Source organism: Flavobacterium sp. AK-345, assembly GCF_058310175.1.
On the sequence record NZ_JBZEER010000008.1, the window covers coordinates 115,343 to 173,013 of the forward strand.

The 57,671-nt window shown below is 33.7% G+C and carries 46 protein-coding genes and 1 tRNA gene (2 of these 47 running past the window's edge); 16 read left to right on the top strand and 31 right to left on the bottom strand.

Annotated features, from left to right (window positions below; all coding sequences use genetic code 11):
- From AC4FQ3_RS15470 to AC4FQ3_RS15515, 10 genes are all read right to left on the bottom strand, one after another.
- A protein-coding gene (locus AC4FQ3_RS15470) for a M20/M25/M40 family metallo-hydrolase (protein ID WP_073395665.1) crosses the window boundary here: on the bottom strand, positions 1-393 show its 5' portion. 579 nt of this gene lie to the left of the window's left edge; 393 of the gene's 972 nt are visible here — the first part of the coding sequence; its start codon is at positions 391-393; its stop codon lies off the left edge, out of view.
- Positions 394-418: 25 nt separating this feature from the next.
- On the bottom strand, positions 419-1,075 hold the full coding sequence (locus AC4FQ3_RS15475; protein ID WP_491182410.1) for a hypothetical protein: 657 nt from the start codon (positions 1,073-1,075) through the stop codon (positions 419-421).
- 2 nt (positions 1,076-1,077) lie between these two features.
- Positions 1,078-2,112, bottom strand: a complete 1,035-nt coding sequence (locus tag AC4FQ3_RS15480) for a D-alanine--D-alanine ligase (protein WP_491182411.1) — start codon at positions 2,110-2,112, stop codon at positions 1,078-1,080.
- A 9-nt stretch (positions 2,113-2,121) separates the two neighbouring features.
- A complete protein-coding gene (locus AC4FQ3_RS15485; RefSeq protein WP_491182412.1) occupies positions 2,122-2,832 on the bottom strand; it encodes an NRDE family protein in 711 nt (236 codons plus the stop codon).
- On the bottom strand, positions 2,820-3,308 hold the full coding sequence (locus tag AC4FQ3_RS15490) for a DinB family protein (protein WP_491182413.1): 489 nt from the start codon (positions 3,306-3,308) through the stop codon (positions 2,820-2,822). Before AC4FQ3_RS15490 ends, AC4FQ3_RS15485 begins: the two co-directional genes overlap by 13 nt.
- Positions 3,309-3,310: 2 nt before the next feature.
- Positions 3,311-3,697: a DoxX family membrane protein gene (locus tag AC4FQ3_RS15495; protein WP_491182414.1), complete on the bottom strand. Its 387-nt coding sequence runs from the start codon at positions 3,695-3,697 to the stop codon at positions 3,311-3,313.
- A gap of 5 nt (positions 3,698-3,702) precedes the next feature.
- Complete coding sequence (locus AC4FQ3_RS15500) at positions 3,703-4,164, bottom strand: YHS domain-containing (seleno)protein (RefSeq protein WP_491182415.1); 462 nt, start codon at positions 4,162-4,164, stop codon at positions 3,703-3,705.
- Positions 4,165-4,170: 6 nt separating this feature from the next.
- Positions 4,171-4,767 (bottom strand): peroxiredoxin-like family protein, encoded by a 597-nt coding sequence (locus tag AC4FQ3_RS15505; protein ID WP_491182416.1) that lies wholly within the window; start codon positions 4,765-4,767, stop codon positions 4,171-4,173.
- 89 nt (positions 4,768-4,856) lie between these two features.
- A complete protein-coding gene (locus tag AC4FQ3_RS15510) occupies positions 4,857-5,534 on the bottom strand; it encodes a Crp/Fnr family transcriptional regulator (RefSeq protein WP_491182417.1) in 678 nt (225 codons plus the stop codon).
- 98 nt (positions 5,535-5,632) lie between these two features.
- The gene (locus AC4FQ3_RS15515) at positions 5,633-6,775 is read right to left on the bottom strand and encodes an acyl-CoA dehydrogenase family protein (RefSeq protein ID WP_042565810.1); all 1,143 of its coding nucleotides are present in this window, start codon (positions 6,773-6,775) and stop codon (positions 5,633-5,635) included.
- A 465-nt stretch (positions 6,776-7,240) separates the two neighbouring features.
- Here AC4FQ3_RS15515 and AC4FQ3_RS15520 point away from each other — a divergent pair, with 465 nt between their 5' ends.
- The 3 genes from AC4FQ3_RS15520 (at position 7,241) to AC4FQ3_RS15530 (ending at position 10,437) form a co-directional block, all read left to right on the top strand.
- On the top strand, positions 7,241-7,816 hold the full coding sequence (locus AC4FQ3_RS15520; protein WP_491182418.1) for a chalcone isomerase family protein: 576 nt from the start codon (positions 7,241-7,243) through the stop codon (positions 7,814-7,816).
- Positions 7,817-7,962: 146 nt separating this feature from the next.
- Positions 7,963-9,189 (top strand): Glu/Leu/Phe/Val dehydrogenase dimerization domain-containing protein, encoded by a 1,227-nt coding sequence (locus tag AC4FQ3_RS15525; RefSeq protein ID WP_491182419.1) that lies wholly within the window; start codon positions 7,963-7,965, stop codon positions 9,187-9,189.
- Positions 9,190-9,534: 345 nt separating this feature from the next.
- Positions 9,535-10,437: an energy transducer TonB family protein gene (locus AC4FQ3_RS15530; protein WP_491182420.1), complete on the top strand. Its 903-nt coding sequence runs from the start codon at positions 9,535-9,537 to the stop codon at positions 10,435-10,437.
- A 102-nt stretch (positions 10,438-10,539) separates the two neighbouring features.
- On the opposite strand, the gene AC4FQ3_RS15535 is transcribed toward AC4FQ3_RS15530, so the two are convergent.
- Genes AC4FQ3_RS15535 through AC4FQ3_RS15545 form a run of 3 tightly spaced genes read right to left on the bottom strand, consistent with a single transcriptional unit; the run spans position 10,540 to position 12,408 of the window.
- Complete coding sequence (locus tag AC4FQ3_RS15535; protein WP_052483704.1) at positions 10,540-11,268, bottom strand: hypothetical protein; 729 nt, start codon at positions 11,266-11,268, stop codon at positions 10,540-10,542.
- 45 nt (positions 11,269-11,313) lie between these two features.
- Positions 11,314-11,709, bottom strand: coding sequence for an ExbD/TolR family protein (locus AC4FQ3_RS15540; RefSeq protein ID WP_073395636.1), 396 nt, complete (start codon positions 11,707-11,709; stop codon positions 11,314-11,316).
- Between the two features lie 3 nt (positions 11,710-11,712).
- Entirely contained in the window at positions 11,713-12,408 is a 696-nt protein-coding gene (locus tag AC4FQ3_RS15545) for a MotA/TolQ/ExbB proton channel family protein (protein WP_042565805.1), read from the bottom strand.
- A 130-nt stretch (positions 12,409-12,538) separates the two neighbouring features.
- On the opposite strand from AC4FQ3_RS15545, the gene AC4FQ3_RS15550 reads away from it, so the two are divergent.
- The 5 genes from AC4FQ3_RS15550 (at position 12,539) to AC4FQ3_RS15570 (ending at position 16,929) form a co-directional block, all read left to right on the top strand.
- Positions 12,539-13,765: a bifunctional folylpolyglutamate synthase/dihydrofolate synthase gene (locus AC4FQ3_RS15550; protein WP_463459748.1), complete on the top strand. Its 1,227-nt coding sequence runs from the start codon at positions 12,539-12,541 to the stop codon at positions 13,763-13,765.
- 178 nt (positions 13,766-13,943) lie between these two features.
- Positions 13,944-14,018, top strand: a tRNA-Val gene (locus AC4FQ3_RS15555).
- Positions 14,019-14,309: 291 nt separating this feature from the next.
- On the top strand, positions 14,310-14,717 hold the full coding sequence (locus AC4FQ3_RS15560) for a helix-turn-helix domain-containing protein (protein WP_073395631.1): 408 nt from the start codon (positions 14,310-14,312) through the stop codon (positions 14,715-14,717).
- 354 nt (positions 14,718-15,071) lie between these two features.
- On the top strand, positions 15,072-15,971 hold the full coding sequence (locus AC4FQ3_RS15565) for an SDR family oxidoreductase (protein ID WP_491182421.1): 900 nt from the start codon (positions 15,072-15,074) through the stop codon (positions 15,969-15,971).
- Between the two features lie 43 nt (positions 15,972-16,014).
- On the top strand, positions 16,015-16,929 hold the full coding sequence (locus tag AC4FQ3_RS15570; RefSeq protein ID WP_491182422.1) for a helix-turn-helix domain-containing protein: 915 nt from the start codon (positions 16,015-16,017) through the stop codon (positions 16,927-16,929).
- A 168-nt stretch (positions 16,930-17,097) separates the two neighbouring features.
- On the opposite strand, the gene AC4FQ3_RS15575 is transcribed toward AC4FQ3_RS15570, so the two are convergent.
- A complete protein-coding gene (locus AC4FQ3_RS15575) occupies positions 17,098-17,805 on the bottom strand; it encodes a DUF6090 family protein (RefSeq protein ID WP_491182423.1) in 708 nt (235 codons plus the stop codon).
- A gap of 41 nt (positions 17,806-17,846) precedes the next feature.
- Positions 17,847-18,665 (bottom strand): DUF5694 domain-containing protein, encoded by an 819-nt coding sequence (locus AC4FQ3_RS15580; protein ID WP_491182424.1) that lies wholly within the window; start codon positions 18,663-18,665, stop codon positions 17,847-17,849.
- Between the two features lie 772 nt (positions 18,666-19,437).
- Here AC4FQ3_RS15580 and AC4FQ3_RS15585 point away from each other — a divergent pair.
- Positions 19,438-20,022: an HD domain-containing protein gene (locus AC4FQ3_RS15585; protein WP_491182425.1), complete on the top strand. Its 585-nt coding sequence runs from the start codon at positions 19,438-19,440 to the stop codon at positions 20,020-20,022.
- Positions 20,023-20,041: 19 nt separating this feature from the next.
- On the opposite strand, the gene AC4FQ3_RS15590 is transcribed toward AC4FQ3_RS15585, so the two are convergent.
- From AC4FQ3_RS15590 to AC4FQ3_RS15600, 3 genes are all read right to left on the bottom strand, one after another.
- Positions 20,042-20,293, bottom strand: coding sequence for an FUSC family protein (locus AC4FQ3_RS15590; protein ID WP_073395613.1), 252 nt, complete (start codon positions 20,291-20,293; stop codon positions 20,042-20,044).
- 81 nt (positions 20,294-20,374) lie between these two features.
- Positions 20,375-21,706: a sensor histidine kinase gene (locus AC4FQ3_RS15595; RefSeq protein WP_491182426.1), complete on the bottom strand. Its 1,332-nt coding sequence runs from the start codon at positions 21,704-21,706 to the stop codon at positions 20,375-20,377.
- A gap of 230 nt (positions 21,707-21,936) precedes the next feature.
- Entirely contained in the window at positions 21,937-23,292 is a 1,356-nt protein-coding gene (locus tag AC4FQ3_RS15600) for a sigma-54-dependent transcriptional regulator (RefSeq protein WP_491182427.1), read from the bottom strand.
- Positions 23,293-23,568: 276 nt separating this feature from the next.
- Here AC4FQ3_RS15600 and AC4FQ3_RS15605 point away from each other — a divergent pair, with 276 nt between their 5' ends.
- From AC4FQ3_RS15605 to AC4FQ3_RS15630, 6 genes are all read left to right on the top strand, one after another.
- Positions 23,569-24,279, top strand: coding sequence for an ABC transporter ATP-binding protein (locus AC4FQ3_RS15605; RefSeq protein ID WP_491182428.1), 711 nt, complete (start codon positions 23,569-23,571; stop codon positions 24,277-24,279).
- A 4-nt stretch (positions 24,280-24,283) separates the two neighbouring features.
- Positions 24,284-26,707, top strand: a complete 2,424-nt coding sequence (locus AC4FQ3_RS15610) for an ABC transporter permease (protein ID WP_491182429.1) — start codon at positions 24,284-24,286, stop codon at positions 26,705-26,707.
- A gap of 1 nt (position 26,708) precedes the next feature.
- A complete protein-coding gene (locus AC4FQ3_RS15615; protein WP_491182430.1) occupies positions 26,709-29,120 on the top strand; it encodes an ABC transporter permease in 2,412 nt (803 codons plus the stop codon).
- A 47-nt stretch (positions 29,121-29,167) separates the two neighbouring features.
- Positions 29,168-31,576 carry an ABC transporter permease gene (locus tag AC4FQ3_RS15620; protein WP_491182431.1) on the top strand — a complete coding sequence of 803 codons (2,409 nt, stop codon included), beginning with the start codon at positions 29,168-29,170 and terminating at the stop codon, positions 31,574-31,576.
- Positions 31,577-33,994 (top strand): ABC transporter permease, encoded by a 2,418-nt coding sequence (locus AC4FQ3_RS15625; RefSeq protein ID WP_491182432.1) that lies wholly within the window; start codon positions 31,577-31,579, stop codon positions 33,992-33,994.
- A 63-nt stretch (positions 33,995-34,057) separates the two neighbouring features.
- Complete coding sequence (locus AC4FQ3_RS15630) at positions 34,058-35,512, top strand: serine hydrolase domain-containing protein (protein WP_491182433.1); 1,455 nt, start codon at positions 34,058-34,060, stop codon at positions 35,510-35,512.
- A gap of 228 nt (positions 35,513-35,740) precedes the next feature.
- Here AC4FQ3_RS15630 and AC4FQ3_RS15635 read toward each other — a convergent pair whose 3' ends face one another.
- The 4 genes from AC4FQ3_RS15635 to AC4FQ3_RS15650 are packed head-to-tail and all read right to left on the bottom strand — an operon-like array spanning position 35,741 to position 38,120.
- Positions 35,741-36,061 carry a MazG-like protein gene (locus AC4FQ3_RS15635; protein WP_042565784.1) on the bottom strand — a complete coding sequence of 107 codons (321 nt, stop codon included), beginning with the start codon at positions 36,059-36,061 and terminating at the stop codon, positions 35,741-35,743.
- A gap of 3 nt (positions 36,062-36,064) precedes the next feature.
- A complete protein-coding gene (locus AC4FQ3_RS15640; RefSeq protein WP_491182434.1) occupies positions 36,065-36,979 on the bottom strand; it encodes a helix-turn-helix domain-containing protein in 915 nt (304 codons plus the stop codon).
- Complete coding sequence (locus AC4FQ3_RS15645; RefSeq protein ID WP_491182435.1) at positions 36,963-37,301, bottom strand: hypothetical protein; 339 nt, start codon at positions 37,299-37,301, stop codon at positions 36,963-36,965. The genes AC4FQ3_RS15640 and AC4FQ3_RS15645 overlap by 17 nt, the downstream gene beginning before the upstream one ends.
- A gap of 12 nt (positions 37,302-37,313) precedes the next feature.
- Positions 37,314-38,120 (bottom strand): SDR family oxidoreductase, encoded by an 807-nt coding sequence (locus tag AC4FQ3_RS15650; protein WP_073395585.1) that lies wholly within the window; start codon positions 38,118-38,120, stop codon positions 37,314-37,316.
- Between the two features lie 270 nt (positions 38,121-38,390).
- Between AC4FQ3_RS15650 and AC4FQ3_RS15655 the strand changes: the two genes are divergently transcribed.
- The gene (locus tag AC4FQ3_RS15655; protein WP_491182436.1) at positions 38,391-39,653 is read left to right on the top strand and encodes an MFS transporter; all 1,263 of its coding nucleotides are present in this window, start codon (positions 38,391-38,393) and stop codon (positions 39,651-39,653) included.
- 38 nt (positions 39,654-39,691) lie between these two features.
- Here the strand turns inward: AC4FQ3_RS15655 and AC4FQ3_RS15660 are convergent, their stop codons facing one another.
- From AC4FQ3_RS15660 to AC4FQ3_RS15700, 9 genes are all read right to left on the bottom strand, one after another.
- Positions 39,692-40,357 (bottom strand): hypothetical protein, encoded by a 666-nt coding sequence (locus tag AC4FQ3_RS15660; RefSeq protein ID WP_491182437.1) that lies wholly within the window; start codon positions 40,355-40,357, stop codon positions 39,692-39,694.
- Positions 40,358-40,392: 35 nt separating this feature from the next.
- On the bottom strand, positions 40,393-41,616 hold the full coding sequence (locus AC4FQ3_RS15665) for a DUF4272 domain-containing protein (RefSeq protein WP_491182438.1): 1,224 nt from the start codon (positions 41,614-41,616) through the stop codon (positions 40,393-40,395).
- 507 nt (positions 41,617-42,123) lie between these two features.
- A complete protein-coding gene (locus AC4FQ3_RS15670) occupies positions 42,124-44,550 on the bottom strand; it encodes a glycoside hydrolase family 2 TIM barrel-domain containing protein (protein WP_491182439.1) in 2,427 nt (808 codons plus the stop codon).
- A 304-nt stretch (positions 44,551-44,854) separates the two neighbouring features.
- Positions 44,855-48,388 (bottom strand): malectin domain-containing carbohydrate-binding protein, encoded by a 3,534-nt coding sequence (locus tag AC4FQ3_RS15675; RefSeq protein WP_491182440.1) that lies wholly within the window; start codon positions 48,386-48,388, stop codon positions 44,855-44,857.
- Between the two features lie 308 nt (positions 48,389-48,696).
- The gene (locus tag AC4FQ3_RS15680) at positions 48,697-51,417 is read right to left on the bottom strand and encodes an alpha-d-galacturonidase (protein WP_491182441.1); all 2,721 of its coding nucleotides are present in this window, start codon (positions 51,415-51,417) and stop codon (positions 48,697-48,699) included.
- Between the two features lie 178 nt (positions 51,418-51,595).
- Positions 51,596-52,489: a sugar phosphate isomerase/epimerase family protein gene (locus AC4FQ3_RS15685; protein ID WP_491182442.1), complete on the bottom strand. Its 894-nt coding sequence runs from the start codon at positions 52,487-52,489 to the stop codon at positions 51,596-51,598.
- A gap of 125 nt (positions 52,490-52,614) precedes the next feature.
- Positions 52,615-53,760: a sialidase family protein gene (locus tag AC4FQ3_RS15690; RefSeq protein WP_491182443.1), complete on the bottom strand. Its 1,146-nt coding sequence runs from the start codon at positions 53,758-53,760 to the stop codon at positions 52,615-52,617.
- Positions 53,761-53,885: 125 nt separating this feature from the next.
- Positions 53,886-56,648, bottom strand: a complete 2,763-nt coding sequence (locus tag AC4FQ3_RS15695) for a glycoside hydrolase family 78 protein (RefSeq protein ID WP_491182444.1) — start codon at positions 56,646-56,648, stop codon at positions 53,886-53,888.
- Positions 56,649-56,843: 195 nt separating this feature from the next.
- Positions 56,844-57,671: the 3' portion of an MGH1-like glycoside hydrolase domain-containing protein gene (locus tag AC4FQ3_RS15700; RefSeq protein ID WP_491182445.1), read on the bottom strand. 741 nt of this gene lie beyond the right edge of the window; 828 of the gene's 1,569 nt are visible here — the last part of the coding sequence; the start codon falls outside the window, past its right edge — the gene reads right to left on this strand; its stop codon occupies positions 56,844-56,846.

Sequence of the window (57,671 nt, forward strand, 5' to 3'; positions counted from 1 at the left end):
CTCTAAACCAATATGATCGTAGTGTGCGCTTAAAACCACAAACTCTTTTTTAAGTACGGGATCTGTTCCTTCAATAACCCCAACGATATTAAAAGCCGGCAATTTAAAATTGGTAAGTGTATCGCGATAGGTTTTAAAATACGGTTTTACGTTATTCTTTTTTAAGAAATCTTCCAAAAATACTGCTGCTTTTTCTATTCCTCTGGTTCCGGTTTCGCGGCCTTCTAATTCATCTGAAGAAAGATATTTTAAAAAATCCGAAACCTCAGTTTCCTGAACCTTGTATGTTATTTCAATTGGTTTGGATGCTTCTTTTGAAGATTTATCGCCTACTGTAGTATTCGATTTACATGCCAACAAAACAAATGGAAGAAGAAAGTATAGTTTTTTCATGGATGAAGAGTTTTAGCTTTAGAAACTAAATCCCTAAAGCAGATGATTTAAAATATTTTTTATACACTTTAAATACCTGAATACTCCCCAATAGAATGAAAAACAACGGAATAAAAACAGGCATTACATACTTTGAAAATGGGTTGGTTTTTTGAAAAATGGTTTGCAATGTTACTATCAAACTCAACATTCCTAAAAAAACACCAATTAAAGTTCCTGCAATATAATAATATTTTAGCTGTTTTTCGGTTGCAATATATTTTCCATTAATTAAATATAGATTCCAACTCGTCCAGAATGGCAGTTGTAGAAAATTAAAACAATTTAAAATTACGCCAATTACAAACGGTGAATACATCAAAAATTGATTTATATGATTATTTGCAAGTGTCGTTTGATTGGAATTTGAATAAAATAAGTAAGCCAGAACAAACATAAACCCGACGGCAAAAAAATCAATAATTTTCATTAATTTTTTACTGTTAACCAATTGTCTGGCAAAAAGCAACGTAAAATAAACCACAAAAGTTTCAACGAAAATAACTCCGAATAAAAATAAAACTAAATTATGAAGTCCCGATTTCGAATAAATTTCTAATCCGGCTAGATTTAAATATCCAAGCGGAATTGAACCAATGAAACTCACCAGAAAACCAACGCAGATATTTTTTAATCTTTTCATTTTTAAAAATTTATAATCTTATTATTCTGGGCAAGATGCAGTTTATATTCCCGCATTCCTACTTTATAATCTAAATATGGAACGCCCATTTTATGATTCACAACGCTTATTTCATACATATAGGTAATATGTCTGGCGAGTTCTTTCCAGGCAAACCAAACGGAATGTTTAGGATCATAAATATGTGTTGGTTCGCTCGCGGCGCCATTAAGTTCTACAATTAAAAAGTTTTCTCCTCTTTCTAATTCTTCAAAAGTGTTGTACATAATATCAAAACGCCCGAAGTAAAACTCCGGAATTTGAGTTGCAATATTATCTATCATTGCGGTTAACTTTGGTGTAATCAAATCGCTTCCATCTAAGAATTTAGCACCGCGTGCATGATTGCCAAACGGAACTAAGTTTATGCTTTCATCCTTTTTTAAAACTCGTTTCAATTGATCTCCGTATTGTTCTTTTAAAGTTTCAAACTGAAATTTAAACCGTGGTGTTTTATGAATTAAATCTTCAATTGTTGCAACGCCATCGCCTTTTACAATTAAAAATTCTTTAGAAACGATTCCGGTAATTTTTCCTTTCTTTTGATGTGGATGGCGCACGTAAAAAACACCAACTTCATTTTTAAACGGAATCAAATCCTGTAATAAAAAATCGAAATTTGCTTTTTCTGCGTAGTTTTTTAATTCAGAAACTGTTTTTATTTTTTTAACACCAGAACCTCGCAAACCAATATCCGGTTTTGCGATTAATGGAAAATAGATTCCTTTTTCGACAACGGTTTCTATTATCTTTTTCAAATCTGTATTTTCCTTAATCAATATAGTTTTAGGATAATATTTTTTGGGCAATAAATCGTAAATCTGTTTTTTGCTTTCCATCATAAATCCTCCATTTTTAATTTTCGGATTTGAGGCATTAAAGAAAAAAATAGATCTTGCTTTGATGGCATAATAAGCCCAAAGAAAATAAATCGGAATGTACAAAACCTGAAATGGCCAATATTCCCAATTGGTGATTTTATGAAAAAATAGCTTCATGATACTTTATTAAATACTAATAAATGTTGTCGAAAAATCCTCTGCATTAATCAAATCATAATGTCTCATAATACCTTTGTTTTGTTCTATTGTAACTTGTGTAATACTCAATGTTTTTAAAACATCCTGCCTGTTTATTACTAAACCATTTTCGGCATCATTATCTTCGGTATTTCGATGAAAATCGAACATATCCTGAGCCGAAATTTCACTTTTATCTTTTAAAAACTGCGCGAACCAATCAAATCGTTTTTTCCTGATTTCGCCTGGATATAAAGTAACCGACGACCAAATATGATTTTTATTTTGGTCTAACTTCGTCATCCTTTTTCCAAAACCGTTCCAGATAAGTTCATATAGTTTTTCTTCCTGATACAAAACCAATGTAAATGGTTCGATATTTTCAAGATTAATCTGAGTCCAAAAATCTTTGGGAGAATGGCTGTACATAATATCCAGGGCAATTAATCCGCGGCTTTTTCTATAGGAGAAAGCCACTTCATGTTTTTCCAAACCTCCATTTAAAAGCACTAAAACCGTCTTATCCGCATCAACAGCAAACCAGGTTCCTCCCGCTTTTGGATCTTTTGGATATATAACATTCTTACCGTTTTGATTGTAATTTTTTGGTGCGATTGCACCTGGCCGAACAACTTGTTCATCACGGTTCGAAGTAATCATTACAACTCCATTATTATTTACAAAACTTACTGTACACATTGTTTTCTATATTCTATTGTAGAGCGTGCAACTCCAAAATTCTCATTCACCATAACATTTTTATATTCCAAAACCGCCACTTTTATCAATGCCTGATGGTGAATGCAGTGTTCCAGATTGTATAGTAATTCCCTATAATAATTGGTCTGAATTCGCATGGTAAGTCCATCAATAAGCTGCTCCAGATAAAGTACTTTATTTTCGCTTTTCAAACCTTTTTTTATTTCAAAAATGCATTGTTTTGCATAATCTGTTTCTGTTTGAATTTGTACATTTCTTTCTCTTTGATCATAATTTAAAACTCCTGAATCATAGCTTTTATCAAGACATTGAAACATCTCAAGAATATGTCTGGTGTGTTCTCCAATACTTGAATTACTTAAAGCTTCGCATGGTTTTGAATAATCATGATCTGATAGCTGACCTAATAAATTAATTAGCTCATCTAAACTGCGATGTATCGATTTTATCAACATAATTATTTCGCTTTTAAAAGGTTAAAAAAATTATTTCTACTCAGATTAATTAATTCTATGCAACTCAATAACACGATCAATGCCAATACAAAAAGTAATCCTCCGTCGTTTTCAACCGCTATTCCTAAAACAAATAAATGCGAGAGAATAGCACCACTCATAATTCCGCAGGCTAATAAAGCGCCCATCCAGGTTGTTTTTGGTATTAAGATTAAAATGGCGGCAACCAGTTCGATAATTCCGGAACCAATTCTGCCGTAAGGTTCCATTCCTAATTTGGAGAAAATATAAATACTTTCCTGAGCTCCGCTGAATTTAAAAAACAATGTCTGTAATAAGATACTAGCAGACACAATTCTTAAAAGCCAAACTATTTTTTTTCTTTTCATGATTTCTATCCTTTATAAAACTTCTTCCAGTTATTATCTGCTTTCGATTTTAAATCACTCTCGTCTTTATTCCAGCTTTTCAATGTATTATTAAAATAAGCGTTATAAAATAAATAGAGTTTTCCGTCAATAATTTTAAAAGTCTCGGGGTTTATTTCGACTTTTTCTCCGGCGCTTCCCATTGCATAAGCACACCAACCGCCATATTGAGGTTCATATTTAGAAGGATTTTTTAAAAAAGCATCCTTATTTTCGTTAGATGAAAATTTATAGATCACTCCCAGATATGATGCTAAAATTTCTTTTTTGCCTTTCACCGCTTTTCCCTGATTAAAATAAGCAACTGGATCATAACCCTGAATTGCAACTTTATTTTCTACATTATATTGAGCTGTACGTTTCGAATCGTTTTGAGCAAATGAAAAAACCGAAACAAAAAGTAATACGAATAATACTAACTTTTTCATCTTTATTTATTTTAAGTTTTTTATTACCGAAATCAATAATTCAGATGAAATCCGATGTTTAAAATCTGGTGAAATATATTCGAATAAAATGTCACTATCAGTATTTACAACAAAAACAGAAGGAACAGGTAAAAAACTCGTATTCACTCCATTAGAATATACGTTAATTGTTGATTTATAGTTTTCAGGAGCTTCAAAAGCAATTCCTGCCGCTTTTATCAAATCTCCTTTTGAGTCAGAAAGCAACGTATATTTTACTTTATCTTTTTCTGCTGTAATTTTTAAGTTTTCGGGAGTATCAGGACTTATTGCAATAATTTGATATCCTAAATCAAGAATTTGTTTTTCGGCTTCAGCCAAAGCAGAAAGATGCATATTGCAATACGGGCACCAGCCGCCGCGGTAAAAAACCAAAACGGTCTTTTTGTTTTTAAATAAATCCGAAAGCTGAACAGCTGCATTTTCAGTTGTCTTTAAAGTAATATCCGGAATTTTTTCTCCTATTAACAGCGGAGCAATATCATTCGCAGTTTTAGGCACTGCGGTTTGAGCATTAGCAACGAAACTTATTGTTGCCAAAAGCATAAAGAGTAGTTTTTTCATAGTTTTACATTTATCATTTATTGATGATGTAAAACTACTTTACTATGAAAAAACAAAATGTCGGCTAATTTACACTTAGCTTAAAATAATTATAATTTGGTAATATCCTGAATCACAATCTCGCTTCTGCTATAATGCAAAAGCTGATTATTTTCCATTTCATTTAATAACTGAGTCGCCGTTTGTCTTGAAGTACAAATAATTTGCGCGATATCTGTTTGGGTTAGATAATTTTCGATGGCCACCATATTTCCTTTTCGAACGCCTTCTTTCTCGGCCCAGTCTTTTAGAAATTGGTACATTCTGGTTTTGGCATCTTTAGAAATTAAATTAGCATAACTGTTTTTGATGCGTTTCATTTTTAAACCAACAAATTTGGTATATGAAAGTGCCAATGAGGGATTTCGAAGCAATAAATCTTCAAAGTCTGACATCAAAAAACTGCAAATAGCAACATCGTCAGAAAGTACTTTGGCATATTCTTCGACTTTATCATCGGTTTCCAAAGTCAATTCGCCAAACAAATCGCCTTTTTGGATAATATCTTTGATGGTTTCATTGCCATTTTCATCAATAGAAACAATTTTAATATTCCCTTTTTTAAGTAAAAATATGCGCGGAACATCCGAAGAGGAAAAATAAATAATCTCGCCTTTTGATGCTTTTTTAAAACCTGTAATAATGCACAATTGTTTGATTTGAGAAAAACTTAAAGTTCTAAACAATTTGTGATCACGCAAATACCAATATTTTAAATCTTCGTACATAAAAATACTTTTTGTAAATGTAGCAAAATTAAAAAGCAAACAAAAAACCCTTTCGAAGCCGAAGCCTGAAAGGGTTTACAATATATTTTGAAGGAAATTTATCCCGCAATAACCGATCTTGAAATTACAATTTTCTGAATTTCAGAAGTTCCTTCGTAAATCTGAGTGATTTTTGCGTCACGCATAAAACGTTCAACGTGATATTCTTTTACATAGCCATTTCCACCGTGAATCTGAACGGCTTCAACAGCTGTATCCATTGCAACCTGCGAAGCAAATAATTTTGCCATCGCACCACTTACATCATAGTTTTTGTGCTGGTCTTTGTCCCAAGCTGCTTTCATACATAAATGACGCGCCGCTTCGATATTTACCGCCATGTCTGCCAATTTAAAAGCAATTGCCTGATGGTTGCAAATTTCTGTTCCAAAAGCTTTTCTTTCTTTCGAATATTTTAATGCCAGTTCGTAAGCTCCAGATGCAATTCCCAAAGCCTGAGAAGCAATTCCGATACGTCCTCCGGCAAGGGTTTTCATTGCAAATTTAAATCCAAAACCATCTTCGCCAATTCTGTTTTCTTTTGGAACTTTTACATCATTAAACATTAAAGAGTGTGTATCAGAACCACGAATTCCCATTTTTTGTTCTTTTGGACCAACAGAAAAACCGGGCATATCTTTGGTCATAATCAACGCATTGATTCCTTTGTGTTTTTTCTCAGCATGTGTTTGTGCAATAACCAAATAAACAGATGCCGTGTTACCGTTAGTAATCCAGTTTTTTGTTCCGTTTACCAAATAATGGTCGCCCATATCAATAGCAGTTGTTTTTTGCGAAGTGGCATCACTACCCGCTTCCGGCTCGCTTAAACAGAAAGCGCCGTGTATTTCACCGGAAGCTAATCCCGGTAAATATTTTTGTTTTTGTTCTTCGGTCCCAAATTCTTGTAAACCCCAACAAACTAATGAATTATTAACAGACATTACTACAGAAGCCGAAGCATCAACTTTTGAAATTTCTTCCATTGCAATTACGTACGAAATGGTGTCTAAACCGCTTCCGCCGTATTTAGGATCAACCATCATTCCCATGAATCCCAGTTGCCCCATTTTTTTTACTTGTTCTGTTGGAAAAATTTGTTTTTCATCGCGTTCGATAACTCCCGCCAACAATTCGTTTTGGGCAAAATCTCTCGCAGCTTGTTGAATCATTAAATGTTCTTCGGTAAGATTGAAATCCATAAGTGTCGTTTATTTTTTGTTTTTGCTAAACCAAAATTAAAAATAGTAGTTCGGCTAGTGGTTTTTTTGTGTTTTTGAATTGCTTTTTCTTCACCTGAATAAAGGCTTCCAAAGATAATTTTTAAAGTCGAATTAACAATGCGTGCATATAATTTTAAGATATTAGCAAGAATCACGATAACGTTTTCGTGATTATATTGAATTTTAGTCTCTATAACGTGAAATTTGCAACATTTTCTTCAAAATTTAAGAATTAAGTTATCGATAAAAAAGTACTATTTATAAAGGTTTAAATAATTCAGGACGCAAAAAAACCAAAAGCCATAAAACCACGTATATGTACGTAAAACAAGTCTTACTAATTTGATTATGAATAAACTAGATCAAAAAAAATAATTTCAATATGTTAAAAAATCGGAAAATTAACATTAATTTTGCCTAAAAAAAATAAACTATCGATAGAGTATGAAAAAGATTTTACTATTATTTGCATTCATTTTAAGCCTTCAGTTTTCAACAGTTTTTGCACAAACCCACCTTGAGGTAAACGGTGTTACTGTACCTAGAAAAATTGAATTTCAAAACAAAACTTTACAGCTTAATGGCGCGGGCGGAAGATCTAAAATGTGGTTAGAAGTTTATGTTCAGGCTTTGTATTTATCTCAATTAAGCCAGGATCCAAAATTTATTATTGACAGCGATACTGAAATGGCGATTCGAATTGAAATTACCTCATCAATGGTTTCTTCAAACAAACTAACAAAAGCAATGAATGCAGGTTTTGAAAAATCTGCCGGAAGCAATTTTGAGGAATTAAAACCGAGAATTGAAGATTTTAAAAAATTATTAAGTGATGTAATTACAGAAAAAGATGTTTTTGTTTTGGCATACAATCCTTTTGATCAAACGATCAACGTAATTAAAAATGATGTTGTAAAAGGAAAAATTCCTGGGTTTGATTTCAAAAAAGCATTATTCGGAATCTGGTTATCTGACAAACCGGTTGACGATACATTAAAAAAACATTTATTGGGGCAATAATTTAATTACCTGAATTATATAAATTTCAAAGCCGAAAACTATTACGTTTTCGGCTTTTTTATTTTATTAAATAAAATTGCTCTACAATACATTATTCGCATTATTCTATTTTATACTTTTACGCAAAATAAACATATCTTAACAAAATGAAAGATTTATTACAGCAATTTGAAAATAAGGAACCTGAAATTGTTTTTAACTGGAAAGATTCTGAAACAGAAGCCGAAGGTTGGACAGTAATTAATTCACTTCGTGGAGGAGCCGCGGGTGGTGGAACAAGAATGAGAAAAGGCTTGGATATGAACGAAGTTTTATCACTGGCCAAAACCATGGAAGTAAAATTCTCGGTTTCAGGTCCTGCAATTGGCGGTGCTAAATCCGGAATTAATTTTGACCCAAACGATCCTCGTAAAAAAGGTGTTTTACAACGTTGGTACAAAGCAGTTTCGCCTTTATTAAAAAGTTACTACGGAACTGGTGGAGATTTGAACGTGGATGAAATTCACGAAGTAATCCCGATGACAGAAGAATGTGGTGTGTGGCACCCGCAGGAAGGTGTTTTTAACGGACATTTTAAACCAACAGAAGCTGATAAAATCAATAGAATTGGTCAATTACGTCAGGGTGTAATTAAGGTAATCGAAAATCCTAAATTTTCACCGGATGTAACCAGAAAATATACGGTTGCTGATATGATTACAGGTTACGGTGTTGCCGAAGCTGTTCGTCATTTCTACGCAACTTATGGCGGAGAAATTAAAGGTAAAAAAGCAATTGTTCAGGGATTTGGAAACGTAGGTTCTGCAGCTGCTTTTTATTTAGCCGAAATGGGTGCAAAAGTTATCGGAATTATTGATCGCGACGGAGGATTAATTAAAGAAGAAGGTTTTTCGTTTGAAGAAATCAGAACTTTATTTTTAAACAAAGACGGAAACAAATTAGTTGCCGATAATATGATTCCGTTTGAAGAAATCAACTCTAAAATATGGACCATTGGTGCTGAAATTTTCACGCCTTGTGCTGCTTCAAGATTGGTCGCTCAATCTCAAATTGACAGCTTAATTGCAAACGGATTAGAAGTTATTTCATGTGGAGCGAATGTTCCTTTTGCTGATGCAGCAATTTTCTTCGGTCCAATTATGGAAGACGTAGACCGTAAAGTAAGCTTGATTCCTGATTTTATTTCAAACTGCGGAATGGCAAGGGTTTTTGCTTATTTCATGGAGAAAAAAGTTCAAATGACAGATGAGGCTATTTTTAACGACACTTCAGAAATTATAAAAAATGCGATTGTTAAGGCTCACGCTTTAAATCCGTCAAAAACAAATATTAGTGCAACTGCTTTTGAGATTGCACTGAAACAATTAGTATAATTTTTTTATACTTTATTTCTAAAACGGATCAAATGCTTTTTGGTTCGTTTTTTTTTACCGCAGAGTTCGCAAAGGTTTTTCGCAAAGTTCGCAAAGATTAATTTGAGTTGATTCTCAAGGGAAGTTCGCAAAGCTGTTTGTTTTAATATTAAGCAAAGGCGCAGAGTGGCAAAGAAAAACTTAAAAAAGAAAAACTTTGCGACTCTGCGCCTTTGCGAGAAATTAATTAGCGTTCCTTGCGTAAATCCTTGCGAACTTTGCGGTTAAATTCTCTCGCATATTCTAAACAATTTTTAGTACTTTTAAACGTTTTTATTAAATACATTACAAAAATTCAGAATCAAAATGAGTTCCACAGATTCTTCAGATAAAAAGAAATCATTATTACTCACCACGGCGATATATGCGGTAATAATACTATTGCTGTTTTTTATACGTTTTTGGCCTCCATACAATCCGGAGAACAACGCAGCGCTTGCTGAAGGCGGTGGCGGTGGCGGCGTGACTATAAACTTTGGAGACAGCGATGTAGGATCAGGAGCCAATTATAAAAGTGAAGTTTTAAACGTTAAAAACGAAGCAAAAGCGACGCCTGCAAAAGCAACTCCTGAAGAAGCAATTATTACTCAGGAAAACACAGCAGATGACGATAATGACGTCGTTATTCCCGTAAAAGAAAAACCTAAAAAACCGACTCCTGTTGAAAAACCGGAAACAAAACCTGTACCTCAAAAACCAAAAGTTTCTAATTCTACAAACGATGCTTTATCGAGCATTTTAAAAGGATCAAACAAAGGCGGAGACGGTGATGATAAAGCTGCAGGAAACAAAGGAAAAGCAAACGGAAGTTTAGGCTCAAACGGCTATTACGGCACTGGAGGTTCTGGTGGCGGAACTGGCGGAGGAAACGGAACCGGAAATGGCATTGGTACCGGAAGCGGTTACGGAGCCGGAAGCGGCGGAGGTTCTGGTGGCGGATCTGGATATTCATTAGGAAACCGAAAAGCATTATCTAAACCTGTACCCAAATATACTTGTAACGAAGAAGGAAAAGTAGTTGTTGAAGTTACAGTCGACCAAAATGGAAAAACAATAAGTGCAAGAGCAGGAATAAAAGGAACAACCAATACAGCAAGCTGTTTATTAGAGCAAGCCAAAATTGCTGCTTTGAATACAAAATGGTCACCTGATGATAATGCGTCTCCAAAACAAGTGGGGCAAATTACATATAATTTTAGTTTGAATTAAAACACGGATTACACTAATTTTCACGAATTATAGTTAACATAAAAAGGCTTTATGAAATTTTATCATAAAGCCTTTTTTATATTAATATCTAAAATAATCTTTTTATTTCATTGAGTCATATTCTTTCATAGCTACATAATTTTCAATACGGGTAATTTCCGGTCTTCCTAGAGCAACACCCATAGTAACAGCGCATCTTATAAAATATTCCTTGCCTTTCTCAACATTTATTTTTACCTCTTCTTTAGTTTCTAAAGCTCCATAAAAAGTCTGTTCTCCAAATTTCTTTGTTTTAAATGCAAATTTTTCTCCATTTCTCAACCTTCCAACAATAGAATCATTGGCATCTTTAATTTTATAACCTAGCATTGCACCTGTTCCTCCTGTAGGTCGATAAAAATAAATCATAGCATAATCACTATTTTCCGGAAGTCTTGACTTATTTTTTAGATTTCTGTTTTGGGCAACTGTAGATAATGATTCAGCATTTAAATTTCGATATAATTTTGCCTTAATTCTATAGCAGGTACTGCCAAATATGCTAGGTTTTTTTAGTTCAATAATTTTTACAATATTGGCGCCGGCACTTTTAGCTTCTTTTGTTACATCTGCTATAACTTTATCATATCCACAATCGGTAGTAAATCCTGAATCTCCAATTTTTACATCTCCAATTAATTCAGAGTCATTCGGCAATTCATCCTCTTTATCAAGTACAATTACTTGATTGTTTTCTTCTAATTTCTGAAAATTTTTATTTGTTATTTTAGTTGAAATACTCGTTGAACAACCTACTAAAAGTATTGCGATTAAGAATCCTAATTTCTTCATTTTAATATTAAATTTTTAACTTAAAAATTATTTTATAAACCAGACTTACTTTGGACTCGTAGCAATTACAAACTTCAAATTGTTCTTTACTCCTATTTGCAATACATCTACTAAATCCTGAACCTGCAAATTAAACGGAATTCTTACGACAACGGTTTGTTGTTTGTCTGCTCCTATTTTTGCCATCAAACTCGTTTCCAGTTCTTCAAATTCAACTGGCTGTTTGTCGATGTAGAACTTTTTATCTTCTGTAACCGATAAACTGATTAATTGTTTATTGGTTTTTTCATTTGATTTCGCTTTTGGCAATGTCATTTTAATAACATTAGGATTTGCAAGCGTTGATATAATTAGGAAAAACAACAGCAAGAAAAACATAATGTCACTCAATGACGAAGTTGCTACTTCGGCATGAAATCTTCTTTTTCTTTTAATAGACATATTTTATGCTCTTTGAATTATATTGACAAATTCTAATATTTGTTTCTGAATTTTCAAGGCAAAATCATCAATTTTTCCGTTCAATAAGTGGTAAGCGCTATAAGCAATAATACCCACAATTAATCCGGAACCTGAACTGATCATTTTTTCGTATAAACCTCCTGAGATATTTCCGATACTAATATTTTCGGTTACAGAAATACTGTAGAAAATCTTGATAACCCCAGAAATAGTTCCGATGAAACCTAACGTTGGCGCGATACCGGCAATAAGTCCCAAGTGACCTAAATGTCTTTCCATTTCGCCAATTTCGATATCGGCTGCACGGTCCATGTTTGATTCGATTTCAGCAATTGGTCTTCCAATTACCAAAACTCCTTCTTTTAAAATATTTCCTGCAGCTGTATTGCTTCTTTCTACAATTGTTCTCGCTAATTCTATGTTTCCTGCATTTAATTTATCGGCAACATCCTGCATTAATCTTGCATCAATTTTCGATGCTTTGCTGATATACATATAACGTTCAAAAATGACATAAATCGTGTAAAAAAGTAAAATGGCAATTGGTATTAAGAAAAAACCTCCTTTTAAGATAAATCCTAAAACAGAGATTTCGGTATTTGGTGCAATTTTTTCGATAACTACGTTAGATGCAGCGTTTGCGATAGTATCTGCTTGTAATTGAATGAAGCTAAACATATTTTAATTCTTGTTTTTAATAATTAATTCTAAAAAATATTTCAATTTTGCATTAAAGATAATTTCACTGTAATATTAAACTAAAAAAACCGGAAATTATTTCAATCGACAACTATTTTATCCAAATATAATGAACTATCAGGAAACAACAAATTGGATGTTTAACCAATTGCCCATGTATCAACTTCAGGGTGCTTCGGCTTATAAAGAAGATTTAACCAACATTAAGTTGCTTGCGGCGCATCTTGATAATCCACAAAATCAACTAAAGTGTATTCATGTTGCGGGAACAAATGGCAAAGGTTCTACGTCGCACATGCTGGCTTCGGTTTTGCAGGAAGCGGGATATAAGGTTGGATTGTACACTTCACCACATTTAAAAGATTTTAGAGAAAGAATAAAAATCAACGGCCAGGACATTTCTGAAGATTTTGTGATTGAATTTGTTGCAAAACACAAAGACTTTTTTGAAGCAAATGACATGAGTTTCTTCGAAATGTCTGTTGGTTTGGCATTTGATTATTTTGCTGCAGAAAAAACAGATATTGCGATTATAGAAGTTGGTCTGGGCGGAAGACTGGACGCTACAAATATTATTACGCCATTAGTTTCGGTTATTACCAATATCGATCTGGATCATATGCAATTTTTAGGAAATACAACTACTGAAATTGCCGGAGAAAAGGCCGGAATTATTAAACCGAATGTTCCCGTTGTAATTGGAGAATATACGGAGGAAACGGAGGCTGTATTTTTAGCCAAAGCAAAAGAAAACGATGCGCCAATTTATTTTGCTGCCGATTTAATTTCGGGAGTTTTTCCTTCTGATTTATTGGGCGATTATCAGTTTCACAATAAAAAAACGGTTCAGCAGGTTGTTGTTGTTTTAAACTCACAAACCGATTTTAAAGTTTCGATTGATAATCTAAAAAGCGGTTTGTTAAATACCGTAAAAAATACAGGTTTACAAGGAAGATGGCAACAGTTGGGAGAAAACCCAAAAATAATCTGCGATACGGCGCACAATAAACATGGTTTGGCGGTTGTAATGAATCAGATTCAGAAAGAAACTTTTGAGAATCTTCATATTGTTTTGGGAGTTGTAAATGACAAAGACCTCGATTCTATCTTGCCACTTTTTCCTCAGAAAGCGCAATATTATTTCTGCAGACCCAATTCGTCTAGAGGATTAAGTACTGAAATTCTCCAGGATGCAGCCAAAAAGTATAATTTGTTTGGAGAAAAATACGAATCGGTTGAGCTCGCTTTCGCGGAAGCAAAGAAAAATGCCTCATCAAATGATTTTATTTATGTTGGAGGAAGCACTTTTGTTGTTGCTGAATTGCCTTTGAACTAAGGAAAAGGAAATTTGCAGAAAAAAGTTTAAAAAAATCATTTTAATAACAAATTCATAAACAGCAAGATATAATGAATTTAAAAAAAAGTTTTCTTTTTTATTCTATTTTCTTTGCAGAACTCAAAAACTAGCGTATATTTGCACTCGCAATCACAAACGATAGCAACCTAGTAAAATAGGGCGATTAGCTCAGCTGGTTCAGAGCACCTCGTTTACACCGAGGGGGTCGGGGGTTCGAACCCCTCATCGCCCACAAAAAAACTCCTTAAGAAATTAAGGAGTTTTTTTATGTCGTTTTTTGCCACAAGTCTTTCTATTGATTTAAATAAACACAAAGTATTTGTCATTTCAACCAAAGGGAGAAATCACACAAGAATCTCTACAAAGATTGGCGATTTTCGTTGCGGAGTTACTTGTGAAGATTTCTCGTTCCTCGAAATGACAAGATTGTGTACATATCTTTGTCTAAGATTTATCTGTGAAATTCAGCATTTTTAATACAAATGGTTTTATCTTTGAGCCTGTAGAAAAATTGATATTCATTATGGAACAGAAAATACATCAGGGAAGAAACGTAAAACGCTTCAGAGAAATGTTAGGCATCAAACAAGAAGCATTGGCTTTTGATCTGGGAAATGATTGGAATCAGAAGAAAATTTCTATGCTGGAACAAAAAGATGTAATTGAAGATAATATTCTTAATCAAATCTCGCACGCATTAAAAATTCCAGTGGAAGCTTTTCAGAACTTTGATGAAGAGCAAGCAGTAAATATTATTTCTAATACTTTTTCAGATTTTAAAGATGGAGCTTCTGCAATTAACATTCATCCAACATTTAGCCCTGTAAAAGAGGTTTTAAAACTTCACGAAGAAAAGATTGCTTTATACGAGCGTATGTTGAAAGAGAAAGATGAAATGATGGCAAGGCTTGAAAAATTATTGAATAAATAACCACAATTAAACGAATATATTAATTCAAAAAAGAGACTTCCGAGTCTCTTTTTTGTTTTACGAAGAAAAGATAAAGTTGAATATCTCGAAAAAATAATAAAAGGGAAATAAACTTTTCAAAAAACAAAAACTCCTTAAGAAATTAAGGAGTCTTTTGTTATGTCTTGTTTCTCGTAGATTTTGCGTTCACGAGCGAGACACTCACACCAGCAGGCGAAAGATTATCTATCTTTTTTGATATATAAGATATCCTTTTTCCCCATTTAATTAAATTTTTCGGCTACAAGAAAATACTTTTCGGCTACAAGAGTACATAAACGAAATCTGAACTTTGCTTCATTAAATTATATCAAAATGAAAGTATTTGTTACAGGCGCTACAGGCTTTATAGGAACTGCCGTAGTACAGGAATTATTAGCCAATGGACACCAGGTTTTGGGATTGGCTCGTTCGGAAGAATCAGCAAACAAATTGATTGCCGCCGGCGCAGAAGTACTCCGCGGAGATTTAAATGATTTTGAAAGTTTGAAATCAGGAACTATCGCTTCAGATGCAGTGGTTCACTTAGGATTTGTTCACGATTTTACAAGATTTGAGGAAATGTGTACACTTGATGGAAAAGTGATTGAAACAATAGGCGAAGCTTTATTAGGAACAGACAAACCTTTTCTCATCACTTCAGGAACGGCACTTTTTTCAAAAGACGGAATCACAACTGAAAAAGATCTTTCTGCAAACAATCCACATCCAAGAATTGCAACAGAAAATGCAGCTGATGCCGCAGCCGCAAAAGGCGTGAAAGTTGCCGTTGTAAGACTCTCTCCATCTGTTCACGGTAAGGGAGATATAATAGGTTTTGTTCCAACCTCGATTAATATTGCAAAAGAAAAAATAAAAGCTGCGATTATTAATGGTGGCAGTAATTTATGGCCTGCTGTTCACAGATTAGATGCAGCAAAATTGTATCGATTGGCTTTGGAAAAACCTTTCATAAGCGGAACAAGATATCACGCAGTTGCAGAACAAGGAATTCCGTTTAAAGACATTGCAGCTTTCATTGCTGAAAAATTGAAAATTCAGGTTGTTTCGCTAACAAACGATGAAGCAGCAGAACATTTCGGCTGGTTTGCACATTTTGCAAAGCTTAATAATCCTACTTCAAGCGAAGAAACTAAGAAGGCATTAGGATGGAATCCTCAACACCCAACTTTGATGGAAGATTTGCAAAATGTTTATTTCTCTGAGATAGAATAGTCTGTACCTTTATATTCACTAAATTTGATTAAATACTAAAACGATGTCTGATTCGCCGATAAGAATAAAAACAATCTCTCAATTCCATACTTTGCGTGGTTTGCCAAAGCCGAAACATCCGCTCATCAGTGTGATAAATTTTGAAGATATGGCGGTGGCTTTGGAAAGTGGAAAGCAGAGTTTGATATTTGATTTTTATATGATTTCTGTCAAAAGAGATATGAATCATAAATATAGATACGGGCAGCAGGATTACGATTTTGATGAAGGCGTGATGTTTTGTATGGCTCCAAATCAGATTCTGAGCATCGTCCGGGAAGAGCACGGCAAAAATCCGTCTGGTTGGATGATGATGATTCATCCGGATTTTCTTTGGAATACGCCAATGGCAAGCACAATCAAGAAATATGAATTCTTTGATTATTCTGTCAATGAAGCATTATTTTTATCTGAAGATGAGGAAATAAAAATCCAGCAAATCACTGATAATATCAAGCAGGAATATCAAACCAACATTGACAAATTCAGTCAGAACATTATTATTTCTCAGCTGGAAACGCTTTTGAATTATTCTGAAAGATTTTATCAGCGACAGTTTATTACACGACACAAAGCGCATCATCTATTTTTAGAAAAATTAGAAATCCTGCTTAATGATTATTACGAAAGAGATGATTTCAAAACAAAAGGATTGCCGAGCGTTCAATATCTCGCTGATGAATTCAATATGTCGCGCCATTATATGTGCGGTCTTTTGAAAACTTTGACCGGAAAAACCACTCAGCAACACATCCACGAAAAACTGATTGAAAAAGCCAAGGAAAAACTTTCCACAACAGAACTTTCTGTAAGTGAAATTGCTTATGAATTGGGATTTGAACATTCTCAGTCTTTCAGTAAATTATTTAAGGCTAAAACTGATATTTCGCCCTTGGAATTCAGGAAGTCGTTTAATTAAAATTTCGAAAGTTATTTTTAAGTTTTATTTATTTCAGTAAGTTTTATTTACAAGAACAAAAAACTCCTTAAGAAATTAAGGAGTTTTTTGTTCTTGTAAATTCTCTTTGTGTTCACGAGGGCGTACGCTCGCGCCAGCAGGCAAAACCACGAACGGTGTGTGCCGTTTTTATTTATTCAACTCTTTTTCAATATCTTTAATAAGTTCAACTGCTAGTGGTTTTGTGTTTTCATTATAAACCCTTATGTTATTCTTACCTAGTTTGACAAGAAATTCGATTGTCTTTTTAAATTTTGGGTCAGAATATAATTTTTCTTCTGGTTTATCTGCATTTTCTATCATTTTATCAAAACACTTAAACAGAAAATCATTGTACATTTTATCAACTTCGTCTTGTGCCGGTACAAATATTTGGTAATAAGTTAACATTTTCTGTTTTAATTTTTCGTCTTCAATGTAGCCAATTTTACCACTTGATTTAAAACCTTCATAATTACCAATATTCATTGTATGACCATGTGAATGAATTGGAAAATTAACCTTATTTTTAGACTTGTAAATACTGTCAAGTTGAAGAGGCGTTAATACTAAAATTTTTTCATAGGCTATGTTTGACTTTTGGTAGGCTTCCTTTTCATTGTCGATGTTTTGTATGTCAATCTTTAAATCATTCTTTAAATTAACTAGAAACACAGATACCTCTTCTTGTTGATGCCTGTGTTCACTCCAGCTGTGCAACCCTATTGAAAGTGTTACTGCAAAAACGATTATGCATATTTCTATAATGATTTCTTTTACTTTCTCTCCCAATGTGTGTTCTGAATTTTTCACAGTTTTATAAATTTTTTCTGAATGTTTGGTTATTTCTTCTTGCATGTTTTGGTTTTATAATTTTAACTCTGGTTATTGGTGGTAGTTTATTTTAGTACGCTATTTACTTCAACAACTTCAAAATCGTCATTGTTTTGTAACAGGTGTTTTAATATCGGAATATGGCCTTGTCCAAATATTAGTATAACGTATTTGTCATTTGCATTTATTTGAGTTATTACATTAGCATAAATTGCTAAATTCCTCAAATACCAATCAGAAACTGCTTCTGCACCAATATAATTTTCTCCTGCTCCAACTTTTGCAATATATTTTAAGTACAATGATAAATTTTTCTGCAAAAGCTCTTTTTTGTTTATATATTTTAGTACTTCGGTTATTGAATTTCGTTTTACTATATTATCGAATTCAAGTTTTAAGTTATTTGCATTAGTACCTAATTCTTTTAATAAATACAACTGATTTTTTTCTTTAGCAGTTACAGAAAGTAAACTGTCATGTGTCATTCCATAAAAAATATCTACACAATTTATCTCTTTTAAATTTAATTTTTTAGCTAATCTAAAACCAATTTGCTCTCGCTCAGAAACGGTTAACTTATACTTATTTTGTAAATACGCCTTATACAAACTATCAATTTGCTTTTGTTGATTAAATGGTTTTTCTATCATCACTTTATCAGCATTTGTTTGTTTTAAAATTCCAGTCAATTCTTCCAGTTCTTGTTGTCTTTTGGGAGCTAAAAAATCGTCTGTTTTTAATTCATGTGCATCTAAATGAGGCGTTTCGAAGTGAATTGTCCCGATTAATAAAATTTTAGTTTTATGTTTAGATTCTTGCGCAAAAGTATTGGTTACTAATAAAAGTGTAATTAAAAATGTAGAAATTGTTTTAATGAATGTCATTTTTTAAATTTATTTTTTATCGTTGTCGCTCTCGCTAGAAAGCGATACACAACTTTCTATACAAGCCATAAAACGGCTTCAATGAGATTAATTACGGCTGGATTTATACCGTAAACTGGATTTTTATTTAAAAGCGAATATAAGACTATTTGTACAACGTTTTATTAATTTTTTAAATACTATATAAAAAAAATTAACATTTCTATTAGAAAGTTTCTTCAAATCCTGCATGAAATGATTTCATAAATAGTTCCGTAAGAACCACCAGAAAAGTCCTTAAGAAAATTAAGGTTTTTTGCTTATATTTTTTTTAGTTCCGCATCAATACAGATTGCTATGCGGTTGATAATCTTATAAAATAAAAAACACTCATAACCAGCGATTTTGACAAAAATTGAGTAAATTTAAACAACATTTCAAAAACATAAAATCATGATTAAATTTTGGTTAATTACAATTTTGATCTTTATCATTTCAACATTTATACTTGCTAAATTAACTTTAAAATCAAACCGGGAAGAAACTGGCGAAAGAATTTGGCGATTTGGGTATGGAAGATCTACTTATTGGCGTCTTCTAACTTTGTGCAGTATTGGAATAACTATCGCACTAATTTTTATATTTCATTGGATAGGAGTTCCTATTGTATAGAAGAACCAGAAAACAACTTTATTAAAGGATAAATATTTCGAAAACTACACAATTACTTAATAATAATTCCGAATATTTTTGTATTTTACCATAAACATACAAGCCTTAATTTATTATATATATGGAAAAACAAAAATATTGGTCAATAGATGAAATCCAGGAAATTTGGCAGCTAGCTTCGAAATTACATAATGGACAAAAATATGGCGGTCTTAAAGATGGAGAACAAGTTGAATATATAAATCATATTGGAAGTGTTGTCTTTGAAATTCTAAATGCTATTCAATCAACAGAAAATATGAATTCTGGTTTAGCTATTAAATGTGCAATTCTACACGATACAATTGAAGACACTTCGGCGAGCTATGAAAAAATAAATGAACTTTTTGGTCATGAAGTTGCCAGTGGAGTTCTTGCTCTTACAAAAAATGACAAAATCGAGGGACAAATTGAAAAAATGCTTGACAGCCTTAAAAGAATTAAAGAGCAACCTATAGAGATTTGGGCTGTTAAAATGGCGGACCGAATTTCAAATTTGTATCAGCCTCCCTATTATTGGGAAGACGAAAAAAAGTTAAAATACATAGAAGAAGCCGAAATTATATTCAATGAATTAAAAGACGGAAACCAATATTTGGCTGAAAGACTAAAAACTAAAATTAAAGAATATTATCGTTTTCTAAGTACTTCTGAAATTAACTCGTGAGGACAACAAGATCTATTATTTATTTCAAACCTCGCTCCTTCAAAAGATTTTCTAATTCTTCTTTCTCGTATTTTGAATTGTTAATCAATTTATAAGCAAGAAACAAAGGAATCAGCGTAAGAAATCCCCATGTATTTTTTACTACACTATAAAATACAACTCCAATCAAAAAACCAATTAGAAAAGCGTTAGTAATTGAAGCTGATTTTCTTTTTTTTGCCTCTTGTAATAATTCCTGGTCTGTTAAATCTGATAGTGGTTTTTTATCCATTGGTTATTTGTTTATCATAAATAGCTTTTAATCAAGCTAATATAATAAAAAAAATATTACAATTAATTCAAATTAAAATACTTATTCAACCAAACAAATCTCAAAAACAGTTCTCCCCTCTTCCGTTTTAAACGAAATATAACCGCCGTGTGCTTCGATAATATTTTTTGATAAAGTCAAACCAATTCCGGCTCCTTCATTTCTGGTGGTAAAAAACGGAAGGAAAATTTTGTTTTCGATTTCCTTTTCGATTCCGGTTCCACTATCTGAAATTTTAATAAAAATTCTGTTTTCTTTGGCTTCCGCCGAAATGATAATCTGTTTTAATTCGGCATTTTTTACAGCGTAAATACAATTGGTCAGCAAATTGATCAAAACTTGTTCTACTTGCTGTGAATCGACATTTATCCAACGTTTAAACGCTATGTTACTTAAAACTTCAATCTGATTTTCCTTAAATAACGGATTCATGATTTGTAAACAATTATCTATCAAGTCTTGTAATTCTATTTCTTCCTTTTTAGGCGAAGGCAGCATGGCGAGTTTTCGATATCCTTCTACAAATTTTTGCAAATGGTCACTTCTTCTCAACATCGTTTCAACACTGTTTTTTATATCTTCCAAATCTTCTGCCGATAATGAATCCTGTTCGACTAAATCCTGCAAATTCTGGCAAATAGAACGAATTGGTGTTATCGAATTTAAAAGTTCATGCGAAATCACTTTCATCAAATTTACCCAGGCATCTTTTTCTTTTTTCTCGACTACATTTTGAATTGAATCTAATAAAACAATAAAATAATCTTTCTCAAAAATTTCTGTTCGCGAAGCCTGCAAAACAAACGTTTGCTTATTTTGTTCATTGATACTGATCTCTATAGATGTTTTTATTTCCTGAAAATCATCTTCTTCAATAATTTCGCATAACGAAGGCAATTGATTTTTGAGGTATTTCCACTTTGAAACTTTTGGAACATTAAACTGTTTGGAGAAATATTCATTCATTAAAAAAACATTCCAATCTGAGTCTTGTTTTTGTAAAATGATGATTCCCGTTTCGATATTATTTAAAATCGAACGGTAAATTATATCTTTTGAAACCTCTTCGTTTTGCTTGTTTTTTAAGGTGTCGTATAAATGAAATAAATCATTATAACTTCTATTGAATTTATGTTTGGTAAAATCGGATGTAAAATCATTTTGCAAGATCGAAGAGATGGTTTTATCGTAAAGCAAAACAAAATTCCGAACATAAAAATACATTTCGCGAATGAATAAAAAAACAATAAAAAGACCAAATATGCCCGTAAAAATCAAATCGATTTTAAAAAAGTAAATCGAAATTTCTATCGCTGCAATAATTAGAATTAATCGTACAAACAAAAGTTTATAGGTTTGAAATGTTTTAAACATATTTTTAAAATTAAAAATTTGGAATTAAAAATTAAAAATCCTGAACTGTAATTTTTCTCATAGCTATGCTACCATCTGGATACAAATATTATAAATCAATTTTAAACACAAATTTACTTCGTCCGTTCGCTATCGCTCGGGTCACGAATTTGCACAAATTTTAATAGTCAGCTTAGTGTCAATTAGTGAAATTCATGTGTGTTTTTATACTTATGTGATTTATTTTTAAATTACAACTCATCTGTTTTGATATTATATTTCTCTAAACGTCGATACAAAGAACCACGTGACAATCCTAATTCATCGGCGGTTTTGCTAATATTACTATTGTGTTTCAACAATGCTTTTTCGATTGTCGTTTTTTCTATAGATGAAAGCTGAATATCATCCGGATTTTCATCGTAAAGAGTTACGGTTTCGAGATCTAAATCAGAAACTGTGATTTTGTTATTTTCGCAAAGAATAACGGCGCGTTCAATTTTATTTTCCATTTCGCGAATGTTTCCATTCCAGGCGTGTTTTTCAATTTGTTCCAATACTTTTTTATCGAAAGTAATTTCATCTCTGCCGTATTTTTCAATCATTTTTTCCAGAAGATATTCGGCCAGCGGAATTTTATCTGCATTTCTTTCTCGCAACGGCGGCAGAATAATTTCCATCGTATTAATACGATAATATAAATCTTCCCTGAAATTTTTATCGGCAACTTCCAGTTTTAAATTCAAATTCGTTGCCGTAATAATGCGCACATTCAAAGCTCTGGGTTTAGTTTCTCCCAGTCTTGTTACGGTTTTGGTTTGAATAACCTGCAATAGTTTAGATTGCAAATGCAGTGGAACATTTCCTATTTCATCCAGAAAAATAGTTCCGTTTTGCGCCATTTCAAAGCGTCCGGGAGTATCAACTTTTGCATCTGTAAAAGCGCCTTTTGCGTAACCGAATAATTCGCTTTCGAAAATATTAGAATTTAGAGATCCTAAATCAACCGCAATAAATGGATTATTTTTTCTTTCCGATTGAGAATAAATATGATGCGCGAGAACAAATTTTCCGGTTCCGTTTTCTCCCAGAATTAAAACATTAGCATCGGTTTTTGCTACTTTATCTGCCAGAGAATACGCTTTTTTTATATTATCAGAAGTTCCTATAAAGAAGTCATTCTGTATTTCAACATTCTTATCTTTTTTCTGTTCTTTTCTGGATTTATCAACGGCTTGTTTTACAGATTCGAGTAGTTTTTTGTTTTCCCAGGGTTTCAGTATATAATCAAAAGCGCCTGATTTTAAGCCTTCTACAGCCGTTTCAACTTTTCCAAAAGCGGTCATTAAGATCACGATAGTTTTTGGTGAAAGCGTTTTTATTTCTTTTAATAAATACAAACCTTCCCTTCCGTCTTCAAAACCTATTCTGTAATTCATGTCTAACAAAACAACATCGATGGTATTTTTCGACAATAATTCGATAACATTTTTGGGATTATTAAGTGTATAAATGTTTTCAAAATACTTTTTCAGAAACACTTTCGACGCAAAAAGGATATCTTCCTGATCGTCGATGATTAATATTGAGGCATTTGTCTTTTTCATTTTTGTTCGGTTTTGGACGAAAGCTGTCCACTAATGGACACTTCTTGTTTTTTATAAAAAATAAAAACGTAAAAATAAGGCAGTTACAATCTTTAATTTTTTGGCATGAAAATCACATTTAGACTAACAAATCATCAAATATGTGAACCATTATTGCTGGTAAAAGTAACAAAATTTGATAGCTAACAACTATATTGTTAATTATCTTAATTTCGGGCCTGTTTCTATTATTCGGCAATAAAAAAAAATTAAAAACATCAATCTAAAACAACAATTATGATCAAGATTAACAAACTTTCAAAAATTTTCAGAACCGAAGAAGTAGAAACAAATGCATTAAGCGAAATCTCATTAACCATAAACGAAGGCGATTTTGTCTCGATTATGGGACCATCCGGAAGCGGAAAATCAACTTTATTAAATATTATCGGATTGCTGGACAGCGCTTCGGGAGGAAGTTATCAATTGTTAGGTCAGGAAATGATTGGCTTAAAAGAGAATCTAAAATCAAAAGCCAGAAAAGAGAACATAGGTTTCATTTTTCAGAATTTCAACCTGATTGATGAACTTTCTGTTTTTGATAATATAGAATTGCCCCTTATTTACAATGACGTCCCGGCTTCTGAAAGAAAGAAAAAAGTACAGAATATCGCCAATATATTAGGTATTTCGCATCGACTAAAACATTATCCGCAACAACTTTCCGGAGGTCAGCAACAACGTGTGGCGGTTGCAAGAGCTTTAATTAACGATCCAAAAATTATTCTTGCCGATGAACCAACAGGAAATCTGGATAGTAAAAATGGTAATGAAGTAATGGAATTATTGACGGATCTTCATGCTGGCGGCGCCACAATTTTAATGGTGACGCACTCAGATTACGATGCTTCATTCTCTCAAAAAACTATTTTAATGAAAGACGGAATTATTCTTTCTGAAAAAATAAACAATAGAAATGTTGATGTTTTGGTAACTTCTAAAAACTAGAATAATGCTAAAAAACTGGACAAACATATTTATATACCACATCAAAAACAACAAGCTCTTTACGGCTTTGAATGTTTTGGGTTTGAGTATTGGAATTGCAGGATTGATTTTTGCAATTTTATATTGGAATGACGAGCAAAGTTACGATCAATGGAATCCAAACAAAGACAACGTATTTTTAGTAGCCAATCAAATGGATGCAACGACATATTGGGCTTCAAGTTCATCGCCAATAGGATCTGCTATAAAAACAGCAAGCCCTCAAGTCGAATCATATTGCTATTTAAGCGGCGATTATAATAATGATATTATTCGTTTTAATAATAAAAAAGTACAGTCAGACAAGATAGTTTCGGCTCAAAAGAACTTTTTTGATTATTTCCCTTATTCTTTTATCGAAGGAAATGCTAAAACAGCATTGCCAGATGTAAACAGTATTTGTTTATCTCAGGATTTAGCCGTTCAGCTTTTTGGAAACGAAAGCGCTTTGGGCAAACAGGTAGTACTACAAAGTAAAAACCTGATTGTTAGAGGTGTTTATAAACTGGACAAAAAATCAGTTTATAACCCGTCGTGTGTAGTTAATTTTATGGATGCAAGATTAAATAAAACCATTCAGGAATGGGGAAATTTTCATTCTGTTCTTTTATTAAAACTTAAAAATTCAAACAGTCAAAAACAAGTAACGGATAATCTTAAGAATTTGTATTATGAAAATATGTCCGTTCGCTTTGCACAACAACAAGGTATCACGCCAGAAGAATTTATCAAAAAATTTGGCGAGATAAAACCTTCTTTAGAGCCATTAGCATCACTTCGTTTACACTCAAAAACCGGCAGTTTGATTGAAGCAAAAGGCAATTTTCAATTTTTATTGATCATGGTTGGATTATCTATTTTAATTCTAACCCTGTCAATTGTCAATTATGTCAATTCTGCTACGGCAAATGCTATAAAGAGAGCCAAAGAAGTTGGGGTTCGAAAAATTATCGGAGCTTCAAAGTCGGCTATAATTAAGCAATTCATCTTTGAAACCGCAATAATTTCATTGCTTTCTATTTTGATATCCCTTGTTATTGTAGAACTTTCTTTGCCTTTTTATAATGCCTTTTTAGAGAAAACACTCGCTTTGCAAAGTGGTCAGTTCTTTTTGCAGCTTGTCGTGATATTTATTGTAACTGTAGTTATCGCAGGAATATTTCCGGCGGTTTATGTTTCAAATTTTGAATCATTAAAAGTATTAAAAGGAAATTTTGGCAGAAGTAAAAGCGGTGTCTGGCTTAGAAACGGAATGTTGATTTTTCAGTTTGCTGTTGCCTCTTTTTTTATTGTTGGATCTTATATTGTTTACGAGCAGATAGATCTTATGAATTCTAAAGAATTAGGTTTTAATGGAAATCAAATTCTAAACATTTCATACAGAAATATCTATGGCGAAGGAATTACAGACAAACATCGCCTTGAACGATACAACATTATTAAAAATCAATTACAGCACATTAAAGGAGTAAAACAAGTGGCAGGTGCAGGTTTTGTTTTTGGACATGGTGCAAAATCTGTAATAGCCTATCATTATAAAGATATAAATGTTGACGGCAGTAATATGCCAATCGATTTTGGACTATTGGAAATGATGAAAATAAAAATGGTGAAAGGACGATATTTTAACCCAAAATTCGCACAGGACACTATAAGTTCGATGTTAATTAATGAAACCGCCCTAAAATTATTGAATGAAAAAGATCCGATAGGAAAAAAAATCGACTGGAACGGAATTAATGTAATTATTGTGGGAGTTGTCAAAGATTTTAATTTAGGAAATCCTGGAGAACCAATACCTCCTATGACTTTTTTACATTTTAAAACCGCTCCCTGGTTTACCTCACTTATGAATAATATTTACATTAAAGCTGATCCAAAAACGATGCAGCAAACTCTGGCTGACGTGGAAAATCTGTGGACAAAAAAAGTAGATCCTGAATATCCATTTGCATACAATTTTGTAGATAAAGAATATAAAAAATCGTATAGCAGTTATGTAAAGCAAAAGAATCTTTTCTCGTTGCTGAATATTATTGTAATTACAATTGCTCTTTTCGGGTTATTTGCCCTTGCTTCTTATTCAATCGAAAGACGCATGAAAGAAATCGCGATTCGTAAAACTCTGGGAGCCGACACCAATGTTTTATTAAAAGAACTTTGTAAACAATATGTCCTTTTCAGCGTAATTGGATTTTTAATCGCTTTGTTTCCGGCGTATTATTTACTGGACAAATGGCTGGAGAATTTTGCGTACCGAATTACCATTTCTCTTTATCCCTTTTTAATAGGATTTAGTGCTTTACTGTTTTTAACGCTTTCGGTTGTGTTAACAAGAGCTTATCAGGCAACAAAAGTTGATGTTTTGAAATACCTTAAATACGAGTAAAATGCTAAAAAACTGGACAAACATATTTATATATCATATCAAGAACAATAAGCTTTTTACGGCTTTGAATGTTTTGGGCTTAAGCATTGGAATTGCAGCATTAATTTTTGCGATTTTGTACTGGAATGAAGAACATTCGTACGATCAGTGGAATCCTGAAAAAGACAAAGTCTATTCGGTAATGAGTAATCTTGGCGGAGGTAATATCTGGGCTGTATCGTCTGCAATTCCTGCTCCTATTTTAAAATCGACCACATCTTACTTAGATGAATATTGCTATTTTAGAACCAATTACTCGAAGCAAACGATACAATATCACGGAAAAATAGAATTGGTTGATAAGATTTTAACGGCACAAAGCAGTTTCTTTTCTTTTTTTCCTTTCGAATTTATTCGCGGTAATGCAAAAAGCGCTATTCACGATCGCAACAGCATTGCTCTTTCTGAAGAAACAGCTTCACGTCTGTTTAAAGACGAAAATCCGATGGGGAAACAAGTCAGATATGCAGAACGAATTTTCGTGGTTCGTGGAGTATATCGATTAAACGAAAAATCTTCGGTGATGCCATCTGCAGTTACAACGGTAATAGAAGATGATTTAGAAAAAAACAGAGAAAGCTGGGGGTTGAATTACGGATTAATGCTTAAGCTAAAAAATGCAAGAGATACAACCGCTGTCATTAAAAAACTGGATCAAATCTTTCTTGAAGAAAACTATAAAAAACAGGCAAAGGCAGAAGGTTTAGATCTTGAGTCGTTCATAAAAAGATACGGCGAACCTATTAAAGCACAGTTGTTACCGCTTACCAGTGCAAGACTATATAATGGAAACACCCCATTTGCGGAAGGAAATGCTAATGTGACTTTTTTGCGAATATTGATAGGTTTATCTATACTTATTTTGTTATTATCGATTGCCAATTACATTAATCTGGCAACTGCAAATGCTGTAAAACGAGCTAAAGAAGTTGGAATAAGAAAAGTTGTTGGCGCCTCAAAATGGCAAATCATTATGCAATTTGTATTTGAAACTGTATTAATTACGCTGTTTTCTGTATTGATTGCATTGGTAATTGTAGAACTTTCATTGCCTTTTTATAACGCTTTATTAAACAAAAATCTCATTCTTTTAGGAAATCAATTTTATCTTCAATTAATATTGATTTTCATTCTTGTTGTTTTTGTTTCTGGTGTTATTCCCGCAATTTACATCTCCAATTTTGAAGTGCTGAAAGTTTTAAAAGGAAATTTTTCGAGAAGCAAAAGCGGGATTTGGCTTCGTAATGGAATGCTGGTTTTACAATTTGCTATTGCCACATTTTTTATCATTGGTTCTTTTATCGTGTACCAACAGGTAAATTTTATGGCCGAAAAAGATTTGGGTTTTAAAGGAGCGCAAGTTATAGACATTTCATTTAAGTCTAAAAAAGGAAAAGGACAGTTTGACCGCTATAAAGCAGTTCAACAGGAACTTCAAAAAATTAGCGGTGTCGAAGCTGTTTCTGCAGCATCATTTTCTATTGGGGGCATCGAAAATTCATGGGCTGGTTTACATTATAAAACGCATCAGGAAGTTATAACGCAGCAAATGGGTGTTGATTTTGGAATACTGAAGCTTCTTGGTATTCAAGTGATAAAAGGCCGTGATTTAACAGAACAAATTGCCTCAGATACGATTTCAAATATTTTATTAAATGAAACTGCAGCAAAAACATTATTAGAAAAAGACCCGTTGAATAAGGTAGTAAATTGGCAAGATGGCAATTATAAAGTTGTCGGAATTGTAAAAGACTTTAATTTTTTTGGTCTTGAAAACAAAATTGGCCCAATGATTTTCTATCACATTAAAACACAATCATGGTCTCAAAGTGAAATGCATACAATCTCAGTCAAAATTTCACCAAATGAAATGCCTCAAACCATTGATAATATTGGAAAGTTCTGGAAAACAAAAGTCGATGCTGAATATCCGTTTGAGTATACTTTTGTAGATAAAAACTTTGCCAGATCGTATAAAAAATATGAAAACCAAAGAGATTTATTTGCTTTATTAAACATTGTAGTAATCTTAATCGCCATTTTCGGACTGTTTGCTTTGGCTTCTTTTTCTATGGAAAGAAGATTACGGGAAATTGCCATCAGAAAAACACTTGGCGCGGAAACCAATACTTTACTGAAAGGTTTATCTAAACAATATGTGATTTTCTGCATTATCGGATTTTTAATCGGAATACTGCCAGCTTATCTTTTATTGCAAAAATGGCTGGAGAATTTTGCCTTTAGAATCGACATTCCTTTACTTCCATTTTTTGCTGCATTTGTTTGTTTGATGTTTTTGACCTTAACGATTGTTTTGGCAAAAGCGTATCAGGTGACTAAAATTGATGTTTTGAGATATCTGAAATATGAATAAAAAAAGACACTTCTCTTCTTTTTATTCTTAACGCTACAACTAAAACTATGATACTTAACTGGATAAACATATTTATATACCACATTAAAAACAATAAGCTTTTTACAGCTTTGAATATTCTGGGCCTGAGTATAGGAATTGCGGCATTAATTTTTTCGATTTTGTATTGGAACGATGAACATTCTTATGATAAATGGAATACTTCAAATGATAAAACATTTATCGTGATGAATGATTTGGGAGAAGGTAATATCATGGCTGCAAACTCTGCTATTCCTGCACCGGCTATAAAATCAACCACTCCGTATTTAGAAAATTATTGTTATTTCAATACTTATTACACAAAAGAAACAATACAATACAATGGAAAAATAGAGTTAGTCGATAAACTATTTTCGGCCCAAAAGAGTTTCTTTTCTTTTTTTCCATTTGAATTCAAATACGGTGATGCAAAAAGTGCACTTCACGATCCGCAAAGCATTGTTTTTTCTGAAGAAACTGCCTTTCGTTTATTTAAGAATGAAAACCCTGTTGGCAAACAAGTAAAATATGCTGACAAATTATTTGTCGTTCGCGGTGTTTATAGAATACCCGGAAAATCTGTTGTTATGCCGAATGCTGTCACGAACCTTATTGAAGAAGATTTGGAACATCTTAAAGATCATTGGGGTTTTAATTTTGGTTTAATCTTAAAACTAAAAAAGAAAAACGATGCAGGACTGGTCATTAAAAGTATGGAACAATTGTTTATCGAAAAAAACTACAAAAAACAGGCAAGAAAAGAAGGAATGACCCTTGAAGCGTTTATAAAAAAGTACGGTGAACCCTTGAAGGTTAAATTAATCCCATTTGAAAATTCAAGACTTTACAAAGGAAATTATCCGTTTCCGGAAGGAACAGGAAACCTTCAGTTTTTGCAAATATTAATGGCGCTGTCTATTTTGATCTTACTATTATCAATTGTAAACTATATAAACTTAGCCACGGCAAATGCCATAAAACGCGCAAAAGAAGTGGGCGTTAGAAAAATTATTGGCGCTACAAAATTGCAAATTGTGTTTCAGTTTGTATTTGAAACTGCATTAATTACCTTATTTGCCGTATTACTAGCACTCGTAATTGTTGAAATTTCGCTGCCATTTTACAATCAATTTTTAGACAAAGAATTAATTCTGGCCGGATCACAATTTTACCTACAGCTCGTTTTAATCTTCATCGTCGTGATTTTTGTTTGTGGAGTCTTTCCGGCAGTTTACATTTCAAATTTTGCCGTTTTGAATGTTTTAAAAGGAAATTTTTCCCGCAGTAAAAGTGGAATATGGAGTAGAAACAGCATGCTTGTTATACAATTTTCGATTGCTGCTTTTTTTATTATCGGTTCTTTTATCGTCTACCAACAGGTCAATTTTATGGTAGAAAAAGATTTGGGTTTTAAAGGATCTCAAATCATGAATATTGCTTTTAGAGAACAAAAAGGCAAAGGTAAATTTGAGCAATATAAAAGCATCCAGCAAGAAATTCAAAAAATTAACGGCGTTGAAGCTGTTTCTGCCGGAGCATTTTCTATTGGAGAAAATGAAAGTTCAAAAGGTGGTTTATTTTATAACAACAAAGTGACAGTAATTCAGCAAATCGGATTTGATTTCGGGATGCTGGAAATGTTGGGAATAAAAGTTATAAAAGGAAGATCGCTCACAGATAAACTGGCATCCGATACTATTTCTAATGTTTTACTGAATGAAGTGGCAGCCAAAATTTTGCAGGAAAAAAATCCTTTGGATAAAATAATCGGCTGGAATGGCGAAAAATATAAAGTTGTGGGAATCGTTAAAAACTTCCATTATTCTGGTTTAGACAATGAAATTAATCCCATGATTTTATTTCATATAAATACTCAGAAATGGACGCAAGGCAATATAGAATACGTTTCTGTAAAGCTTTCGCCAAAAGATATTTCAAATACTATTTCTTCTTTAAAGAATTTTTGGTCCAAAAAAGTGGATTCAGAATATCCTTTCGAATACAATTTTGTGGATAAAAATTTCGCCAAAACCTACAAAAAGTATGAAGATCAAAGAAATTTATTCGCTCTCTTGAATGTGATTGTAATTCTAATTGCCGTTTTCGGATTGTTTGCCCTGGCATCGTTTTCTATGGAAAGAAGATTTAAAGAAATCGCTATTAGAAAAACCCTTGGCGCTGAGACCAATATTTTACTGAAAGAACTTTCTAAACAATATGTGGTTTTCTGCATTATCGGATTTTTAATCGGAATTATTCCAGCTTATATTTTATTAAAAAACTGGCTCGAAGATTTTGCCTTTCGCATCAATATTCCAATTTTACCATTTATTCTTGCCTTTGTGTCTTTACTATTTCTGACACTTGCCGTTGTTTTGGCAAAAGCATACCAAGTAACAAAAGTTGATATCCTGAAATATTTAAAATACGAATAAATGATACTAAACTATATCAATATATTTATTTACCGATTAAAGCACAACATGCTTTTCTCCTTCTTAAACATTCTGGGATTGTCAATAGGAATTTCAGGATTAATATTTGCTTTGCTCTACTGGAACGATGAACAAAATTACAACGACTGGAATCCTGAAAAAGACAATGTTTATCAGGTTTTGATTCAACTAAGCGATATGCCGGCATGGTCAGATTGTGCCTTATTTTTAAAACCTGCGTTGGATCAAGATCCAAATATCGAAACTATAATGTATGCGGACAGTTGGTATCAAAAGGATAAAATTATTTATAACGGAAAGAAGCAATTTGTAGATAAAATTATCAATGTCGAACAAAATTTCTTTTCTTTTTTTCCTTTCAAAATTATTCAGGGAAATGCGATTTCAGCCATAAAAGATGATTCCAGCATTGCTATTTCTGATATTACGGCTAAAAGAATTTTTGGAAATGAAAATCCCATTGGAAAACAAATAAAATGCTTTGACCAGCTGTTTTCTGTACGGGCGGTGTATCATATCCCCGGAAATTCTTCGATTGCGCCAAATGCCATCATCAATAAAATGAAGGAACTGACAACTTCCGGACACATAAATCCGTTTATTTTAAAGTTATTATTAAAAGTAAAAGACCCGTCAAAAGTTGATCTTACAAGAAAGAAACTCGAAAGAATTTACAACCACGATTTTATTACGCGACTTTCCAAAGAAGCAGGTTTTACTCCCGAAGAAATGGCTAAAAAAGTAGGTTATTTTACGGTTATTCTTGAACCTTTATCAAAAGCCAGATTACATTCGGTAGCAGATGGTTATCCCGAAGCACGAGGAAATTATCAATTTTTAATGATCATGATGGGTTTATCTGTTTTGATCCTCATTTTGTCTATTGTTAATTACATCAATCTCGCAACTGCAAATGCCGTAAAGCGTGCTAAAGAAGTTGGAATACGCAAAATTTCGGGTGCATCTAAAAGTAATATTATTGTACAATTTCTTTTTGAAACCGTTTTAACAACCAGCTTTTCTATTTTACTGGCGTTAGTAATTGTCGAACTTACTTTACCGTATTACAACAACTTTTTAAACAAAAACATTACACTTTTGGCTAGTCAGTTTTATATACAATTGGTTTTGATTTTTATCATTACGGTTATAACTGCAGGCTTATTTCCGGCAATTTATGTCGCCAATTTTCAAACCTTTAAAGTTTTGAAAGGTAATTTTGAGAGAAGCAAAAACGGAATCTGGCTGCGCAACGGAATGCTTATTTTTCAATTTGCCATTGCGGCCTTTTTTATAATTGGTTCTAACATCGTTTATCAGCAAATTCAATATTTGCAAAATAAAGATCTCGGTTTTAAAGGTGATCAGGTTCTTACAATTCCATTAAATATTCCGTTGGCAGAATATACATCCGAAAATGCAGAACAAACCATTTCTGCTAAATACAATACTTTAAAACAGGAATTGGGCAAAATTAAAGGTGTTGAACAAATTTCAACCGGACTTATTTGTTTTGATGGATCTGATAACTCGATTTCACCCGTTCTTTATAACAATGAACTTTTTAAGGAAAGAGGTATCGCTTTAGACTATGGTTTACTTGAAATGCTGAATGTTAAAATGAAAGAAGGCAGAAATTTCGATAGAAAATTAGCTTCGGATACGGTTAATTCGGTTATAATAAATGAAAGTGCTTTAAATTTAATGAAGCTTAAAAATCCTATTGGGAAAGAACTTCTGATACGCGATCAGAAATTAAAAATCATTGGTATTGTTAAAGATTTTAATTTACTGAGCCCGGAATTAAAAGTGCCGCCAATTGTTTTCTATCACATTAAAACCTTTAATATGGCGCACAACATCAACAGGGTTTACATAAAAGTAAAATCTGATAATCTGGAAACTACGATTAAAAGGATTGAAAAATTATGGGAAAAAGTGGATACCGAATATCCTTTTCGATATGATTTTGTTGACAAAGAATATGCGAGAACTTACGAATCTTATATTAAGCAAAAGAACTTGTTTTCATTACTGAATATCGTCGTAATCCTAATTGCACTTTTTGGTTTATTTGCGGTTGCCTCTTATTCGATACAAAGACGAATGAAAGAAATTGCCATCAGAAAAACACTTGGCGCCGAAACAAATGTGCTGTTGAAAGAACTGTCGAAACAATATGTTTTGTACTGCATTGTTGGTTTTTTAATTGCGCTTTTTCCTGTTTATTATTTGTTGAATAAATGGCTGGAGAATTTTGCTTTTAGAATCGACATTAGCATAATTCCTTTTATTTTAGGATTTGTTGTGTTATTAATTCTAACTTTAATCATTGTGCTTTCAAGAGCTTATGCAGCAACAAAAACTGATATTTTACAGTATTTAAAGTACGAGTAATGAAGTCTTAAACAGTATGCTCTTAAAAAGGTAAAATAAAAATGTAATTTAAAAAAAACTCTAATGTTAAAACTAATTAAACTATTTCTGTCGTTGCTAATAATGTTTTCATTTTGTGCTGGTGTAGCGCAAAAAAAAACAAAGGTTTTATTAAATAGCGACATTGATAAATATATATCTCAAATTCAAAACAGGTATGTAATTCCAGGGATTTCGGTTGCCGTTATTAAAAACGGAATGATAATTCACAGAAAAAATTACGGAGTAGCAAATATTGAGAATAACATACCCGTTTCTGATAAATCTATATTTAGAATCTATTCATTAACAAAGTTAATTATTGCGACAGGAACTTTTCAACTTATAGAACAAGGCCGGTTATCTCTTGAAGATTCAGTTTCAAAATACATTCATGGCCTTCCAACAGCATGGAATTCTATTCAAATTAAAAATTTGCTTACACAATCTTCCGGACTTCCCGATATTGTTAACTATGAAAAACTAGATGAGAATGCTGCTCAGGAAAAAGTATTTGCCGATGATGTAGTGTTTAAAAAAGGAGAAAAATTTGAGTATAATCAGACCAATTTTTGGCTTCTTCAAAAAGTTATAGAAACGGTGAGCAAACAAAACATTGAAGCGTTTATTACACAAAATCAGTTTAATGACATATCTGGCAAAACTGTCTTTTTCTCAACAGACTCTAGAGACATTATATCAAACAGAGTCACGCCCTATTTTAATTATGAAACGGGTAAAATGCAAATTGGTTTTCCGTATAATGGCAGTTATCTTAATAGCTGCAATGGGATCAATATCACAATGGACAGTTTTTTAATATGGGACAAAAAATTAAACAGCAACAAACTTATTAGTGAGAAATCAAAAACCAGTATGTGGGAAACTTTTCCTTATTCCAAATCAAACGAAAAATTTACTTTTGGCTGGGATCAACGCATCATTAATGGTCATTTATCTTATGGCTTTTCCGGTGGAAGAATTACTGCTTACAGAAATTTCCCTAAAGATAATTTAAGTATCATTTTTTTAGCAAATGGCTTAGGAGGAAATAATTTTGACGTTGAAAACATTGTTGATCAAATTGCCCATTTGGTTGATAATGATATTATAAACTATAATGTTTCGGCTTTTGAGTCTTTAATTAATTCTGCTCAAAACAATACAGATAATTTTAAAAATGATTTTACAACTTTAAAAAATAATCCCAAATATTTAAATGTAAATTTCGAAGAGCATTTAAACGCTATTGGATACATGCTTTTGAACGAGAAAAAAATTCAGGAAGCCATACTTGTATTTACTTTAAACACCACAGAGCATCCCAGGTCTTTTAATACTTTTGACAGTTTAGGAGAGGCTTGCCAAATAAATAAGGATTTTGAAAAGGCTTTGCTAAATTATACAAAAGCAAAACAATTAAATCCTGATCAAAGTTACCAAACAGCTGTAAGTAAAAAAATAAAAGAATTAGAAGAGATCATAAAAACAAGAAAATAGGTATTATAAAAATTTATTAATTCAAATTTTAGGATCAATTCTAAAACCTGTGGAGTGAGAAAAAATTACCACGGAGAACGCAACGTTTTTTAAACGTACTAAGTTTACTACAAACACGAACTTACTGAAGCTGAATTTCAGGAATTATCATAAAAACAAAAGACTCCATTATTACTAATGGAGTCTTTTGTTTTGTTTATGTAAATCGAAGAAAATCAATCAAACGTATTACTCAAACAATTCTTCTGTTTTGGTTAAAAACTCTTGAGTTGCTTCTTCAATATTGATATTCATTCTTTCTGCCAAAACGGTAAGCCACCAAATAGATTCTCCCAATTTATGTTTTAATTCTTCTTCTGTATTTGCTTTTGGCCACCTTCCTTGCTGCGACATTACGTGACGCCCCACTAAACCTGCATCAGTTAAAAAAGCCAATGCATCTTCTTCAACCGTCCATTCGCTACCGTGATGTGTAAGTTCCAATTCTCGGTATTTTGCTCTTATTTTTAAAGAACGTTCTTTTAATTGTTCAAAATTTATTGATGCCATAATTTAATTTTTATTGAATAATTCCTGAAAAGCTACCGGACTTACATTCGTTTTTTTCTTGAATAATTTATTGAACGATTGCGGATGTTCAAATCCTAATTTATAAGCAATTTCAGAAATGGATAAAGTTCCTTTTGCAATGTATTCTTTTGCTTTTTCGATCAGTTTATCATGAATAAACTGCTGTGTATTTTGTCCAGAAACACTTCGTAGTAAATCACTCAAATATCTTGATGACAATTGCAATTCATCTGCCACAAATTGTACCGTTGGCAAACCATTTTCAAGCGGTTTTTCGGTATTAAAATAATCTTCGAGCAGGTTTTCTAGTTTCGAAAGCACATCGTTATTAACCGCTTTTCGGGTAATAAACTGTCTGTTGTAAAACCGATTGCTGTAATTAAGCAACAATTCTAATTGCGAGATAATTACATCCTGACTAAAATTGTCAATTCGTTGATTTAGTTCATCCTGAATATTAGCAAAAACCGCCAGAATTGTTTCCTTTTCTTTCTCTGACAAATACAAAGCCTCGGCAGCAGAATACGAGAAAAAGCCATACTTTTTAATGTTTTCATTTAAAGTATAAGGCCGAATAAAATCAGGGTGAATATTCAGCGACATTCCGCTATAATCCGCTTCTTCTTCCTGCATTTTCAAAATTTGTCCGGGAGCAACAAACGACATTCCGCCTTCTTCAAAATCATAAAATCCATGTCCGTATCGTAATTTCCCGGAGAAATTTGTCTTGAAAGATATCTTGTAAAAATCTAAAATGATTCCCTGTTCAAAATCCTTGGGGTCAAAAATCGCTTTGCCATAATCCAAAACACTAATCAGCGGATGCATTGGTTTTGGCTGTCCCATCGCTTTATGTAGTTCTGATATGGACTGGAATATTTTAGGCTGATTTTTCATTTTTAGAAATACTTGTGTACAAATTTACAAAATGTTCTACTGGCGCAATATTCCAGCTTACAGAACTTTGATCGATCATATCATGTACGACCGAATCGCTCAATTCTGTCATTAATTTATGCATTGCATTTGTGCCGTCTTCGGTGCTGTCCCAAACGAGCATATCGTAAACAACACCTTTTTTTAATTCGAAAATAGTTCTGGAACAAAATCCATTTTGAAGTTTTAAAAATGCATCAATTTCTGCATTGGCGTCAATAAATTGTTGTGTTCTAAAACCATTTAGTTTAAAAGTAGTCAATTCTATCGCTTTATTTTTCATCTGATTTCGAAATTAAAAAGTAAACATTGTTTTGATATTTTGCACCTGAGTTTCGGCACCCAATTTCAAACGTTCATCGTATAAAGCGTTTGCGTCGTTTCCGGCAACATATCGCAATTGAGTTTTATTATCGGTCGCTGCTTCGTAAATAATTTGGGCAACATCTTCGGCTTTTGTATAATTGCTAATTTGCTCTTCACTATAGCCTTTACTTACTTCAGCTGTTAGTTTTTCATACGCTTCATGTTGCCCACCATCCATAGATCTTGTCGTAAAATCGGTTTGCATTCCGCCCGGTGCGACTACTTTTACCTGAATTCCAAATTGCACTAATTCAGAAGCCAAACTTTCAGAGAAACCATCAACCGCAAATTTGGTAGCGCTGTAAATAGAGCAAGTCGGAAAACCCATTAATCCAAAAGTCGACGTTATATTAATAAACGTTCCACTTTTTTTTTCACGAAAGTGAGATACAAAAGCCTTAGAAACTTTAATAACGCCTAATAAGTTGGTCTCGATTTGACGTTCGATTTGTTCTTCATTCAAAGATTCTAAAGCGCCTATTAAACCATAACCGGCATTGTTCAGGACAACATCGACCGAATATTTCTCTGTAACATTTTTGATAGTAGATTTTATTTGTTCCGAATTTGAAACATCAAGCGGAAGCAGAATTACGTTTTTTAATTGATTTAATTCCGTTTCCTTTTCCGGATTACGCATTGTAGCAATTACCTGCCAGCCTTTGCTTTGAAATAATTTTGCTGTTGATTTTCCTAATCCTGATGAAGCTCCTGTAATAAAAATTGTCTTTTGCATTTTTAATTGTTTTAAAATTATAATGCAAAGATCAGCCGAAGTATAAGGTTGGAATTAGCCATTTTGGAGTTTGCATTAGCCAAAATGACGAGCATACAAAAACTCCATTATTGCTAATGGAGTTTTTGTATTACTGTATCAGAATAGATTATTGTGAATGAGACAATAATTAAATTTCTTTACTTTTAATTTATGCAGCACAGATGGAAAAACAATTATTTCCTGTTGCGTTTGAATTCGTATATTCGGCCATTATTTTGAAAAAAGAAAATGATTGCAAAATTGAATGAAAAAAAATCCTATCCATGGATTGTTGTGGGCTTGTTGTGGTTTGTAGCTTTACTGAATTATTTAGACCGACAAATGCTTTCTACTATGAAATCAGCGATGATGGATGACATTCCTGAATTGGCTAAAGCTGAAAATTTCGGTCTCTTAATGGCTATTTTCCTTTGGATATATGCTCTAATGAGCCCTGTTTCCGGAATTATAGCCGATCGATTTAACCGAAAAAGAATAATCATAGGAAGTCTTTTTATTTGGTCCGGGGTTACAATGGCGATGGGGTATGCCACAACTTTCAATCAAATTTATATTTTACGCGGAATTATGGGTTTTAGTGAAGCTTTTTATATTCCGGCTGCATTATCCTTAATTGCAGATTACCATCAGGAAAAAACTCGCTCTTTTGCTATTGCAATTCATACAACGGGGATTTATTTAGGACAGGCGCTGGGTGGTTTTGGAGCTACTATTTCTAAGCATTTTTCCTGGCATTTCAGCTTTCACTCCGTAGGTTTACTAGGTGTACTTTATAGTTTAGTACTTATATTTTTTCTACAGGAAAAGAAAACTTACTTTTTTGATCCTACAAAAAAGTCATCCGTCAGTTATGAATTCAGGCAAATGTTCAAAGGATTGGGAATATTATTCGGTAATATCTCCTTTTGGGTTTTACTCTTTTATTTCTCTGCTCCTAGTTTACCGGGTTGGGCGGCCAAAAACTGGTTACCCACCTTATTTACTGAAACTTTACATTTAGACATGTCTATAGCGGGACCAATTGCAACCGTAACCATTTCGATGTCTTCCTTTTTTGGCGTTTTAATTGGTGGTGCCATTTCAGATAAATGGGTGATGAAACATCTTAAAGGAAGAATTTACACCAGCGCTATTGGATTGTTTCTTACCATTCCGGCATTGTTTTTATTTGGCTACTGCTGTGACATAGAAGCTATTATTTTTGGTGCTATCCTTTTTGGAATTGGATTTGGAATATACGACACCAACAATATGCCTATTCTTTGTCAGTTTGTTGCGCCTCGCTACAGGGCTACCGGATACGGAATTATGAATTTTGTTGGTATTTCGGCCGGGGCTGTTATCACCGAATTTTTAGGAAAAGCCGCTGATAATGGAGGAATGAGACACGTTTTTGTACTTCTATTATTTGTAGTTGTTACTGCCATCGTTTTACAACTAGCTACCATAAATCCAAAAACTATAGATATGACCGAGGGAAATGAGTTTTAAGGGTTGGTGTTATTTGTTATTTTATATTAGGTATGGTTTTACTTCACATCAAATTCTCTAATGTAATCATAACCCAATATTCCTTTTCTCAAAGTCAAAACTATTTCATTATCATCTTTAATAGCATTATACAATTCTTTTTTTACATCTAAACGTTCATTACTATCGTATTGAGTTTTGATGAAAAGAAAATAGCTGTAGCCGCCTTTAGTCTTTTTGGTTTCTGTTTTGTAATTGATAATAATGATTTCTTCCCTTTCGGTTTCATTAGAAATATGTGTATTAATCAGTATCCCAAGATTGGGAATAAATAAAAAAAAGCAAATGCAAATAGCTAATACATTATAAAATCGAAAATCATTATTAAAATTAAAATACCTGCTTAGAATTACTGTAAACAAAACAGTGAAAATCAAACTCAAAAAAACAAGTTTCCAAAACAAATTATAACCTCCAATTGTATCTTCAAAATCCTTGAAAGATAAAAAAACCGGAATCAAACCAATTAAAAAAATAGACTGAAAATTTTTGTTGAGTTCTCGCTTAGGCTGATGATTTTTGTTTATAATTTTTAAAATTAGATCACACAAATTATAAGCCAATACAATGAACGAAGGAATAGACATAAACAAATATCCAAACTCATTAATGGTGAAGGAAAGAACAATACTGCATAAAACAATTATGATAATATTCTTTGTCATTATTTAATTTTTAAGTGAATATTGCGTTTTGCATTTTAGGTATCACAACTAATAGAATCCCAATCCTGCCCCATATAATTTATAAGCCAATTTAAGGCATATTGTCTTTCATAAACAATTCCCGGATTTATGCCTTCGATTTCTCTGCCGTTAATTCTTTCGTCAACACAAGCCCAATTGTATCTGTAATACAAATCATCAGCATCTAAAATTTCACTTTTAGATCTTGTCGAAACTATGGCATCTATAAAATCATTTGGATCTTTGTCCGGACCTACGGGATAATCCTCGGGGCTTATATTTTCGAGATTGCAAAACACATCCGGAAAATCCAGATTCTCCAACTTTTTCAAAGCCCACATTAAAGTCCAGATTCCTTCACATTTCCAGCTTTCCTGTGCTTTTTTGTCATCTGTTGGATCTGCCAGAAACTCTTTTTCATTTTCTGTAACAAAATCCCAAAGATTATAACTCTGCAAATATTCAATTGCAACGTCTGGATCAATACTATTAAATGCCACTAAATTTGTCATGGCCAAAATACTTACTCTTTGTGCAATTTCTTTTGGTGTTCTTATAGTCGTTTCCGCTTCAGATTCTATACAAGGCAGATTTTTGTTGATTTTTATGCCTTTTGCTTCCAGAATTTTTTCGTTATTCTCTTTTCTGTTTTTTTGATCTTCTTCCAGTTCATTTTGATCTCCATCAAAATAAACCGAATTGATTTTGACATCTAGTTCATCAATTTCACAATTGCCTTCACCGTCAATGATCAGATTTAAATTCTTGTCTAAAAAATGCTGCCCGTTAGATTTACTGATAGCCGTATCAGGCTGAACAAATAAAACCGCATCCAGTTCGTTTGCTATATTTTCGATTGCTGTTTTTAACTCTTTTACTTCACCTTTTTCCTGAATAATCGAAAATTCGCAATTCAGGGTTTGTATTTTATGAAGAAACAAATCTTTTACTTTTTCATTTACTGTTGGTAATGAATCTACATAGCCATAAAGTCCCTTTAAATTTGCTGTTAAATCAGAATCATTGATTTCTGGAATTTGATAAGAAGGTTTAAGTCTTTCGCGATAAGCAATTTTTACTTTTTTTGAAGAATCCAGAATTCCTCCTTTTATTTCAAGATTGATGATATCAAATTCATCCTGAGTACTAATAACAACATTACCTTTTGGGAAGCTGGACAGGATTAATTCTTTAATAGTATCAAATCCAACATTATGAGAATAAATGGTACAAATCATTTTATTATTTCTGTTTGAAGTTAAAAATTCAGGCTTATATAATTTGTTTTCTTATGCTAATATAAATTTATTTATTACAAACCGAAAACTTAATTAACCTGAATTTTAGTAATTAATTCAAGTTGCCGGTTTAACAATTCAAAAAATAAGGGGATTGTAAAAAGGTATAATCCCTAAAGGGCAATGTCATTAAGTTAAGAGTAAATCTATAAAATTACCTAACAATTTAATCAAGAAAGTAATTAGAAAAATCCGTTTTTATCAGCGTTTTCGCTTTAGCGAATCAGTAAAATCAGCGTCTAATTTTGACGCGGATAAAACCGATTTACTTCGTAAAAACGCGGATAAAAACGGATTTGATTTGCAATAATTTTATTTTTTTTAAAGCTTAACTTAATGACATTGCCAGTAGAACTACCCTTTTTAACAGACAACCTAAATAAATTATTACAGATAAAAAAAACTCCATTATTGTTAATGGAGTTTTATAGTATTTAAAGATTTTATTTAATCAACTTTCAATTCAAGAACAGCATCCGGAATCCCATTTTCAGTCGAAGCTTTAATTTTTATTGTTTCCCTCTTTCCAATCGACTGAATAATCGCAATACATTTTCCATTAAACAATTTACACGAATTCGCTTTAAAAGAATCCAGATTGGCCTGATAACCATTATCAACCCCAACCAATTTTCCTCCGCCAGAAACTTCAAAATTGATTAAATCATTTGCAGTTGGTGAAAGACTTCCGTCCTTGTCTGTAATAGAAACCGTAACGTAAACCAAATCGTAACCGTCATTTTTAATGACTTTTTTATCTGCTAATAAATCTATTTTAAAAGCTTCTCCCGCAGTATGAATTTCTTTTTCTAAAACCACTTTTCCGTTTTTTCTCGAAATAGCTTTTAGAGTTCCAGGTTCAAATTTTACGCGCCATGAAATGTGCAAATCGTCGTTTTGTTTTGATTTTTTCCCGAGAGATTTTCCATTAAGGAATAATTCAACTTCATCGGCATTATTGTAGTATGCCCAAACATCAACTTCCTGATCTTTTGCCCAATTCCAATGCGGAAAAATATGCAAAACAGGTTTTATTGTCCATTCGCTTTGGTACATATAATACACATCTTTTGGGAAACCGGCCAAATCTACAATCCCGAAATAAGAACTTCTTGCCGGATACGGATATGGGTCTGGTTCTCCGATATAATCAAAACCCGTCCAGATAAAAGTTCCCGCCATGAAATCTTGTTTTTTGATCGTTTTCCAATTCTCTTCGTGCGTTGCGCCCCAATACGATTTTACCTGATCGAAAGCCGAAACCGTCCAATCTGCATTTCCATCAAAAGGAGCGCCATGTTTTGGAGGCCAGGCTTTAATTCCATCCGCAGGAAAATCATAATGTCCACGCGTTTCCAAAGCCGAAACACTTTCCGAAGCAATGATTTTCTGCCCTTTAAAACGAGTTGGAAAATCTTTATAATCTTCGTGTTTGTAATTAAAACCCAAAAGATCTAAAGCACCGGATTGATAAATAAAATTTTTCTCAATCACATTCTCCGTCAAAGCAGAAGTTACCGGACGCGTTATATCCAACGATTTTACGATTTTAGCCAATTCTTTGGTAATCGCAATTCCCGTACTATCAAATTGTTCCCTGATTTCGTTACCAATACTCCACATCATAACCGATGGATGATTACGGTCTCTTTTAATAAAATCTTCTAAATCTTTTTTATGCCACGCATCCCAGTCTTTATGATAATCGTTGGTTACTTTTTTCTTTTTCCAAACATCAAAAGCCTCATCCTGAACAATAAAACCCATCTCATCGCACAATTGCATCATTTCTAACGAATGCGGATTATGTGACATTCTGATAGCATTTACGCCCATTTCTTTCATTAAAACTAGTTTTCTTTTTAATGCATGAATGTTTTCAACCGCACCCAAAGCTCCGTTATCATGATGTAAACAAACGCCTAAAATTTTCGTTGGTTTTCCGTTTAATGAAAAGCCTTTTTCTGTATCAAAATCAAAAAAACGAACTCCGAGCGGTGTTTCGTAATTATCAGCCAATTCCCCTTTCTCATAAATTTTAGTGATGATTTTATACAAATATGGATTTTCCGTATCCCATAGTTTTGGCTTTTTTAAAGTAAAATCCTGAATCTTTTTTGAAGATGAATTTGCTGCAATTTTTCCTGTTGCTTGTACCTCGGCAACGTCATCATTATTTTTATCGAAAATGGTAGAAACCAATATAAATTCCTTTTCTCTATCCGAATCATTTTTAACCTCAACTTCTAAATGAACCAAAGCTTTTTCTTTATAAATTTCCGGCGTTGTTACAAAAGTTCCCCATTCGGCAACATGCAATTTTTCGGCGATAACCAAACGCACGTTTCTGTAAATTCCAGATCCTGTATACCATCTTGAATTTGGCTGTGCATCATTATCAACTTTTACAGCGATAATATTGGGCTGACCAAAATTTAAAAACGCTGACAAATCATAAGAAAATGAAATATAGCCGTTAGGACGAATTCCTAAAGAATGTCCGTTAATGAATACCTCGCTGTTTTTAAAAACACCATCAAATTCTACTGAAATAGTTTTGCTTTTAAAGCTTGCAGGAACGGTAAACGTTTTACGATACCAGCCTTTTCCAGCCGGTAAAAATCCTTGCGCTTGTTTTGTTTTACTGTCTTTGTCAAAAGCACCTTCAATACTCCAATCGTGTGGTAACTGCAAAGTTCTCCAATCGGCAGTACTAAAATTTGCCTGAATTGCATCTGGATGATCTCCTAATTTGAAATTCCAGTTTTTATTGAAATCTTCGATAATTCTGGCTTTTTTTCCTTGGGCAAAAGATGTGGTGGTAAGCAATATTGCTAAAGCTATTGCGGTATTTTTTAAAATGTTTTTGTTCATAAACTTATTTTTATAATCAAATTACGTCCTATTTGTCATTCCGACGGAGGAGGAATCTCCGCAAGAAACTCTACAAAAATTGTCGACATTCCTTTGCGGAGTTACTTGTGGAGATCCCTCGTTCCTCGGGATAACAAGATTGTGGTTACATTATTTAAATTTTACGTCACAATGTTTTCGTAAAGACACACAGCAGTGCGTCTAACAGTATGGACAATTGGAACGTAGACGCACTGCTGTGCGTCTCTACAATAAAAATCTTTATTAAACCTTCGAGCCTTTGTGCCTTCGTGGCAAAACCTCGTTATTGAAATTCAAAATTATCCAACATCAACCCCTTCAAATCATCTCCTTCCAGCGTAATTTTATACGTTCCCGCATTTATATATCCTCCTGATGTCGTATTCAAAACCTTCCATTTTTCAGGCGAAGGAAAAAATTCGATTGTATCATTTCGCATCATAATTCCGTACGCATCTTCCATTTTAAATTTTACTTTTAATGGCGTTTCGTTTCTGTTCATGAATTTAAAACGCATTAAATAAATTCCGGCAACTCCGGGTTTTACTTCAAACTCAATGCTGTTATTTGTCTTTTTTGTAAACTCGATATAATCGGCTTTTTTAAAATTTCCTTTTACAATATCGGTTCCGGTTGTTTTGGCATTTTCTGCTTCGAGAACTAAAGTCTGACGCGAATCGTCTTTTTCGCCCATATCATAAATAGGAACGACAATAATAGAATTCACAATTTCTGAATTATCAAATGTTACTTTTTCTCCTTTTTTTACTTTTTTCGAAAAAATACTAAACTCAACATTAGCACTATTTTTGGCAATTTCTTCTGTTTTTTTATAATCAGATAACCAGCCAAATTGTGTTTTGATTTTATTGTCAATCAAAAAATAAACATCCGAATCTTCTTTAACCGTAAACGAACCCGAAACTTTTGATTTAGAAGAAAACTGTAAATAATCTGCTCCAAAAACTTCAGAAGGCAATTGTGTAAAAACAACATCTGAATCTGAATTTTGTTTCGAATTTATACCCAACCAGGACGCAACTCTGTTAATCGTTTTATCATAAGAACTTAAAACCAGATTCTGAATATTTTTTGGTGATGTATCTGCCGGTTTTTCAAATCTCTTTTTAGTTCCGATTGCAATGGCAGAAATGATCGCTTGTCCTGATTTTACATTTGGGAAATTAATGCTGATTTTTCCGTTTTTGCTTTTTACCAAGAAGGTTTTCTTCAATGCTTTATCATGTCCGGCTTCTGCCCAAATATCAAAATCTTTTAGAACAACATTCTCGTTTATAGCAACATCAAACAAACGCCATCCTTTGCAATTTAAACCGCCGCCGGTTCCGTACCAAGGTTCTGTAAAATACAACTCAACCAAATATTCGCCATCTCCAACAGGAAATTCATAACTTAATTTATCAACTCCGTATCTGAAACTTTGAAATAATTCAGAATCTTTTGTACCCGAAATTGGATCGAAAGTAGTTCTTTGGCTCGCATAAAAATCGGGTAATTTCTCAAATTTATCTGTCCATGACAAAGATCCCCAAGTATATTGTCCGTTTTTGTGTGTATCAGTAAACCATGTATTTCCAGCTGAATCTGTAAATTGAGAACCTCCACAATTCACTCTATATATATAGTTGTATCCTTTTTTAGATTTCGTAATATCAGTCTGATCGGTGTATAATGCGTTTAAATTTGGTGCTTTTGGAAGCGTGTTCAAAACCACATAATCTTTGGCAACCGCTTTTCCGTTTACATAACCCACGGCGTACAAAACATTGTATTGAATATTGACATTATTAAATTGAAAATGTTGTCCCACTCCAGGATTTTTTAGTTTTCCTAAAGATGATTTATCAACATCATTAAACAATTCAACCTCATCGCAATTGGAGTAAATATCGATTCCGTTTTTAATTCCTGCAGAATCCCAACGACTTGGCCAGGAATGCGAAACAATATAAACCATCGGGTTTGTTTTGTTCGAAACATAATTGGCGCGGTACATATAATACGCGTCCAGAGGTTCGCCCCAAACCGTAAAAAGTCCTTTGTAATTGATGGGTCCAACTTTATCAATATCTCGAAATCCTTCGCCGTTTTGAGAACGCCCCGGATTTTCGTGCGAAGCAAAAAGCCAGTTAAATTGTCCTGCTATTTTATCTTTAACCGATTCGGCTTCGCGGACTTTGATTTCCATTAATTGGGAAAATCTGTTTTCGCTCAAAATTCCTTTTTGATCAAATTCTCCTTCGGTATGTAAATCTGCTGTTCGCCATGCACCGTATTCTCCGTTTAAAAGTTGTGTGCTCATTTCGAGATGGTATTTTAGAGGATCACCGCCATAGGTTCCTGACCAATTTTGCACCACATTCCAATCTGTTCCTTCGCCGCCGTTGCAAGTTGTTACGATTCTTTGAGAAGCAGACAACGGATCCATTTCGCGAATGATTTTCGTGCATTCTTCTGCAAATTCCTTCGGAATCGTGCTTTCATTCTGTAAACCCCACATCACGACAGACGGGTTGTTTCTGCGTTCTTTAATCCATTCGCGTAACAAGGTTTTAAAATTCTCTTTAAATTCTGGCGTATCATACCAAATATGTGCCGAAAACTGACTCCAAAAAAGGATTCCGTTTTCGTCTAATTCTTTTTGATAAAGTAAATTATGTGGCTGATGCGCTTCTCTAAAAGCATTAAATCCTGCGGCTTTTATCTGCTCGATTCTGGCGTGAATTTGTTCATCTGAAAACGAATGACTGTTTCCAATCATGTGTTCGTATTCACAAATTCCGTTTACAAACAAAGGTTCGTCATTAATATAAAAACGATTATCTTTTCCATCACGGCTAACTGGCCAACTTACCCAACGAATTCCGTATGGCGTTTTTAATTGGTCAATTTTCTTTCCATTTTCGAAAATGGAAGTCACCAACTCGTATAAATAAGGACTTGACGGAGACCACAATTTCGGATTTATAATTTCCGGAAGTGTGTGTGTTATTTCTTTTGTTTCTCCTGCAATATTTCTGATGTCACTTTTACTTATGGCAACTTGCTTTCCGGTAGCATCAAAAAGTATATTTTCGATCGTTAAGTTCCGATTTGACTTTCCGTAATTTTTGATTTCTGTTGTGGTATGCAGAATCGCTTTTTCTTTAGAAATTGATTTGTCATTCCAGATATGAACGCCAAAAGGCTCGATACGAACCTCATCTGTAACAATTAACGAAACCGGTCTGAAAATACCAAGCGGCTGAGATCCTTCAGAAAATCCCCATTCGCCGGAACAGCCACCGCAAACCCACGGAAGATCTGCAATAAACGACGGATGATCTGCTTTGACCATTATTTTATTCTCCCCATCAAAAGAAACGGCGTTTGTAATATCGATTGTAAAAGTGGTTCTTCCTCCTTTGTGTGCGCCAACTTTTTTCCCATTTACCCAAACTGTAGCGTATGAACCAACTCCTTCAAAATACAAAAAAAGGCGTTTGCCTTTGTCTTTTTTGTCCGCTTTAAAAGTTTTACAATACCACGCAGTTCCGTGCAAATTGCCGTGTTTCATTCGGCGGTAACCGTAATATTGATCCCAGTTATGCGGCACATTTACGTTTTGCCATTGCGAATCAATTTTGGGATTGTTCACAAAGCTTTCGTCTTGCTGAACGGGATTATTTAAGATTATAGTTTCCCAAGATGAATTCAGCGAAATTTCTCTACGTAATTCCGCTGATGCATGTTTCACCTGGCTCTGAGCAGAGCAAAAAACTAAAAAAAAATAAATAAAAAAAAATGTTTTCTTCATGCTTTTTTTGACCCTGCGAGGTTTCCAAAACCTCGTAGGATTAATTTTTATAACGTTGACTTTGAATACCTACAAGGTTTTGAAAACCTTGTAGGAAAGTGTACTTCTCGTTTGTTTGCTATTTTACTTCTTCAATTAGACCTGACAGGTTTTATCCCGAGGCATCGGGACTGTCAGGTCTAAATTAACTACGAGTTCGCGTGAGGGATTGAGGCGGTATCCTTTTATGAAGCTTTAGCGGAATAAAAGATATAGCCGAAAGCCCGACCCGGAGGGGCACGCCCAAATTAAACCCCTTATACTTATACTTAATAAAACAACCAGTCAATCGCACCTTTTTCTCCGGCATCAATATAACCCACATCGCGCGGCGTTATGGTTTGGTTAGCGTCGATAAAACCTAAAATCAACACTCTTCCTTTTGCTAAATTCAATTCATTTTCACCCGGCTGAAACGTGTAGGTATGAATGTTTACACGAGGTAATTCTTTTAAATTCATGGCGCTTGCTAAAATCACTTCGGCCTGACCATAAGCGTTTCCGGCTGCATCTGTTTCTAAACTTGGCGGAAACAAAAATCGCTTTTGATCTGAATTGAAATACCCAACAACTAATTTTACAGGTTTTGTATTTTTAAATTTCAGATGTGTTCCTTTCTCATTTTGTGCTGTTTCCTCAAATGCAATTCCTTTCAGGTTTTGTAATTCAGGAGCTATTTTCGTCAATTCAGAAATTGGCGTCCCGTACACTTTTGTACCGTTTTTTACAGCATACGTTCCTTTGTTTTCACTTAGTAAAGTTACTTCTGCAGTTTGCCACGGCTTTCCTTCTTTGGTTGCAATTTTACCATCTTTTGATGATTTTAGCAACTCTAAATTTCTTTTAAAATTAACCAATTCACGTTCGTAATGCGGTAATAATTCTGCCCATGTTTTGTTGTTTCCGTCATCGCCCCCAATTGGAATTCTACGTTGAGCGGTTTGCATGCTGTTGGCATATAGATAACTATCTTTCGTTAAATTTACTAATGTTTCGTAATATTCGATGCTTTTTTCCAAATGAGGAAGCGCTTTATCCAGATCTGAAATATCATTTGAATAACTGTATCTCAACACCAATAAGGCGGCTTTTACTTTTTCTGAAAAGAAATCGGCGAAGGCTTTGTAAGCATGCATATCGTTTTTAAGACGTAGAAATTCTTCTTTGTCTTTGGTTACGCTTTTTTCTGCTTTATCAATTGCTTCAACGGCTAATCTTCCGTGTTCGGTAATTTCGGTAATAATCTGAGTTGGAAGTTCGCCCGAATGCGGTTGTTTGTTCCATTCTTTTTTAGAATATTCTAAAAGTAATTCTCCTGCTGGTCCGCATGATTCATGGAAACCAGGATAAACGCGCCATTTCGCCGGATTTACCAACTGGCTTTCAAACATTCCTAATAATAAAGTCTGACGGTTTCCTTCTGTGATTCCGAAACGTCTTAATGTTTTTGGCGCAATTTCTCCAGATTCGTCGTATGCTTTTTGAATGTTGTTTGCAGCTTCTAAATCGGTTCCGTATTTCGCAGCCAGATCTTTATCCCAAAATTGAACTTCTTCTTTTCTGTCTCTTTTACTGTCCCACGCATATCTTGCCCATGCTTTGTACCAAATCCAGTCACGATCCATTTCCAGTAATCTTTCGCCTGTTTTTGTTTTATCTGCAGAATACGGCCAATCCCAATACGAAGCCTGCGGATATAAATGCAGTGCATTTGCGCCGTGAACGCTGTGCATGGCTTTTACCGTTTTCTGGATAAAGTCCGGCGAACCGTATCTAAATGGTTCCAAATTTGCCAGAATATGAACATTCTCAATATGAATCGATTTTAAAGCACTTAACTGTTTGTGCGTTTCTCCCCAAGGTCCGCCTGGTGTGTAAGTCGTTAAAGACTCTCCGGTATACTTACTTTCTGTATATAGATTTTTGTATAACGGAAGTGATTTTTCCATTACCAAAGGTCCATCTGTATCATGCGAACGCAAAATAATTGGCGGTTCGTCTGTTCTTCCCAATGCTTTTAGTCCGTCCTGAACACCTGGAATAATGGTTTTGGTAAACCATTCTACATCGTCATCAATTGTGTTTATAGCTTCTCCCAGACAAACTAATAATCCCACATTTGGATATTTTTCGATAAAAGCGGCAATAGATTTTCTGGTATAATCTGAAAGTAACGGCGTAATTGGTCTTGAACGATCTTGCGTCTTAATGTTGTAATGCTCTGCAAAAGGCTTAGAAACAATAATATTATAAAACATTTGAATTACCCAGATGCCTCTTTTGTTGGCTTCTTCGGTTAGGAATTTATAGATTTCTTCGTTCTTTTTAAAATCTTCGTCGCTAACTTCTACAGCAAAAGGATATTCTTTTAATTTTACTAAAGACGCAAAAGGATGTCCGTTCCATAAATACAACGAGTTCATTCTGTTCTCGACCAGCATATCCAAATACTTTACCCATAGTTTTTTATCATAAAACCAAGGAAAAGTTTCAGGCGTATACGGATACTCGTAAACATCACGTCCCGGAAGGTAAACAGGTTTCTGCATTCCGATACAAGCGCCTCTTAAAACCATTTCCGGACTGTCGTCAATATTAATTTCTGTTGGAAGTTTTCCTGAATCTTTAATACGGTCTGCTACTTCTAATGCTCCATATAAAGCTCCAGAAGCATCTGTTCCTTCAATATAAATGATATTTTTTTGAGTGCGAATTTGAAAGCCTTCCTTTTTAGTCAGTTTGCTATCGTCAATTTTGGCACTGTTTTGTTTCCAAAAATCAGTTCCTTTTTCACCAATAACAATTACTTTATCTTTTTTATTTATTTTATCTTCAGCAATTACTTTGAAGCCTTTTTGAGATAAAGTTTCGGATAATTTCTCAACTCCAAACTGCACTCTTGGCGATTTTGAATCACTAACAATAGTAATGTTTTGCGCTGTTGCGAAAGTGGTGTAAATCGTTAAAAAAAGTAAAGTAAAATATTTCATTGTATTGTAATTTTTATTCTTTGCTAGATAAATTAAATCTGCCAAATCTGCTTAAATCTGTGTAAATCTGCGTGAAATAATGGCACGCAGATCGGGCAGATTTAAGCAGATAAACGCAGATTAAAAGTGTGAACTTGTAATGTTTAACTTTTACGTAATCAGCACTTTTACAAGCTTATTAATTCTGAAAAATCTTTTTCAAATACGCCACATTTGCACCGTAATTGGCTTTTACGTTATGCACTTGTGTTACGTCACGAGAGCGCTCTACAATTAGCCAGCCGCTCCATTTCATTTCGTCCAGCGTTTTTTTGATTTCCGGCATATTGATCATCGTATCATTTTCAAGCCAGACTTTATCTGTATTCGAAGCATGAATTTGAGCCAAATGTTTTTTGCCTAATATTTTTAATTCCGATGGAATATCTCTTCCGTTGTCTGCGGCATTGGCAAAATTGAAAGAACTTTTAATGTATTTTGAATCTATTTCTTCTAAAAGCTTTTTCTCTTCTGTAGCATTTAGCGAAGTTTCAATCGCGATTACACCGCCAATTTTACCGACTTGTTTTCCTGCCCATTTTAATCTTTCAATAACGATCGGACGTAATTCCGGATTTTTAACCAAATCACTTTCTGTCCCTAACGGAAGATAAGCCACTTTTACCTTCATGTCTTTCATTGCTTTTACACAATCATTAATCATGGGTTCGATGGTTTCTCTTTTGGCAAAAGACTGCGCATAGAATCCGGACATGGCAATAGAACTGATTCCCACATGCAATTCTTTAGATTTATCGAGAAACTTTTGTCTTTCAACGGGATCTCCCAATTTGCTGTCAAAAGTTGGTCTTTTTCCTAAACCGCCCATGTCCAGTTCTATTCCGTCGGCTTTGATTTCGCTTGCTAAACCAAAAGCACCTAATTTTTGTCTTTTTAAAATCATCCAGTCACAAACCGCCACTTTATATTTTTGTTTGTTTGATGACTGAGCTGTTGCGCAACTATCGAAAGAGCAGGATAAAACTGCTAAGATTACGATAATACTGCTTTTCTTAAAATAAGCTAAATTCATAAATATTAGTTTTTTACCATTAAGATATTAAGAAAGTTAAGTGTGCTGCTTAATAAACTTACTTTATGATCTAAGAAAATTAAGCTTAATGCAACTTAATATCTTAATGTTAAATTTTAAAAATCTTATTCTTCTTCAGCCTTAACAGCGGTTACGACTTTGTTTTCGTCGCCTGGCCAAATTCCGTTTTTAATAGGAAGTGCTTTTAATTTACTTGGATCAACTTTTACATATTTCAGTTTTTCTCTTCTCCAAGTGTAAACAATATGCACCATTCCGTCAGAACTTTGAATCATAGAAGGATATGAATATTGACTGATTTTTGAATCTTCTAAAACCAAAGCGGCTTTCCAATTGATTCCATCATCAGAAATTGAAACATTCAAAGGCGTTCTTGGTCCTTTTGCTTCTGTTCCCGGAGGTAAAACGTGATTGTAAACAAGTAAATGTTTTCCATTTTTAAGGGTTACGGCATCGGTTCCTGAGTTGTTATTTGGCAATCCGATCAATTCTACATCAGACCATGTTTTTCCGTTATCCTTAGAAAATGTGCTAAAAATAGCTCTGTTTCTGGTTCTTCCAATGGCTTGGATACTGCCATCTTTGTGGAATAATATACTTGGCTGAATGGCGTTGATTTTTTGTTTTCCTCTTGGCAGTGTATCACCCATTATCCATGTTTTGCCGAAATCCGGAGTAGATTCCATGCGAAGTCTCCAACCGTCTCCTTCAATACTTGACGGACATAATAATGTTCCGTTGCTTAATAAAACCGGTTTATTTTTGATTGGTCCTAAAAATCCATCAGGCATTTTTTTAGCCTCAGACCAGGTTTTTCCTCCGTCAGATGAAGTTCTGATTACGCCCCACCATTCCGATGGTTTTGGTCCTATTTTGTAGAAAAGCATTAAATCGCCACCCGGAATTTGATACAGAACCGGATTCCATGTTGGTAATCTCGGGCCTTCTTTCATCACACCATCGGCAACTTTAACGCCTTCGCCCCATTTATCACTTCCTTTAGGTTTGATGCTTACATAAATACAAACATCAGGATGTCTTTCGTGCGTTCCTCCAAACCAGGATGAAACTAAATCTCCATTTGTTGCTTCGACAATTGTTACAGCATGGCAAGACGGGTAAGGCGCTTTATCGTAAATAAATTCATCTACCAAAATACCTTCTTTCCAAGTCTTTTTTTCTAAAACCGATTTACAACTTCCTAAAAGGAAAAGTCCAAACAAGACAAATGTCAATTTTATGATCTTCATTCTTAATTTTATTTTTGGATTATAAATACATTCCTAATATTTTTTTAGGCAAAAATATTTATTAAGTGTAAAAATAACACTAAAAATTTAACGATGTATCCTGTACTGTCCCGAATTGTCTAAAATTAACGCTTTACGACGATAGCGTAAGAACCGGATGATAAATTGAGAACCAAATTGTTGTTTTCAATTTTATAGGAAGATGAAAAAGCAGCGTTTAATTTTTGATTATTAACCATTACAGCTGAAATATCCGAAGTTGGTAAATAAACGATTGCCGAACTATTTGCCGGAATATTTATTTTCCAGTCGAGTTTGTTTTTAGCTTTTTTCCAGTCACTTTTAATCAATCCGTAAATAGATTCATAAGATGCATTTACGAAAGTTAATCCGGTTTCAAAATCAGGTTTCATGATGATTTGTTTGAAACCCGGAGTTTCAGGATTACTCTTGATTCCTGCTATATTTTCATAATACCAAATCAATAAATCGCCCAAAAGCATCACATGGTTTTGCGAATTCATTTTAGGATCTGCGGTATTTCCGTTCCATAACTCCCAAATCGTGGTTGCGCCATTTTTCTCCATATAACCCCAACTCGGATACGTATTGTTCGAAGCCAGTTTGTAACTCAAATCCGGTCTTCCGAATTGAGATAATGTTCGCATTAAAAACTGCGTTCCGATAACACCCGTACTAATATGACCTTTGTACGTTACCTCAACTTCATGCACAATATTGTCAAATACTTTTGACTGAAGATTTTCAGGAACCATTCCAAAAGTCAACGGAAGCAAGTTTGCCGTTACCGTATTATTTGCATATTTATTTGTTTTTGAATCGAAAAACTTCGCATTAAAAGCTGTTTTTATTCTTTCAGAAAGTGAATCGTAATATTGAATATCTTCCGAATTTATCCCGTTAATTGTTGCAAACTTTTTCATTTTTTGCAGTAGATGATAATAGAAAGCACTCGCAATTAATTCACCATTCGTTGTTCTGGTCGAATCTTTTGAGTGAATTAATTCTAAAGATTCCGGCGGAACGCACCAGTCTCCGTATTTATCTTTGGTCATTAAATCTTTAACCAAATAATTTTCTTCCATATAAACGATCCATTTTTTCATGGATGGATAATGTTTTTCGATTACTTTTTTATCTCCAAATTGCTGATACAGCATATCTGCAACTGTAATATACGTTCCCGGCCAGGTTACATTATCACCGTAATAACGCCAAAATGCCGGCGCAACATCCGGAATTCCGCCATCTGCCGTTTGTGCATTTTTAATATCATCTAGCCATTTTGCATACAACGTTTGGTTATCGAATAAAAAACTTTCGCCATAAGCTCCCGTCGTTCTGTCGCCCAACCATGGCTGACGCTCATTTCGTTGCGGACAATCGATTGGCATTCCTTTGTAATTTCCTCGAATTCCCCAATAAGCATTCTTGAAAATCTGGTTCATCACAGCATCCGAAGATTCAAAAGTTCCGATTGTTTTGATATCATCATAAACTACTTTTCCAACAAAATTATCTACAGTTGGTTTTGTCGGAAATCCTGAAACTTCTACAAAACGAAATCCGTGAAATATAAAAGTCGGTTCCCAAATTTCTTCGCCTTCGCCTTTTAAAGTATAAACATCTGTTGTTCTGGCATCGCGTAAATTGTCGATATATAAAGACCCATCGGCTTGTAATGATTCAGCAAATTTCAAGGTGATTTTGTCGCCGCTTTTTCCTTTTACTTTCAATTCCAGCCAGCCGACCATATTTTGACCCATATCTAAAATATAAGTTCCTCTTGGCGTTTGCTTGATTGAAATTGGTTTTACTTCGCCCATTATTTTCATATTCGGCGTCATTTGTGCTTCATAAAAACCGCCCGGTTCCTGAACATATTCTGCTGTTAACCAAGTTTTATCATCAAAATTGGTGGTGTTCCAATTTTTCATTTCTTTTCTGGCGTCGTATTCTTCGCCGTCATATTCGTTGTTCGATAAAATCGGTCCGTTTGTGGTAACTTTCCAGGTATCATCGGTTCTTATTACCTCTTTTGTTCCATCCGTATATTCAACAAAAAGCTGCAAAGCCATTTTCGGATAACCAAAAGTTTTAATTTTATACGGTTTATAATCCTGTCGCATGGTAAAAAAACGTCCGTTTCCTAAAATCGTTCCCAACATATTTTTTCCTTCTTTCAATTGCGAAGTCACATCAAAAACATTGTATTTTACATTTTTTGTATAATCCGTAGGAACCGGCGCCAAAACCTGATCGCCAATTTTATTTCCGTTAATGTACAATTCATACAAACCCATGCCCATTATATATACCTTCGCATTTTTAATTTGTTTTTTTAAGTTGATTTCTTTTCGAAGATATCTCGCCGACAATTTTGAATATTGAGAAATACTATCTCCGGCAGAAGCTTTTTCATAACCAATCCAGCGTGTTGATTTCCAGTCGGCATAATTTAAAATTCCCATACTAAAATTCGCCTTTTCTTTCGATTGAATTTCCCCTTTATTCGTCCAGACGGTTACTTTCCAAAACGCATTTTGTTTGTCGTCAAGTTTTTTTCCTTTATAAATAATATTGACAGATTCATCATTTTCAATTTTTCCGCTATCCCATAAATCGGCTTTATTAGTATTTAAGTTTTCTAAAGTTGAAGCCACAATAATTTGATACGCTGTTTGTTTTACATCATTTACATCTGCATTTATTTGCCAGCTCAATCTTGGTTTTACAACATCAATTCCTTCCGGATTGTTCAGCATTTCGCATTGCAAATTGGTAACGCTGATTTTATTTTGGGCTTTCGCCGAAAAAGAAATCAATGTTATGATGATGAATGTTGTATGTAAAAAAAACTTTTTCATGTGTTGTGTTTTAATGGTATGCTGATAGTCTTTTTTGCCCGCAGATTTGACGGATTAAACGGATTCGCACTGATTTATTTTTGATCTCTAATTATGAAATTCCATCAAGTGTGTAACTTCCAAAGGGAGAAATCACAAAAACAAGAATAAAATCTGCGCCAATCCGTTTTACCTGCGTCATCCGCGTGCCAATTCTTACTCCGAAACCAATCTTTCTAGCTTCTCAGAAACCGCAATTTCCTTACCATTTTTAAAAATCCTGAATCCTTTTCCTTTATGATATTTTTCTCCCGTTTTATCCCAAAGAATCGTAATAATATTGCCGTGATACAAAACATTGTCCAAACAAAACCAATCCCATTTTTCCTGTGGAATCAACGGATTCACTTCTATCTTTTCATCCACTCTCGGACGTAAACCAACCAAACCAGTAATCATCAAATCATTAAAAGTCGAATGATTATAGTAACGGCTTCTTTCTCTGTCACCCATTAACCAATATCCTGTTGTTTCGTCCAGATATTCACCTAAATAAGGTCTTCCGCGATAGTATTGCGATTCTACATATAAGTTCATTTGTTTGAAATAATCAGTTTTCGCAACAAAATTCTGATCGTAATTATTTAAAACATTCGCCAAAGCCGTTAAAGTTTGCGAACTGGCAAAAGGCCAAATTGCACCGTCCCATTCGCAAGTTCCAGTTCCGTGCGTTCTAAAACGAGGGCTTCTTCTTTCAGCCGTCGTCAAACCAAATGGCGCCGAAAATCCTTTTTCATCTTTAATTTGTTCCCACGCTTTTTCAAAACCTTTATTTTTCTGTGGTAAATTAAAATACCACGGAATAAATCCGATGGCTTCCCGAACCTGCGCTAATGTATCTTTTTCTGTAAAGGTCTCAAAGAATTCACTTTTAGGATTCCATAGTTTTGTTTCTACTAATTTTTGAAGCGTATCTGCTTTCGCTTCAAAATAACTTTCTTGTTTGGCATCGCCTTTTAGCTTTGCAATTTTCGCCAAAGCAGT

Bases quoted from the DNA above. Each gene is read 5' to 3' on its own strand.
- AC4FQ3_RS15650 (WP_073395585.1), bottom strand. From the start codon at position 38,120: ATGCAAAAGACAATTTTTATTACAGGAGCTTCATCAGGATTAGGAAAA.
- AC4FQ3_RS15645 (WP_491182435.1), bottom strand. From the start codon at position 37,301: ATGAAAAATAAAGCGATAGAATTGACTACTTTTAAACTAAATGGTTTT.
- AC4FQ3_RS15530 (WP_491182420.1), top strand. From the start codon at position 9,535: ATGAGTTCCACAGATTCTTCAGATAAAAAGAAATCATTATTACTCACC.
- AC4FQ3_RS15485 (WP_491182412.1), bottom strand. From the start codon at position 2,832: ATGTGTACAGTAAGTTTTGTAAATAATAATGGAGTTGTAATGATTACT.
- AC4FQ3_RS15510 (WP_491182417.1), bottom strand. From the start codon at position 5,534: ATGTACGAAGATTTAAAATATTGGTATTTGCGTGATCACAAATTGTTT.
- AC4FQ3_RS15585 (WP_491182425.1), top strand. From the start codon at position 19,438: ATGGAAAAACAAAAATATTGGTCAATAGATGAAATCCAGGAAATTTGG.
- AC4FQ3_RS15500 (WP_491182415.1), bottom strand. From the start codon at position 4,164: ATGAAAAAGTTAGTATTATTCGTATTACTTTTTGTTTCGGTTTTTTCA.
- AC4FQ3_RS15560 (WP_073395631.1), top strand. From the start codon at position 14,310: ATGGAACAGAAAATACATCAGGGAAGAAACGTAAAACGCTTCAGAGAA.
- AC4FQ3_RS15690 (WP_491182443.1), bottom strand. From the start codon at position 53,760: ATGAAGATCATAAAATTGACATTTGTCTTGTTTGGACTTTTCCTTTTA.
- AC4FQ3_RS15680 (WP_491182441.1), bottom strand. From the start codon at position 51,417: ATGAAATATTTTACTTTACTTTTTTTAACGATTTACACCACTTTCGCA.
- AC4FQ3_RS15570 (WP_491182422.1), top strand. From the start codon at position 16,015: ATGTCTGATTCGCCGATAAGAATAAAAACAATCTCTCAATTCCATACT.
- AC4FQ3_RS15495 (WP_491182414.1), bottom strand. From the start codon at position 3,697: ATGAAAAGAAAAAAAATAGTTTGGCTTTTAAGAATTGTGTCTGCTAGT.
- AC4FQ3_RS15605 (WP_491182428.1), top strand. From the start codon at position 23,569: ATGATCAAGATTAACAAACTTTCAAAAATTTTCAGAACCGAAGAAGTA.
- AC4FQ3_RS15525 (WP_491182419.1), top strand. From the start codon at position 7,963: ATGAAAGATTTATTACAGCAATTTGAAAATAAGGAACCTGAAATTGTT.
- AC4FQ3_RS15685 (WP_491182442.1), bottom strand. From the start codon at position 52,489: ATGAATTTAGCTTATTTTAAGAAAAGCAGTATTATCGTAATCTTAGCA.
- AC4FQ3_RS15655 (WP_491182436.1), top strand. From the start codon at position 38,391: ATGATTGCAAAATTGAATGAAAAAAAATCCTATCCATGGATTGTTGTG.
- AC4FQ3_RS15615 (WP_491182430.1), top strand. From the start codon at position 26,709: ATGCTAAAAAACTGGACAAACATATTTATATATCATATCAAGAACAAT.
- AC4FQ3_RS15590 (WP_073395613.1), bottom strand. From the start codon at position 20,293: ATGGATAAAAAACCACTATCAGATTTAACAGACCAGGAATTATTACAA.
- AC4FQ3_RS15635 (WP_042565784.1), bottom strand. From the start codon at position 36,061: ATGGCATCAATAAATTTTGAACAATTAAAAGAACGTTCTTTAAAAATA.
- AC4FQ3_RS15505 (WP_491182416.1), bottom strand. From the start codon at position 4,767: ATGAAAAAACTACTCTTTATGCTTTTGGCAACAATAAGTTTCGTTGCT.
- AC4FQ3_RS15480 (WP_491182411.1), bottom strand. From the start codon at position 2,112: ATGAAGCTATTTTTTCATAAAATCACCAATTGGGAATATTGGCCATTT.
- AC4FQ3_RS15535 (WP_052483704.1), bottom strand. From the start codon at position 11,268: ATGAAGAAATTAGGATTCTTAATCGCAATACTTTTAGTAGGTTGTTCA.
- AC4FQ3_RS15490 (WP_491182413.1), bottom strand. From the start codon at position 3,308: ATGTTGATAAAATCGATACATCGCAGTTTAGATGAGCTAATTAATTTA.
- AC4FQ3_RS15660 (WP_491182437.1), bottom strand. From the start codon at position 40,357: ATGACAAAGAATATTATCATAATTGTTTTATGCAGTATTGTTCTTTCC.
- AC4FQ3_RS15545 (WP_042565805.1), bottom strand. From the start codon at position 12,408: ATGTTTAGCTTCATTCAATTACAAGCAGATACTATCGCAAACGCTGCA.
- AC4FQ3_RS15565 (WP_491182421.1), top strand. From the start codon at position 15,072: ATGAAAGTATTTGTTACAGGCGCTACAGGCTTTATAGGAACTGCCGTA.
- AC4FQ3_RS15620 (WP_491182431.1), top strand. From the start codon at position 29,168: ATGATACTTAACTGGATAAACATATTTATATACCACATTAAAAACAAT.
- AC4FQ3_RS15595 (WP_491182426.1), bottom strand. From the start codon at position 21,706: ATGTTTAAAACATTTCAAACCTATAAACTTTTGTTTGTACGATTAATT.
- AC4FQ3_RS15520 (WP_491182418.1), top strand. From the start codon at position 7,241: ATGAAAAAGATTTTACTATTATTTGCATTCATTTTAAGCCTTCAGTTT.
- AC4FQ3_RS15695 (WP_491182444.1), bottom strand. From the start codon at position 56,648: ATGAAAAAGTTTTTTTTACATACAACATTCATCATCATAACATTGATT.
- AC4FQ3_RS15550 (WP_463459748.1), top strand. From the start codon at position 12,539: ATGAACTATCAGGAAACAACAAATTGGATGTTTAACCAATTGCCCATG.
- AC4FQ3_RS15630 (WP_491182433.1), top strand. From the start codon at position 34,058: ATGTTAAAACTAATTAAACTATTTCTGTCGTTGCTAATAATGTTTTCA.
- AC4FQ3_RS15665 (WP_491182438.1), bottom strand. From the start codon at position 41,616: ATGATTTGTACCATTTATTCTCATAATGTTGGATTTGATACTATTAAA.
- AC4FQ3_RS15625 (WP_491182432.1), top strand. From the start codon at position 31,577: ATGATACTAAACTATATCAATATATTTATTTACCGATTAAAGCACAAC.
- AC4FQ3_RS15515 (WP_042565810.1), bottom strand. From the start codon at position 6,775: ATGGATTTCAATCTTACCGAAGAACATTTAATGATTCAACAAGCTGCG.
- AC4FQ3_RS15540 (WP_073395636.1), bottom strand. From the start codon at position 11,709: ATGTCTATTAAAAGAAAAAGAAGATTTCATGCCGAAGTAGCAACTTCG.
- AC4FQ3_RS15640 (WP_491182434.1), bottom strand. From the start codon at position 36,979: ATGAAAAATCAGCCTAAAATATTCCAGTCCATATCAGAACTACATAAA.
- AC4FQ3_RS15475 (WP_491182410.1), bottom strand. From the start codon at position 1,075: ATGAAAAGATTAAAAAATATCTGCGTTGGTTTTCTGGTGAGTTTCATT.
- AC4FQ3_RS15575 (WP_491182423.1), bottom strand. From the start codon at position 17,805: ATGCAAGAAGAAATAACCAAACATTCAGAAAAAATTTATAAAACTGTG.
- AC4FQ3_RS15610 (WP_491182429.1), top strand. From the start codon at position 24,284: ATGCTAAAAAACTGGACAAACATATTTATATACCACATCAAAAACAAC.
- AC4FQ3_RS15675 (WP_491182440.1), bottom strand. From the start codon at position 48,388: ATGAAGAAAACATTTTTTTTTATTTATTTTTTTTTAGTTTTTTGCTCT.
- AC4FQ3_RS15600 (WP_491182427.1), bottom strand. From the start codon at position 23,292: ATGAAAAAGACAAATGCCTCAATATTAATCATCGACGATCAGGAAGAT.
- AC4FQ3_RS15580 (WP_491182424.1), bottom strand. From the start codon at position 18,665: ATGACATTCATTAAAACAATTTCTACATTTTTAATTACACTTTTATTA.
- AC4FQ3_RS15670 (WP_491182439.1), bottom strand. From the start codon at position 44,550: ATGAACAAAAACATTTTAAAAAATACCGCAATAGCTTTAGCAATATTG.